The organism is Algoriphagus sp. Y33, from assembly GCF_014838715.1.
GTDB lineage: Bacteria > Bacteroidota > Bacteroidia > Cytophagales > Cyclobacteriaceae > Algoriphagus.
Genome location: NZ_CP061947.1, coordinates 5,944,797 through 6,002,467, shown reverse-complemented (window position 1 = coordinate 6,002,467; position 57,671 = coordinate 5,944,797). Strand labels below are relative to the sequence as shown.

57 protein-coding genes (2 of these 57 cut by a window edge) are annotated in these 57,671 nt (G+C 42.1%); 31 read left to right on the top strand and 26 right to left on the bottom strand.

What is annotated here, in order from left to right; all coding sequences use genetic code 11:
• Positions 1-193: the beginning of a M14 family metallopeptidase gene (locus ID165_RS24765; RefSeq protein ID WP_192348065.1), read on the bottom strand. 1,550 nt of this gene lie to the left of the window's left edge; the window shows 193 of its 1,743 coding nt (coding positions 1-193); its start codon is at positions 191-193; the stop codon falls past the left edge of the window.
• 3 nt (positions 194-196) lie between these two features.
• On the bottom strand, positions 197-1,804 hold the full coding sequence (locus ID165_RS24760) for a M14 family metallopeptidase (protein WP_192348064.1): 1,608 nt from the start codon (positions 1,802-1,804) through the stop codon (positions 197-199).
• A gap of 292 nt (positions 1,805-2,096) precedes the next feature.
• Between ID165_RS24760 and ID165_RS24755 the strand changes: the two genes are divergently transcribed.
• From ID165_RS24755 to ID165_RS24720, 8 genes are all read left to right on the top strand, one after another.
• Positions 2,097-2,924 carry a universal stress protein gene (locus ID165_RS24755; protein ID WP_192348063.1) on the top strand — a complete coding sequence of 276 codons (828 nt, stop codon included), beginning with the start codon at positions 2,097-2,099 and terminating at the stop codon, positions 2,922-2,924.
• Positions 2,925-2,927: 3 nt separating this feature from the next.
• Complete coding sequence (locus ID165_RS24750; protein WP_192348062.1) at positions 2,928-4,172, top strand: cation:proton antiporter; 1,245 nt, start codon at positions 2,928-2,930, stop codon at positions 4,170-4,172.
• A gap of 149 nt (positions 4,173-4,321) precedes the next feature.
• Complete coding sequence (locus ID165_RS24745) at positions 4,322-4,819, top strand: DUF4168 domain-containing protein (RefSeq protein WP_192348061.1); 498 nt, start codon at positions 4,322-4,324, stop codon at positions 4,817-4,819.
• A gap of 154 nt (positions 4,820-4,973) precedes the next feature.
• The gene (gene hemH, locus ID165_RS24740) at positions 4,974-6,002 is read left to right on the top strand and encodes a ferrochelatase (RefSeq protein ID WP_192348060.1); all 1,029 of its coding nucleotides are present in this window, start codon (positions 4,974-4,976) and stop codon (positions 6,000-6,002) included.
• A gap of 302 nt (positions 6,003-6,304) precedes the next feature.
• Positions 6,305-7,468, top strand: coding sequence for an AIR synthase related protein (locus tag ID165_RS24735; RefSeq protein WP_192348059.1), 1,164 nt, complete (start codon positions 6,305-6,307; stop codon positions 7,466-7,468).
• A 5-nt stretch (positions 7,469-7,473) separates the two neighbouring features.
• Complete coding sequence (locus tag ID165_RS24730; protein WP_192348058.1) at positions 7,474-8,823, top strand: neutral/alkaline non-lysosomal ceramidase N-terminal domain-containing protein; 1,350 nt, start codon at positions 7,474-7,476, stop codon at positions 8,821-8,823.
• Between the two features lie 191 nt (positions 8,824-9,014).
• The gene (locus ID165_RS24725) at positions 9,015-9,293 is read left to right on the top strand and encodes a DUF983 domain-containing protein (RefSeq protein WP_192348057.1); all 279 of its coding nucleotides are present in this window, start codon (positions 9,015-9,017) and stop codon (positions 9,291-9,293) included.
• Positions 9,294-9,354: 61 nt separating this feature from the next.
• Positions 9,355-10,245, top strand: a complete 891-nt coding sequence (locus ID165_RS24720; RefSeq protein WP_192348056.1) for an AraC family transcriptional regulator — start codon at positions 9,355-9,357, stop codon at positions 10,243-10,245.
• Here the strand turns inward: ID165_RS24720 and ID165_RS24715 are convergent.
• Positions 10,237-10,836, bottom strand: a complete 600-nt coding sequence (locus ID165_RS24715; protein WP_192348055.1) for a hypothetical protein — start codon at positions 10,834-10,836, stop codon at positions 10,237-10,239. The genes ID165_RS24720 and ID165_RS24715 overlap by 9 nt on opposite strands.
• A 39-nt stretch (positions 10,837-10,875) precedes the next feature.
• Here ID165_RS24715 and ID165_RS24710 point away from each other — a divergent pair, with 39 nt between their 5' ends.
• Positions 10,876-12,234: an acyl-CoA dehydrogenase family protein gene (locus ID165_RS24710; protein WP_192348054.1), complete on the top strand. Its 1,359-nt coding sequence runs from the start codon at positions 10,876-10,878 to the stop codon at positions 12,232-12,234.
• Here the strand turns inward: ID165_RS24710 and ID165_RS24705 are convergent.
• A complete protein-coding gene (locus ID165_RS24705; protein WP_192348053.1) occupies positions 12,231-13,070 on the bottom strand; it encodes a hypothetical protein in 840 nt (279 codons plus the stop codon). The two genes, ID165_RS24710 and ID165_RS24705, sit on opposite strands and share 4 nt — an antisense overlap.
• A gap of 305 nt (positions 13,071-13,375) precedes the next feature.
• Between ID165_RS24705 and ID165_RS24700 the strand changes: the two genes are divergently transcribed.
• A complete protein-coding gene (locus tag ID165_RS24700; protein ID WP_192348052.1) occupies positions 13,376-14,014 on the top strand; it encodes a GDSL-type esterase/lipase family protein in 639 nt (212 codons plus the stop codon).
• Positions 14,015-14,262: 248 nt separating this feature from the next.
• Here ID165_RS24700 and ID165_RS24695 read toward each other — a convergent pair whose 3' ends face one another.
• From ID165_RS24695 to ID165_RS24685, 3 genes are read right to left on the bottom strand one after another with little or no spacing between them, the layout of a single operon-like run.
• Positions 14,263-14,442 (bottom strand): hypothetical protein, encoded by a 180-nt coding sequence (locus ID165_RS24695; protein ID WP_192348051.1) that lies wholly within the window; start codon positions 14,440-14,442, stop codon positions 14,263-14,265.
• A 12-nt stretch (positions 14,443-14,454) separates the two neighbouring features.
• Complete coding sequence (locus tag ID165_RS24690; RefSeq protein WP_192348050.1) at positions 14,455-14,688, bottom strand: hypothetical protein; 234 nt, start codon at positions 14,686-14,688, stop codon at positions 14,455-14,457.
• Positions 14,685-14,888 carry a hypothetical protein gene (locus ID165_RS24685; RefSeq protein ID WP_192348049.1) on the bottom strand — a complete coding sequence of 68 codons (204 nt, stop codon included), beginning with the start codon at positions 14,886-14,888 and terminating at the stop codon, positions 14,685-14,687. Before ID165_RS24685 ends, ID165_RS24690 begins: the two co-directional genes overlap by 4 nt.
• A gap of 363 nt (positions 14,889-15,251) precedes the next feature.
• Between ID165_RS24685 and tnpA the strand changes: the two genes are divergently transcribed.
• Positions 15,252-15,698 (top strand): IS200/IS605 family transposase, encoded by a 447-nt coding sequence (gene tnpA / locus ID165_RS24680; protein WP_192348048.1) that lies wholly within the window; start codon positions 15,252-15,254, stop codon positions 15,696-15,698.
• 522 nt (positions 15,699-16,220) lie between these two features.
• Here tnpA and atpG read toward each other — a convergent pair.
• The 8 genes from atpG to ID165_RS24640 form a co-directional block, all read right to left on the bottom strand.
• A complete protein-coding gene (gene atpG / locus ID165_RS24675; protein ID WP_192348047.1) occupies positions 16,221-17,093 on the bottom strand; it encodes an ATP synthase F1 subunit gamma in 873 nt (290 codons plus the stop codon).
• Between the two features lie 64 nt (positions 17,094-17,157).
• On the bottom strand, positions 17,158-18,735 hold the full coding sequence (gene atpA, locus ID165_RS24670) for a F0F1 ATP synthase subunit alpha (protein ID WP_192348046.1): 1,578 nt from the start codon (positions 18,733-18,735) through the stop codon (positions 17,158-17,160).
• 24 nt (positions 18,736-18,759) lie between these two features.
• Entirely contained in the window at positions 18,760-19,320 is a 561-nt protein-coding gene (gene atpH / locus ID165_RS24665) for an ATP synthase F1 subunit delta (protein ID WP_192348045.1), read from the bottom strand.
• A 9-nt stretch (positions 19,321-19,329) separates the two neighbouring features.
• A complete protein-coding gene (locus tag ID165_RS24660) occupies positions 19,330-19,824 on the bottom strand; it encodes a F0F1 ATP synthase subunit B (RefSeq protein ID WP_192348044.1) in 495 nt (164 codons plus the stop codon).
• Positions 19,825-19,896: 72 nt separating this feature from the next.
• Positions 19,897-20,157, bottom strand: a complete 261-nt coding sequence (atpE, locus tag ID165_RS24655; protein ID WP_091695803.1) for an ATP synthase F0 subunit C — start codon at positions 20,155-20,157, stop codon at positions 19,897-19,899.
• Between the two features lie 37 nt (positions 20,158-20,194).
• Complete coding sequence (gene atpB, locus ID165_RS24650; RefSeq protein ID WP_192348043.1) at positions 20,195-21,238, bottom strand: F0F1 ATP synthase subunit A; 1,044 nt, start codon at positions 21,236-21,238, stop codon at positions 20,195-20,197.
• 18 nt (positions 21,239-21,256) lie between these two features.
• The gene (locus ID165_RS24645) at positions 21,257-21,640 is read right to left on the bottom strand and encodes a hypothetical protein (protein WP_192348042.1); all 384 of its coding nucleotides are present in this window, start codon (positions 21,638-21,640) and stop codon (positions 21,257-21,259) included.
• Positions 21,641-21,686: 46 nt separating this feature from the next.
• The gene (locus ID165_RS24640) at positions 21,687-21,914 is read right to left on the bottom strand and encodes an AtpZ/AtpI family protein (protein ID WP_192348041.1); all 228 of its coding nucleotides are present in this window, start codon (positions 21,912-21,914) and stop codon (positions 21,687-21,689) included.
• Positions 21,915-22,059: 145 nt separating this feature from the next.
• On the opposite strand from ID165_RS24640, the gene ID165_RS24635 reads away from it, so the two are divergent.
• The 3 genes from ID165_RS24635 to uvrC all read left to right on the top strand — a co-directional run bounded on the left by ID165_RS24635 (position 22,060) and on the right by uvrC (position 28,860).
• The gene (locus ID165_RS24635) at positions 22,060-24,681 is read left to right on the top strand and encodes a gliding motility protein (RefSeq protein WP_192348040.1); all 2,622 of its coding nucleotides are present in this window, start codon (positions 22,060-22,062) and stop codon (positions 24,679-24,681) included.
• A 3-nt stretch (positions 24,682-24,684) separates the two neighbouring features.
• The gene (locus ID165_RS24630) at positions 24,685-26,991 is read left to right on the top strand and encodes a penicillin-binding protein 1A (RefSeq protein WP_192348039.1); all 2,307 of its coding nucleotides are present in this window, start codon (positions 24,685-24,687) and stop codon (positions 26,989-26,991) included.
• Between the two features lie 63 nt (positions 26,992-27,054).
• Positions 27,055-28,860 carry an excinuclease ABC subunit UvrC gene (gene uvrC / locus ID165_RS24625; RefSeq protein ID WP_192348038.1) on the top strand — a complete coding sequence of 602 codons (1,806 nt, stop codon included), beginning with the start codon at positions 27,055-27,057 and terminating at the stop codon, positions 28,858-28,860.
• A 15-nt stretch (positions 28,861-28,875) separates the two neighbouring features.
• Here the strand turns inward: uvrC and gldN are convergent, their stop codons facing one another.
• From gldN to ID165_RS24585, 8 genes are all read right to left on the bottom strand, one after another.
• On the bottom strand, positions 28,876-29,694 hold the full coding sequence (gene gldN / locus ID165_RS24620; protein WP_192348037.1) for a gliding motility protein GldN: 819 nt from the start codon (positions 29,692-29,694) through the stop codon (positions 28,876-28,878).
• A 33-nt stretch (positions 29,695-29,727) separates the two neighbouring features.
• Complete coding sequence (gene gldM, locus ID165_RS24615) at positions 29,728-31,341, bottom strand: gliding motility protein GldM (RefSeq protein WP_192348036.1); 1,614 nt, start codon at positions 31,339-31,341, stop codon at positions 29,728-29,730.
• A gap of 39 nt (positions 31,342-31,380) precedes the next feature.
• Positions 31,381-32,139: a gliding motility protein GldL gene (gene gldL, locus ID165_RS24610; RefSeq protein WP_255505094.1), complete on the bottom strand. Its 759-nt coding sequence runs from the start codon at positions 32,137-32,139 to the stop codon at positions 31,381-31,383.
• A 100-nt stretch (positions 32,140-32,239) separates the two neighbouring features.
• The gene (gene gldK / locus ID165_RS24605; RefSeq protein ID WP_192348034.1) at positions 32,240-33,334 is read right to left on the bottom strand and encodes a gliding motility lipoprotein GldK; all 1,095 of its coding nucleotides are present in this window, start codon (positions 33,332-33,334) and stop codon (positions 32,240-32,242) included.
• A gap of 167 nt (positions 33,335-33,501) precedes the next feature.
• On the bottom strand, positions 33,502-34,482 hold the full coding sequence (locus tag ID165_RS24600) for a type IX secretion system membrane protein PorP/SprF (RefSeq protein ID WP_192348033.1): 981 nt from the start codon (positions 34,480-34,482) through the stop codon (positions 33,502-33,504).
• A 77-nt stretch (positions 34,483-34,559) separates the two neighbouring features.
• Positions 34,560-35,333 carry a uroporphyrinogen-III synthase gene (locus ID165_RS24595; protein WP_192348032.1) on the bottom strand — a complete coding sequence of 258 codons (774 nt, stop codon included), beginning with the start codon at positions 35,331-35,333 and terminating at the stop codon, positions 34,560-34,562.
• 32 nt (positions 35,334-35,365) lie between these two features.
• The gene (locus ID165_RS24590; RefSeq protein ID WP_192348031.1) at positions 35,366-36,487 is read right to left on the bottom strand and encodes a DUF4271 domain-containing protein; all 1,122 of its coding nucleotides are present in this window, start codon (positions 36,485-36,487) and stop codon (positions 35,366-35,368) included.
• A 2-nt stretch (positions 36,488-36,489) separates the two neighbouring features.
• Positions 36,490-38,169 carry a BamA/TamA family outer membrane protein gene (locus ID165_RS24585; RefSeq protein WP_192348030.1) on the bottom strand — a complete coding sequence of 560 codons (1,680 nt, stop codon included), beginning with the start codon at positions 38,167-38,169 and terminating at the stop codon, positions 36,490-36,492.
• Here ID165_RS24585 and hemW point away from each other — a divergent pair.
• From hemW to ID165_RS24550, 7 genes are all read left to right on the top strand, one after another.
• The gene (gene hemW, locus ID165_RS24580; RefSeq protein ID WP_370539718.1) at positions 38,168-39,361 is read left to right on the top strand and encodes a radical SAM family heme chaperone HemW; all 1,194 of its coding nucleotides are present in this window, start codon (positions 38,168-38,170) and stop codon (positions 39,359-39,361) included. The two genes, ID165_RS24585 and hemW, sit on opposite strands and share 2 nt — an antisense overlap.
• 18 nt (positions 39,362-39,379) lie before the next feature.
• Positions 39,380-39,691, top strand: coding sequence for a DUF721 domain-containing protein (locus tag ID165_RS24575; protein WP_192348029.1), 312 nt, complete (start codon positions 39,380-39,382; stop codon positions 39,689-39,691).
• Positions 39,692-39,808: 117 nt separating this feature from the next.
• Positions 39,809-41,887, top strand: coding sequence for a SpoIIE family protein phosphatase (locus ID165_RS24570; RefSeq protein WP_192348028.1), 2,079 nt, complete (start codon positions 39,809-39,811; stop codon positions 41,885-41,887).
• Positions 41,888-41,890: 3 nt separating this feature from the next.
• Positions 41,891-42,223 (top strand): STAS domain-containing protein, encoded by a 333-nt coding sequence (locus tag ID165_RS24565; RefSeq protein ID WP_192348027.1) that lies wholly within the window; start codon positions 41,891-41,893, stop codon positions 42,221-42,223.
• Positions 42,224-42,236: 13 nt separating this feature from the next.
• The gene (locus tag ID165_RS24560; RefSeq protein WP_225586890.1) at positions 42,237-42,638 is read left to right on the top strand and encodes an ATP-binding protein; all 402 of its coding nucleotides are present in this window, start codon (positions 42,237-42,239) and stop codon (positions 42,636-42,638) included.
• Positions 42,639-42,725: 87 nt separating this feature from the next.
• Positions 42,726-44,726, top strand: coding sequence for a peptidylprolyl isomerase (locus tag ID165_RS24555; RefSeq protein ID WP_192348025.1), 2,001 nt, complete (start codon positions 42,726-42,728; stop codon positions 44,724-44,726).
• Positions 44,727-44,778: 52 nt separating this feature from the next.
• Positions 44,779-46,146 (top strand): peptidylprolyl isomerase, encoded by a 1,368-nt coding sequence (locus ID165_RS24550; protein ID WP_192348024.1) that lies wholly within the window; start codon positions 44,779-44,781, stop codon positions 46,144-46,146.
• Positions 46,147-46,382: 236 nt separating this feature from the next.
• Here the strand turns inward: ID165_RS24550 and ID165_RS24545 are convergent, their stop codons facing one another.
• Positions 46,383-46,700, bottom strand: coding sequence for a hypothetical protein (locus tag ID165_RS24545; protein ID WP_192348023.1), 318 nt, complete (start codon positions 46,698-46,700; stop codon positions 46,383-46,385).
• Positions 46,701-46,791: 91 nt separating this feature from the next.
• A complete protein-coding gene (locus ID165_RS24540; protein WP_192348022.1) occupies positions 46,792-48,579 on the bottom strand; it encodes an ABC transporter ATP-binding protein in 1,788 nt (595 codons plus the stop codon).
• 145 nt (positions 48,580-48,724) lie between these two features.
• Between ID165_RS24540 and ID165_RS24535 the strand changes: the two genes are divergently transcribed.
• The 10 genes from ID165_RS24535 to ID165_RS24490 all read left to right on the top strand — a co-directional run bounded on the left by ID165_RS24535 (position 48,725) and on the right by ID165_RS24490 (position 56,193).
• Entirely contained in the window at positions 48,725-49,825 is a 1,101-nt protein-coding gene (locus ID165_RS24535; RefSeq protein WP_192348021.1) for a Glu/Leu/Phe/Val dehydrogenase, read from the top strand.
• Positions 49,826-49,939: 114 nt separating this feature from the next.
• Entirely contained in the window at positions 49,940-51,124 is a 1,185-nt protein-coding gene (gene nusB / locus ID165_RS24530) for a transcription antitermination factor NusB (RefSeq protein ID WP_192348020.1), read from the top strand.
• 7 nt (positions 51,125-51,131) lie between these two features.
• The gene (locus tag ID165_RS24525) at positions 51,132-51,434 is read left to right on the top strand and encodes a YtxH domain-containing protein (protein ID WP_192348019.1); all 303 of its coding nucleotides are present in this window, start codon (positions 51,132-51,134) and stop codon (positions 51,432-51,434) included.
• Between the two features lie 97 nt (positions 51,435-51,531).
• On the top strand, positions 51,532-52,074 hold the full coding sequence (locus ID165_RS24520) for a DUF1573 domain-containing protein (RefSeq protein ID WP_192348018.1): 543 nt from the start codon (positions 51,532-51,534) through the stop codon (positions 52,072-52,074).
• A 2-nt stretch (positions 52,075-52,076) separates the two neighbouring features.
• A complete protein-coding gene (gene yajC / locus ID165_RS24515) occupies positions 52,077-52,394 on the top strand; it encodes a preprotein translocase subunit YajC (RefSeq protein WP_192348017.1) in 318 nt (105 codons plus the stop codon).
• Positions 52,395-52,402: 8 nt separating this feature from the next.
• Complete coding sequence (locus tag ID165_RS24510; RefSeq protein WP_192348016.1) at positions 52,403-53,368, top strand: CdaR family protein; 966 nt, start codon at positions 52,403-52,405, stop codon at positions 53,366-53,368.
• A complete protein-coding gene (gene coaE, locus ID165_RS24505) occupies positions 53,361-53,966 on the top strand; it encodes a dephospho-CoA kinase (protein WP_192348015.1) in 606 nt (201 codons plus the stop codon). Before ID165_RS24510 ends, coaE begins: the two co-directional genes overlap by 8 nt.
• 75 nt (positions 53,967-54,041) lie before the next feature.
• Positions 54,042-54,923: a bestrophin family protein gene (locus ID165_RS24500; RefSeq protein ID WP_192348014.1), complete on the top strand. Its 882-nt coding sequence runs from the start codon at positions 54,042-54,044 to the stop codon at positions 54,921-54,923.
• Between the two features lie 114 nt (positions 54,924-55,037).
• Entirely contained in the window at positions 55,038-55,832 is a 795-nt protein-coding gene (locus tag ID165_RS24495) for a HipA family kinase (RefSeq protein WP_192348013.1), read from the top strand.
• A complete protein-coding gene (locus ID165_RS24490; protein WP_192348012.1) occupies positions 55,810-56,193 on the top strand; it encodes a DUF3037 domain-containing protein in 384 nt (127 codons plus the stop codon). Before ID165_RS24495 ends, ID165_RS24490 begins: the two co-directional genes overlap by 23 nt.
• A gap of 793 nt (positions 56,194-56,986) precedes the next feature.
• Here ID165_RS24490 and serS read toward each other — a convergent pair.
• Positions 56,987-57,671 carry the 3' portion of a serine--tRNA ligase gene (serS, locus tag ID165_RS24485; RefSeq protein ID WP_192348011.1) on the bottom strand. Its footprint extends 590 nt past the window's final position, so 685 of the gene's 1,275 nt are visible here — the last part of the coding sequence; its start codon lies off the right edge, out of view; its stop codon occupies positions 56,987-56,989.

The window sequence follows — 57,671 nt, the reverse complement described above, 5'->3', positions numbered from 1 at the left end:
CAGCTATTTTTTTCATGTTTTCCACCAACCCTTCATAGGTATAATACCTGTTGAAAGCGATTTCTACTGTGGGATTATGGGGAGTGCCTACTGCCCGAAAAAACTTCTCTTGGGCATCAGCCTTATAACTTCCAAGGCTTAAAGCACTCACAGCCAAGGCAATGGTTAATTTTGATAGTTTCGTCTTTTGCATGGCTTAGAGTTTTATAGTAGTAGATGTGAATCCGGCATGTGAAGCACCGGCTTTTACAGTCACATTTCCAGCACCGCGGATGATCCAGCTGAAGCTGGCTTTTTCATAAGCACCAAGGGAATCCATGAGTTCTATCTTGTTACCAGAGATGATTTTCTCAGTATCAGCGTCCATATCAATTCTGATTTTACGCAGCCATCTGGACTTCTCCCCCATTTCTGAGTGAGTTGGAATTGCAGAGTTGTTGAAAAGGTCCAGAGTTACCCGGCTCAGTCCATTGCCAAGAGCTTCGCTCTTTACATTGTGAATCTCAAGTTTCGGCTGCATGGCTGCCAGTCTCAAAATGAATTCAGTATGCTGATCAGCAATCTCACCGGCTTTTTCAAAAGGAGGGTTTGTCATCACAAAAGGCTTAATTCCGCCAACTTCCACTTTTCTTCCCGGGAAATCAGGATGTTTAACCTCTGTCCAAGGCACAAAAACATCATTCATAGCCAATGAGTCTGCCCAAGCCAAGAAATTGGCTTCAGCCGTTGACTTGCCTTTGCCGGTGGAATCTTTGTACTCGGGAATCCAATACCCCGGAGTACTGTAGCTCAATCTACCAAAATGGAAATATGCCCACTGAAAGAAATCACCATCTGTCCCTTGGTTATCTTGCAGATAAGCCTTCTGTTTCACTGTTTCTTTGTATAAATCCGAAACCATCGTATTGATCGCCTGATCTTTCTCCAAAATGGAAGTGACTAATCGCTTTTTAGCATTGCCTGCATTGTACTTCAGCGGTGAAGACAAATTGTTAGCTGGGGAAAAAGTGACAAAAGCGAAAATATTCCATTGCTCAAATAAATAATCCAGCAGCGCTCTTGACTCTTTTTGCGTCACAGGCATATCCCCTGCCAATGGCTGAAACACTGGAAACCTGTAAGTCAGAGACTTGTTGAATGCGATTCCTTCTTTCAGATCTTCGGCAAATTCCCCGTCTTTGTCATCGTCTTTGGATTCTTTGTAAAGCAAATACTTGCCTGCCTCGCCTTTTGACTTATCAGCTTTTACCAGAATCCTTTCATCCTCTTTTGAGATCAAATAGTCGCCCATGGGATCTTCCACACGCATCATGGTGATCATTCCGTCCCCATTCAGGTCTGTGTAGCCACTGCCGCCCGAAACTCCGTCTCGGTCGTGATCCACAACCACAGCATTTCCCCTTCTCTCATATTTCAAGGAAGCATGATACTGCTCGTATGCGTCAGGAGACATATTTGGAAAAATGTAAAAAGTGGTAGACTCCAATGCCTTTGGGTGATCTGCTACCAGTTTTTCGGCAAATTGAACTGCAAGTTCTACGCCCAAAACCCCGTAGCCTTCCACCCCACCGACTACGGCTAGTGCAGGCTTCTGATCTTTTTGTCCGGTGCCGATTTTCAGCACCCAGATATCTTTGCCGCCTTCGGTTTTGGTGATTGATGTGAGTTCAGCGGAAGCATCGGAGGCCACATGCTGCAAACGCTGATTAAGTTGAGCGAGGGTTGGGTAGTCTGTCTGCGCATACGCAATACCTGACACTCCCGTACCCCAGACCAGCAACCAACTGAGTAGTGTTTTTTTCATCTGATTACAATTTGATTTTTAAAGGACAGATGGAATCTCGCATGGTAGATAATCATCCCACTTTGTCATGCTCGATTTCATAAATCGTTTGGGTTTTAAATTTCTGATTAGCCGATTCTCTCTAAGAGAGTGGCCTATAAATTTTACTAAAATTTGGCTATAAAATACCCTATCCTTTTTATGAATGTAGAAATACCACTTGAATGGGAATTGCTTGTGATAAATGGAGTTATAAAAGAGATGTTGTACGGGTGGACAAAATTCGCTTATTTAAGGGCATTACCTTTTAGCAATGTATCAAAAAGTAGCCCTTGCCATAGCTTTTTCCCCACGGATGGAAGCTTTGATTTCCGAAACCAAACGACTCGTCCAGCTTTTTGGATCTGATCTGATCCTCATTCATATCGGCAAAAAAACCGATGAACTGGAAGCAAAACTCGACGAGATAATAATCAAAACAGGTTTGGACAAACTTAAAACAGAGTTAATCTGGAAGGAGGGAAAACCTGTGAAAATGATCCTGCAGGCATGTAAAGAGCAAAAAGCCGATTTGCTGGTAGCGGGAGCATTGAAGCGTGAGAAAATGCTCACCTACTATATGGGATCTGTAGGCAGAAAAGTGATCCGAAAATCCAGCTGTTCTGTCCTGACATTGATCAACCCGCAGGTAAATGCTAAGAGGTTCTCCAAAGTCGTAATTAACGGAACACAGCTTGAAGTCACACCGAAAGTAATCGAGCAAGGCTTGAAATTCTGCCAAAATGAGCAAGTATCCCAAGTCCATATTCTCAATGAAATAAAACTTTATGGGCTAAGGATGGCTACCGCTGCGGAAGGTTCCGAAGATGAAGTATCCAACACCAGAAGAAAACTGATTCAGGAGGAAATAAAATATGTGGAAGAAATTCTAACTGATCTGGACAAATCCGGGCTAAGAATAAACATCAAAGTTACAGCGGGTAAGTGGGCTGTTGAACTTGTTAGATATTGTGAGTCAATAAATGCGGATTTATTGATTATGGGAGATGAGCGTGGCTATACCTTTATTGACAGGTTGTTCCCACATGATCTCGAAGAGGTATTGACAGAACTTCCTTGTAATCTTCTAATTATAAAGTAACAGATGGAAAGTTTAGCGCACAAGGATGTCATCAACTTGCTCCTGCAGCTTGCGAGCATGCTGCTATTGGCAAGAGTGTTTGCAGAAATTGCCCAGAAGTTTAATCAACCTTCTGTGGTTGGGGAGATTCTGGCAGGGGTGGTTTTAGGGCCTACCATACTGGGGTATTTAGGGCCTGAGGTTTTCGAGTTCCTATTTCAAAGTAATCCTTCTTCAAATTTGGCATTGGACGGAATAGTCCAAATGGCCGTTATTCTACTTCTATTTGTGGCAGGGTTGGAAGTGGAGCTTCATCTGGTATGGTCTCAGGGGAAATCCGCTTTAGTTATCAGTTTGCTAGGATTGGTTATTCCATTTGTTTTGGGTTTTATATTTCCCTATTTCTTTTCGGAATTCTTCGGACTGGGAGAAGGGAACAGACTACTCTTTTCTTTATTCATGGGTACAGCCATGTCCATCACAGCATTGCCTGTAGTCGTCAGGATCCTTATGGACATGAACTTGTTTAAGACTAAAATGGGGATGGTGATTGTGGCCGGAGCCATGGTAAATGATATAATTGGATGGCTGATTTTCTCGGTTATCCTATCTTTTATGGGAGAAACCGCAAATCTTTCTCTTTTCAATACCATTGGCATCACATTGTTATTTACTGCCTTTATGCTGACATTGGGCAAGGCTCTAATCAACCGTGTTTTGCCATGGATCAATAAAAAATTGGCTTGGCCGGGGGGACTATTATCACTTTCTATGGCTTTTTGCTTTTTGGCAGCAGCGTTTACAGAGTGGTTAGGCATCCATGCAATATTTGGTGCTTTTATATTCGGAGTGGCATTGGGAGACTCTGACCACCTATCTGAAAAAGCAAAGGAAATCATCCATCAATTTATCAACAACATTTTTGCCCCTTTGTTCTTTGTATCTATTGGACTGAAAATAGACTTTGCAGCGAATTTCGATGTTCTCTTAATTCTGGCCATTTTGGCCATTTCATTTGCGGGTAAGATCGTAGGAAGTGGATTTGGGGCATACCGATCAGGCTATAAATTCAAAGATGCCTTAGCCGTAGGTTTTGGAATGAATGCACGGGGAGCAATGGAAATCATTTTGGGTATAATTGCCTTAGACAATGGCCTTATCGACGAAAAGCTTTTCGTTGCTTTAGTAGTAATGGCACTTGTGACATCCATGACAAGTGGCCCGCTGATGAAGTGGGCACTTCGCGAAAAAATTGTGCAAAGTCATTAATATAGATTTCGCAAAAAATCTAAATAAATCATTATACCACGCATCAAACTAGTTAAAACAGGTTAAAAACAAGAATTAATAGGATTTAAATTGGGCGGTCACCTTTTGGGTTGGTAGGTTAGCGGATACTAAACCAAAACAACAATCACATGAACAAGCTAAAATCATCGAAATTATTTCCATTTGCTTTAGTAGCGGCCTTCCTTATGGCCAACTTCGCAATAGGACAACAACAAACTCTTCCACCATCTGTACAGCAAGGCACGCAAGAAGATTTCTCTGAAAAAGAGATAGAGACTTTTGTGAAAATCAATAAGGAAATTATGCCTTTGCAGGAAAATATCCAAACAGACATGGTCAGTACAATCCAAGAAGAGGGAATGGAGGTACCCAGATTCCAAGAGCTTGCCCAGGCACAACAGGGAGGTAAATTGACAGAGGTTTCCAAGGATCCAAAAGAATTGGAGAAATTCAATGCAGCAGGTCAAAAGATAATGAAACTCCAAGAAAGCTTACAAGGAGAAATCGAGAAGGTAATTGACGAAAACAAGATGTCTACGGAAAAATTTGAGGCTATATATATGGCCTATAACACTAATCCGGAAGTCAAGCAAAAGGTAGACAAACTGATCTCTGAGGACACCTAATGGGAATAATCTGCAAATTCATCACTAACCCGGCATTGGCTGGGTTTTTTTATGGTTGAAACTTTCAATGAGGATTTGAATCTTTCAATGTAAAAAAAAGAACCAAAGCACTACTTTTGAGTTCTCATTTGGAAATCCTCTCAATAAAGCACTCATGACTAAAACCGGAAAAACCGGCATTTTGCTGGTGAACCTGGGAACTCCAGACAGCACCGCTACCGGCGATGTAAGAAAATACCTCCGAGAATTTCTGATGGATGGACGTGTAATAGACATTCCGTTTTTATCCAGATGGATGCTGATCAATTTTATAATCGCTCCATTCCGGGCACCAAAATCCGCCCACGAATACCGCAAGCTCTGGACAGAACGAGGTTCTCCCCTGCTTTTCCACACCGAAGATCTAAAAGACCGGCTGATAGAAAAACTCGACCCAAAGAAATATAAAGTAGCTATCGCAATGCGATACCAAAGCCCCTCAATAGAAGCAGGACTGGAGGAATTGAGGAAAGCCGATGTGACCAAAATTATCGTCCTGCCGCTCTTCCCGCAATATGCCTCCGCCTCTACTGGATCTGTACAGGATAAAGTGATGGAAATCGCAAGAGGTTGGCAGATCATTCCTGACATCTCCTTTATCAGTAATTTCATAGAGCATCCCTTATTTGTGGAAGCCTGGGCGGAACGGGGCAAAGCGATGCTGAAAGGAAAAGCGTACGACAAAATCCTGTTCTCATACCATGGACTTCCTGAGCGGCAGATTCTAAAGGGGTCTGTAGACGGCTACTGTCAGTTAGGAGCATGTTGCAATAAATATGGTGCAAAAAACCACTATTGCTACCGTGCGCAATGCTTCCAGACTACCCGACTGATAGCGGGTAAATTAGGAATTCCGGAAGAAATGACGGTAAACTGCTTTCAGTCCAGGCTGGGAAAAGACCCATGGGTGAAACCCTACACTGATGAAGTGATTTCTGAATTGGCTGCACAGGGGGTTAAGAAAGTACTTGCCTTTTCCCCTGCCTTTGTTGCTGATTGTCTGGAGACCACCGTGGAAGTAGCAGGAGAATATCGTGATAAGTTTTTGGAAGCCGGTGGAGAGGAATGGGATTTGGTTCCTAGCTTAAATTCTGAAGACACCTGGGTGGAATGTGTAAAGGAAATGGTGCTGGAGCATTCTTGAACTATCTGATTTTAACCGTGGGGAGCGCATAGTTTCTCGCAGAGAAAACGGTTGTCCTGCTTCTCCAGAAGCAGGACTTTTATATTCAAAACATAAAGCAGTCTGAAGACTGCGATAATTTAAGTCCAAGTCATGAGACTTGAACTAATCTCAACTTGAACCGAATTCTCGGATTATATTCAATTGCGCCCTCCGCGATAGCCTCCGTGTCCTTTGCGGTTAGATTCATTCTCTTCAGCTGCCGATTCAACTTTACACCTCTTATTTACCCATTTTGGATAGAACCTATTAACTTTGCTCCCATGAACGAGCGATATATGCAGCGCGGGGTTTCCGCCTCCAAAGAAGATGTCCACAAGGCTATTTCCAACCTTGACAAAGGACTTTTCCCTCAAGCCTTTTGCAAAATCGTAGAAGACATGCTCGGCAACGATCCTGAATACTGCAATATCATGCATGCGGACGGAGCAGGCACTAAATCTTCCCTTGCATATTCCTATTGGAAAGAAACAGGGGATGTAAGCGTGTGGAAAGGAATAGCCCAAGACGCCATCATCATGAATACCGATGACTTGCTCTGTGTGGGTGCAATCAATAATATCCTCGTTTCATCTACCATAGGAAGAAACAAAAACCTTATCCCGGGCGAAGTGATCTCTGCCATCATCGAAGGCACCGAAGAGGTGCTTCAGATGCTCCGGGACAACGGAGTAAATGCTGTACTGACCGGTGGTGAAACTGCCGATGTGGGAGACCTAGTCCGCACAATAATCGTGGACAGTACGGTGACCTGTAGAATGCGCCGAGATGAAGTGATCTCCAATGACCGGATTCAAGGTGGTGATGTGATCGTGGGATTGGCTTCTTTTGGTCAGGCAAAATATGAGACATTTTATAACGGCGGAATGGGAAGCAATGGACTGACTTCTGCCCGTCATGATGTGTTCAACAAAGTTTTGAAGACGAAATACCCTGAGAGCTTTGATCCTTCTGTACCGGAAGATCTCGTTTACTCAGGTAAATATAATCTGACAGATCCAGCTCCAGGTGCTCCTGTAAATATAGGGAAGCTCGTACTCTCCCCTACCAGAACTTATGCGCCGATTATGGTGGACGTGCTGAATTACATGAGGCCTAGAATTCATGGCTTGGTACATTGCAGCGGTGGAGCCCAGACGAAAGTGCTTCACTTTGTAGATGATGTGCATGTGATCAAGGACAATCTTTTCGAGACACCTCCACTTTTCCAAATCATCCAAGAAGAAAGCAGTACCGAATGGAAAGAAATGTACAAAGTCTTCAATATGGGTCACCGAATGGAAGTGTATCTCGACGAGCGAGATGCAGAGGAGATTATAGATATTGCCGAATCCTACGGAGTAGAAGCCCAGATCATCGGCCGGGTAGAACCTCACCAAGGCAAAAAAGTAACCATCCACAGCCCTCACGGCACTTTTGAATACTAAGCAGCATGAGCGCCAAGAGCATCTTATTAAAAACAACAAAAGTCCTATGCTGGACTTTTGTTGTTTTGATGGCAATTGCCTTGGTCGTGTTGACTAAAGTAGATCGCTCACCGATTCAGGATCAGGATTTTTACAAGGAAACTTTTGAACGGTTAGATCAGACTACTTTTTCAAATTCTCAGGGTGATACTTGGATAGCAGGTTGGTCTAGCGTCAATATGACTCCGGATGAACCGGCGGATCTGGTAGGCTATGCACCCAGAGGGAAATATGAGTTTGTGCAGGACAGCAGCTACGTCAAAGCACTGACACTTTCCAATGGCAAATCCCGGGTTGCTTGGCTTAATTATGAATTACTGATCGTTCACCCCCATCTTGCTGAACAAGTTCGGAAGGCTATAACAGCCGCCAAGCTACCGATAGACCAAGTGATCTTCACTGCTACGCATACACACTCCGGCATGGGCGGCTACATGCCGGGTCCCATGGGAGAAATAGCTTTTGGAGGATACGAACAAGGTATCGTGGATATGATGGTTTCCACAAGTATTTCTGCCTTGCGGGATGCAATTGCTATCCAAGATACTGTCACGATTACTTATCAAAAATCTGATGCAGGCGATTTGGTCGCTAACAGATTTGTAAACGGCGGACCTACAGATCCGTTTGTCCGTCAGCTTATTTTTACCAAAAAAACGGGCAAAAAAGCCACTTTCCTTACTTATTCGGCTCATGCTACCACGATGAGTACCAAGTTTATGGGCTTATCCGGAGACTACCCTTTTTACCTCACCAAGGATCTGGAAGCCGGCGAATTTGAATTTGCCCTGTATGCAGCAGGAGCTGTAGGAAGCCATAGACCAATGAGGCCCGGAAATACCCCCGAAATGGTCGAACGCTATGCCCATCAACTGGACTCCACCTTTAGGATGAATACCACTTATTTTGCCGACATCACTAACCCTGAAATAAAAACCGGGGTTCTTCCAATAGCGCTTCGAACTCCGCATCTTCGGGTGACGGACAACCTTCGCCTGCGTCCCTGGCTGTTCGATTACCTGCTGGGCAATACAAATGCGCATCTTGACATCACACAAATCGGCAATACGCTGATGATTGCTTCCAGTGGAGAACTTTCGGGAGTTTTTTATGGGAAATGGGAAAAGCTGGCGCAAAGCAAAGGCTTGAATCTGATCATCACCACATTCAATGGTGGCTATATCGGCTATATTACTCCTGATGAATTATATGATGAGAATTTCCATGAGGTACGGGAAATGAACTGGTATGGCCCGGGAAATGGGAAATATTTTGATGAGCTGATTTTAGCTGTTATTGAAAAATCAAGACCCTAAAAGGCCTAAAAGTCCTATTTTAAGGAGCTTTTATCCAGTTCAGAGGATGTTGCTTGTTGTACTTTTGTCAAAACTTAAAAGCAATGAGATTTTCCACCTTGAAGAGTATATATCAATGCAAATGTCCCCGCTGTCATCAGGGAGACATGTTCTTGCGGGGTAAGTTATTGAGTCCTACCAAGTTTTCTATCATGAATAAAAACTGTTCGCACTGTGGACAGTCTTTTGAGCCGGAACCGGGATACTACTTCGGTGCCATGTTCATTAGCTATGCCATCAATACTGCGCTTTTCATTGCTGCTTGGGTGGCTTTGTCTGTCATCTATCCGGATTATTCTCTCAAACTTCTTCTATCATTACTTGGCCTCACCGTTCTGATCTTCTTGCCGTTTATTTATCGGGTCAGCAGATCTATCTGGATCTCGATTTTTGTCCCTTACAGAGGCAAAGATCTACCTAGCCCACCTTGATTTCTACGCATTTCTGAAGTGGGTATATTTGAACTATCTTTACTATTGAAGATATCCCACTATGCCCAAAAGTCCTCTCCCTATATTGCATATTCCGGATTTCGAGTCTGACAGGCTGGATTCCTCCCATTTCTATTATTCCGGGCTGAGAAACCACCTGTCAAAACATCAGTTTATACAAAAGCCCCACAAGCATGATTTTTACATTATTGTGGTGTTCACGCAAGGAAAAGGAAGTCATACCATTGATTTCAAAACCTATCCCGTAGAACAAGGCTCAGCTTTTTTCTTAAGTCCGGGACAAGTTCACTCTTGGAAACTTTCATCAGATACGGACGGACATATTCTCTTTTTCAGTGCGGACTTTTATTCTTCTGTCTTTCCCAGAATAAGATTAAACAGATACGGTCTTTTCAACTCAACCTTAGCCTTCCTTAAACTGGAAATTCAATCATCCGACGAAAAAGAGATTTTGTGCATTTTTGACAAAACGTATCAGGAGACGCAAAACCCCACCTGGGCTACTATGGATTTATTGAGAAATTTCACAGATACACTTCTCATTTATTTTTACCGATATAAAGGCAAAAGGACTTCCTGCTCACAGGAAGAGAAATTAGTGAATGATCAATTCGAAAAGTTCGAAATGCTGGTTGACAACTATTTTAAGAAGCATAGGGAGGCCAGTTTCTATGCAGACAAAATGAAGCTGAGCATGAAGCAGCTCAATGGCTTTTGTAAAAAGTCGGTAGGAAAAACCAGCTCACAACTCATACTGGACAGAGTTCTGCTGGAGGCAAAAAGGTTGCTAACACATGCTGACCTTAACATTTCTCAAATTGCCTACGAGTTAGAATTTGACGATGCCTCTTACTTCAGCCGATTGTTCAAGAAAAAAGTCGGAGTCACACCGGAGCAATTCAGAAAGCAATTGGAAAGTCCTTCAGCCTGATTGCCATAGCTGTGCTTTCACCCAACCTCCCACAAATTCCTTTTCTGAGCTTTTCTGCCAATGTTCCGCAAATAATAGCTGCTCATAATCAGGAATACCGGTTCGCCGGTGGTTCGCGGCTATTCTAAAAAACGTAATCATCCCCTTGTTCAAAAATCTCTGGTAAGCGTTCTTAGGCTCGAAGAAATCGGCAATATGAATCCTTCCTTCTGCGGTAAGGCTTTTCTTTATTTCCTGTAAAAGAACAGTTATTTCATCATCCTGCATAGTATCCAGCACAAAATGAAGCCAGATCTCATCATACAACTTATGCGGTTTGGCTTGAAAATATCCCAAGCAAAAAGTCAACTTGCTTTCTGCCAGATTTACTTTCGCTCTATTGAGCATGGATCCGGAAATCTCCCAATAATCTCCCGCTAGTTGATCTTGAAAATCCCGGTAATCCAGACCGTCTCCGCCGCCGATAATTAAGATCTTTTTATTCGAAATATTTTCAGCAAAATGGCTTTTTGCATGCTTCAATTCGTTTCCAAAAACCAATTTGGTCAGAGAATTATAATAGGGCGCAAGTAAACTGTAATGATCTTTCACTAGTTTAAAGAAATGAACTAATCCCAAAAATACCTTTTTATGAAGAATCTATTTAAAACCATCGGTGGACTCCGTCAACTTTTATCCAGTGTCGATCTTGATCAGATTTCCAAGCTTTCCCAAAAAGTAGATCTCTCCAAGATGGTTGGCTTGGTCTCGAAGATGAGCGAAGAAGACCTTTCTAAAATGATGGGGATGCTCAAAGGAGGCAGCAAACCCAAGGTAATTCCACCGATCAATGGTGATTTCTATGAGTTGGGAAAAACCCTTCCCCATCATGAGCGGGAGATTCAGCTTAGAGTGAGGGAATTTATGGAGCGGGAGATCAAACCAATTGCAAATGATTACTGGAACAGAGGCGAATTCCCCATGCAGATCATCCCGAAAATGGCTGAACTGGATATAGCAGGGCTCACCTATCAAGGCTACGGCTGTCCCGGTCATTCTGCGTTATTGGAAGGATTTATAGCCATGGAAATGGCGAGAATTGATACCTCAATCTCTACTTTTTTTGGTGTACAAAGCGGCTTGGCCATGGGCTCTATTTACTTATGTGGCTCCGAAGAACAGAAACTGGAATGGCTCCCATCGATGCAAAAACTAGAGAAAATAGGTGCATTTGGTTTGACAGAACCTGAAGTGGGATCAGGTGTAGCCGGAGGATTGACCACTACCTGTAAAAGAGAAGGCGGTGCTTGGGTGCTCAATGGTCAGAAAAAATGGATAGGAAACGCTACCTTCTCAGATATGACAGTGATATGGGCTAGAGATCTGGACGACCAGCAGGTAAAAGGCTTTATCGTAAGAAAAGGCAATCCGGGATTTTTGGCAGAAAAACTTGAAGATAAAATGGCGTTGAGAACGGTTCAAAATGCCTCGATCACGCTGACCAATTGTGAAGTACCGGAGTCGGATAGACTTCAGGAAGCGAATTCATTCCGTGACACTTCAAAAGTTCTGCGAATGACAAGGGCGGGAGTAGCTTGGCAGGCGGTAGGATGTGCCCGGGGAGCTTACGAGTTGGCATTAGCTTACACCAACGAGCGAAAGCAATTTGGAAGGCCAATAGCTTCTTTCCAACTTGTTCAAGATCTTTTGGTCACTATGCTCGGAGATTTGACTGCCATGCAGACAATGGTTTTCAGACTTTCGGAGATGCAGGATGATGATATTCTAAAGGATGAGCACGCTTCACTTGCCAAGGTTTTCTGTACGCTTAGAATGCGCTCAATTGTCGATCATTCCCGGGAGCTATTTGGAGGGAATGGCATTTTGCTCCGTCATGACATTGCCAGATTTGTGGCAGATGCAGAAGCAGTTTACAGCTATGAAGGTACCAAGGAAATCAATTCACTGATCGTAGGTCGGGCAATAACCGGACATAGTGCATTTGTCTAGATCAATAGCAAAATAGCAGGAACTAGAAAAGCTACTTCCATCCGCATTCTTACTTGTTCGGCGCTTAAGTTGGTTTTAAAAAAGCACAGGAAGTGTACAAGCAGCATAATCACCAACAAACCCGGATAGATTCTATAGAAAGAGTTAACCAGAAGCAACCCCAAGAAAGAACACAAAATCAAACTAATCGACAAATTTCGAATGTTTGTGAGAAGTCTTTCTTGGGGTATTTTGGTGGCGATTGACACAAATCCAGCCTCTTTATCCGATTCAGTATCAAGGCAGGAAAGCATAATCAAGTTCAAATAGGCCAAACCCATATAGAGAATTGTCAGTCCTAAAGCTGTCCAAGTGTAGTCTATTTCAGGCATTTCATACCAGGGAAGCCAAGATATTCCAATCACGTAAAAAACTGCTGAGCTAAGTTCTTTCAATCGAACTTGCTCCGCTCCAAACTTCCTTACGGCAAGCATAATTACAAGAATAAGTACTCCCAATCCGGCACCGAAAAACAACTCCCGGGAAAACCCAAAGAATACTATCGCCCAAACCAATCCAAGGGATCCAACTATACCCAGTACAACCAGTAATGGTTTTCGGTAAATAAGATGAAAGTGATGTCGGCCTTTCCTATGATGAAAAGTCAGCTTTCTGGCATCCATCAAGTGGTCTGTGGTATAAATACACCAAACGGCCATCCCAAGCAGGGCATATTCCTGCCAATCCAGTTCAACTCTCAGTGCCCTTGAAAAAAAAAGCATTCCTGCCATAGCCCCGAGAACCACATCAATGGAAAGCCAGGTAATACGCTGATAGAATTTGAAGAGAAACTGCACGGATTAAAGATAGTTCGAATAGGTAAAAGTCCATAGTTGGCACCCAGATGTTAGCTATAATTGGTATTTTAACGGCCAATTGTCTTTAAAAGAATTTGTAAACTTGTTTGCACCTAAGTATTGTTCTAAAAACTGTTCCCCCTCGACTTTGCTCGGGGTCCGAAATCTAAAACAAAACGTTGGATGAATGGAAGGAGGCGGTTTCGCCTCCTTCCATTCATCCCATTCACAACTTAAAATACGGTAGCCGAGCGAAGGCGAGGCCTATTAGCACTTATATTTCTCAATTCAATAACCCTAATCAAATGAAAAAAATCAATTTACTTTTAGTGGCTCTATTCACTTTTGCAACAGTCTCTTTTGCACAAACTCCCATCAAGGTCGCCTGTGTAGGCAACAGCATCACCCAAGGCCCCGGCAGAGACAATCCGGATAGTTACCCCCTTCAGATGCAGGCAATTTTGGGTGACTCGTATGAAGTAGTCAATTTCGGCGTAAGCGGTCGGACTTTATTACGTAAGGGAGATTATCCCTATTGGAACGAGCCACAGTTCCAGCAGGTCAAAGACTTTGCTCCTGATATTTTAGTGATCATGCTGGGAACAAATGACTCCAAGCCACAAAACTGGCAGTATGCCTCGGAATTCAGACAGGATTATCTTGATATGATCGCAGAATTCAAAAAGACCATGCCGGCAGATGGCAAAGTATATGTGATCATGCCGGTGCCGGTAACCCGTGAGAACTTCGGAATCACTCCTGAAGTGATGAACAATGAGCAGCGTATGATGATCATGGCTATAGCCAGAGATTCAGGTTCCGAGCTGGTGGATCTATATACTCCGTTGATGGACAAGGCAGATTTACTCCCTGATGGTGTACATCCCAACCCCGAAGGCTTGGGAATTATGGCGAAGGTGATTGCCAGGGCGATTAGGTTGTAAGTAGATATCATCTTCCCATTTATCCCCCGGTTGCACCGGGGGCTATTGAAAAGTTAGATCCCTTCGGGATCCGTAAGTAATTGATCATTAAATTTCCTGATTGCAGCTTTAAAAAACCCGACCACGAAGTGGTCAAACCTCTCAATAACCATGGGTGCACCCCATGGTTAATATGTCCCGACCAACCCACGCCACCAACCTCCTCGTCACCTCCGTCCTAAAAGAAAGCGGCCTAGCGCCGCTTTTGTTTATTCTTTTGGATCATCTTCATCATCCACAATCCGGAGTGTCACAGTTATAGTCCTATCTCTTATTTCCAGATCCTCATGGGAATAATCTGACAGCCTGAATGATGCTCCTCCGGAAGAAACAGATCCTCCTCTCGGAATGTAAATCTTGCTGAAATCAGGAATGGAAATCTGGCTCATTCCCACAGTAATTTATTCACTCAGCGGAACTAATCCCTCTAAATAAGACTTCATTCCTTCTAAGCTCAGTGATATTGATGCCGAAATTGCTACAGACTGAAGTTCAGCATGAGCAGTCATCCTGTTCAAGTTGCTAACAGCAGGTTTGAGTTTCAGCTTCAGTTCAGTATCCAGTACCTGATGCAAAGAGGCAATACCTATTTGCATATTTTGAATTGTGCCTGATGGAATAATTGCCTTTTTCATTGTATTACTTTTTTTTCATTGACCAGCTCAGACTCTTCGAAGTCAGAAGCATTGGACTGGATCTCATTGAGACTTTTCCCTTTAGCCCAAAGAACCCTTTTGGCATATACCAAATCCTCCAAGTGTCGTGTAGCTTTCATGGCATTTCCACTGTTCATTGCAGTGACCTCCTCAAAGGTCCAGATTTTAATCGTTCCCATTATCTTAATTTTAGGGTATCAACTTATTACTACAGCCTTAGGACCAATTTCAGGAAAAGAATTGGAGAAAACAAAAACGGTGATTTAGCCTCTGTCCCCAGTTGCACCAGGGGTATTCATGGTTTGATCCTCGCTCCGGCAGCCATTTCAGGATCATTTGTCCAGAAATACGCAAAATATAAATGACCACGAAGTGGTCAAACCTCTCAATAACCATGGGTGCAACCCATGGATAAAATGATCACATGCATGCCTTCCTACGACCCCGAAGGGTGTCGAACTTTTCCCCATTCTCTCCATTACCTTAACCACACAAATTCCCCAAATTCCTTCAGGTTATTCTTCCACTAATTCCTGACTTATATGAGCACTTACACGCAATTGATTTACCACATCGTTTTTTCTACCAAACATCGAGAACCAACTCTCATCAAAGACCACAGACCCCGACTTTTTGCCTCTATCAACCAACTACTCACCAATAAAAATTGCCTCCTCTACCGAATCAATGGTGTGGAGAACCATCTTCATATTTTAACACATGTACATCCGACGGTTGCCATTTCTACTCTGGTGAAAGATATCAAGCTAGCCAGCCATGACTTGATCAAAGAGGAAGATATTTTCCCTAATTTCCACGGGTGGCAGGATGGGTACGGAGCTTTTTCTGAAACTATCAAGGCCAAAGAAAGACTAATGAATTACATTAAAAATCAGGAGGAACATCATCGTACCATTTCATTTGTCGATGAGTACAAAACCTTATTGAAAGAATATGAAATCGAATTTGATCCTAGATATCTCTTGTGAGTTTCACATTATAGGAGGTTAAACCCCTTCGGGGTTGTCATTTCCTCTAGTATCCCCTAGGCCCACGGGTTGCACCCGTGGTTATTGAAAAGTTTGACCACTTCGTGGTCAAAGTTAAATTTAAAAACTCACTGAACGCATATGATCCTGAAAGGATCAAACATCTCAATAGCCATGGGTAAAACCCACGGATTAGACGACATATTTTGGGAATCCCACGACCCCGAAGGCGGTCGAACTATTAAATTTCAGAGCGCCTGGCCGTTAAAAATCCCCCTTACCCCCTTTAATGAATTTTCGATTCCAAAAGAACTGATGAAATCAAGGGGGAATTGATCCTGCAATCATCAGAATGGTAATTTTTAATACTCAGCCAGACAAAGCGAGATTAATCCAGCTTCTAGAGTAACAGGAAAGCATTCATTTGTGCTCTCTGCGTTAACCTTTGTGCCCTCTGTGGTTGAAAAAATAAAAACCACAACCCTTGCGAGCTGTGGTTTTGGAAAGTAGGTCTATCGTTTATTATTTACCTCCAAGCGCATTGGCTCCGGAGACAATTTCAAGTATTTCGTTTGTGATGGCAGCCTGACGGGTTCTGTTATACGTCAATCTTAACTCTTTGAGCAACTCACCTGCATTATCGGTAGCTTTATCCATCGCTGTCATTCTAGCACCATGCTCGGACGCATTGCTTTCCAATACAGCCTTATAAAATTGGATCTTCAATGAAGTGGGAACCAATTCTTCAATAATATACGCTCTCGACGGCTCCAAAATATAATCTGTATCAGGAGTTTTCTCCTCAGCAGAATCTTCCTTCGCCATCGGTAGGAATTGCTCTACACGAACCTCTTGAGTAGCTACGTTTTTGAATTCATTGAATACCAGAACAACCTGATCGTAGTCTCCTGATACAAAAGAATTCATAGCATATTCTGCCGCATTTCTCACATTGTCGAAAGTAAGATCCTGAAAAATCTGATAATAATCAGATACCATTTTGAAATCTTGCTTTTTAAATGTCTCAAATGCCTTTTTCCCCACAGGAAGTATAGTGATATCCTTATCTACGAACTGTCTCGCCACAGCCAGATTCACTGCTTTGATAATATTCGAGTTAAAAGCACCACAAAGTCCTTTGTCAGAAGTAACAGGGATGATCAATACATTTTTCACCTCTCTCTTCTCGGAAAATACTATATCTGCAGCTCCATCAGAAGCAGCTGACACATTGTTCAGGATTTGGGTCAACTTCTGAGAGTAAGGACGCATCTGTACGATTTTGTCCTGAGCTCTTCTAAGTTTGGCAGCGGACACCATTTTCATGGCCTTAGTAATCTGCTGGGTAGAGACTACTGAGGTTATCCGTTCCTTTACTTCCTTAAGGTTAGCCATCTTGCTTGCGTTGTGCTAGGGTATAAATAATCGGAGGACTAGTATCCTCCGGAATTCAAATCATTTAGTTGGAGTACTTGGGAGCCAATTCAGCAGCTGCCTTGGAAAGAACTTTTCCTGCTCCATCCACGTCACCTTTCAGGATCAATTCAAGAGCTTCAGGATATGAAGTATCCAACAGTGTGTAGAATTCTTTCTCAAAAGCTCTTGCTTTTTCAACAGGAACAGTGTCCATCAATCCTTTGGTAGAAGCGTAGATAATCGCTACCTGATGAGCTACCGAAACTGGAGAATACTGTGGCTGCTTCAAAATCTCTTGGTTTCTTCTTCCTCTTTCAATGGTACGCTTAGTAGTTGCATCCAGATCAGAACCAAACTTAGAGAATGCTTCCAGTTCACGGAAAGCTGCCTGATCCAATTTCAAGGTACCGGCAATTTTCTTCATCGATTTGATCTGGGCGTTACCGCCTACTCTTGATACCGAGATACCTACGTTGATCGCAGGACGGATACCTGAGTTGAAAAGATTGGTTTCAAGGAAGATCTGACCATCAGTAATAGAAATCACGTTGGTCGGGATATAGGCAGAGACGTCACCGGCTTGGGTTTCGATAATCGGAAGTGCAGTCAAAGATCCGCCTCCTTTTACCAAATGCTTGATAGAATCCGGCAAATCGTTCATTTCCTGAGCGATTTTGTCAGACTTATTGATTTTCGCAGCTCTTTCAAGCAATCTTGAGTGAAGGTAAAATACGTCACCAGGATATGCTTCACGTCCCGGAGGTCTTCTCAATAGAAGAGAAACTTCACGGTAAGCAACTGCTTGCTTGGAAAGATCATCATATACTACCAAGGCAGGACGGCCTGTATCGCGGAAAAATTCACCGATCGATGCACCTGTAAATGGAGCAAAGAACTGCATCGGAGCAGGATCAGATGCAGGAGCTGCTACGACCACTGTATAAGGAAGCGCACCGCCTTTTTCCAGTGCTGCTACTACACCTGCAACGGTAGAAGCTTTCTGTCCGATTGCTACGTAGATACAGAATACCGGCTCACCTTTATCGTAAAATTCTTTTTGGTTCAAGATAGCATCGATCACTACCGCAGTCTTACCAGTCTGACGGTCACCGATCACCAATTCTCTTTGACCTCTACCGATTGGAATCATCGCATCAATAGATTTGATACCAGTCTGAAGAGGCTCGGTTACCGGCTGACGATAGATTACACCCGGAGCTTTACGTTCCAACGGCATTTCGTACAAGTCACCGGCTATAGGTCCCTTTCCGTCTATAGGATTACCCAAGGTATCCACTACACGGCCAAGCATTCCTTCACCTACTTGTATAGAGGCAATTCTTTTGGTTCTTTTTACGGTATCACCCTCTTTTACAGATTTGGAATCACCGAAAAGTACAGCTCCGACATTATCCTCTTCAAGATTCAGTACCATTGCTTTCAGACCGTTGTCGAATTCGAGCAATTCTCCGGACTGAGCCTTAGAAAGTCCATAGATACGAGCTACACCATCCCCCACTTGAAGGACTGTACCCACTTCTTCGAGTTCAGCTTCGGTTCTTGCACCAGAGAGTTGTTCTCTTAAAATTGCCGAAACTTCATCAGGTCTTACTTCTGCCATGATATATAGATTAAATGCTTTTTGTTAGATTTTACTTTCGTAATGATTTTGGGTAAACTGAGTCTTCAACTGTCTCAGTTTGCTACTCAATGATTCATCAATCTGACGATCATTTACTGTCAAAATATATCCACCTATCAACTTTGGATTTATTTTTTCCACCAATTGTACCGACTTCTTACCGGAAATCTCTTTCACCACTTCCGCAAACTCGCTGCGAAGGGTGTCATCGATAGGGAATGTGGTGGTCACTTCGGCTACCTGAATAGACTTATGAAGATTATACTGGTTTTCAAACTCCTTGGCAACGTCGAGAAGAATCTCTTCTCTATTCTTAAGGGACACAATTTCAAAGAAAGTCATCGTAAGCGAATCCGAACTTTTGACAAAAAGTGCTTTAAGGATATTGAGCTTTTTGTCAGAATTGATTACAGGATTCCTTAGAACCAAGGCCAATTCATTGTTACTTGCCGCCAACTCCGTAAGTCGTTGGAAATCTGTATGCACCTCTTCTAGTCTTCCTTTTTCCAAAGAAAGTTCCATGATCGACTTCGCATAGCGGGAGGCTACTCTCTGGTTTGACATGGAAGGGTATTAGTTAAGCTTAAGTTCTTTGATAAATCCGTCTACCAAATCTTTTTGGGATTTGTCATCAGACAGATTTTTTCTCAATAATTTCTCTGTAATATCCAAAGAAAGGGCAGCGACTTGAGTTTTCACATCTGCCAAAGCAGCTTTCTTCTCTGTTTCTATCACTGCTTTCGCATTTTCTATCATCAAAGCCCCCGCCTTTACAGCTTCAGCTTTGGCATCATCGACCATTTTCACAGAAACATCTTGCGCTTTCTTAAGAATAGTATCTCTTTCCAATCTGGCTTCCGCAAGTAGTTTTTCATTTTCAGCTTTCAGATTAGCCATTTCATTTCTGGCTGTCTCTGCTGCTTTCAGAGCATTGTTGATACTGGTTTCCCTTTCTTCAATGGCTGCAAGCATAGGCTTCCATGCAAACTTGATAAGGATAAACAAGAGTGCCAAAAAGCCAAACAACTGCCAGAAGATCAGTCCGGAACTAGGTAGAATCAGATCCATGAGATATAGTTAATTTCGTTATTGTTCAAAAAGAAGGATTGGCCATGAAGGCCAATCCCGGTTCATTTGTTCTTAGAAAGCGATACCGCCTGCATTCAATGCAATAAGTAGACATACTACCACTGCAAACAGGGAAACCACCTCGATCAACGCTGCAATGATCAACATAGCAGTCTGGATCTTGCCTGCAGCCTCTGGCTGACGGGCAATAGATTCCATAGCCTGACCACCGATACGACCGATACCAAGTCCTGCGCCAATCGCAACAATACCTGCACCGATACCGGCACCCATAAGCGCCATTCCAGCTGTCAATAAGATTGAAGTTAACATAAGTTTATATTTATAAATTGAACAAAGAAATTCCTAATTAATGTGCTTCCTCATGCCCGTGCTCAGCCACTGCCGAACCAATATACATCGCAGTGAACAGCGTAAATACATAGGCTTGGATCGTAGCCACCAACAATTCAATCATATTGATGAAAGTAACCATCAGGGTACTTACCACCCCTATAGTATAAGACTCAAAAATAAACACCAGTGCAATGAATGCCAAGATCACAATATGACCTGCTGTGATCGCCACAAAAAGACGGACCATCAAAGCGAAAGGCTTGGTAAATAACCCGATAATCTCTACCGGAACGATTACCAACAACAAAGGGACAGGAACTCCAGGAGTCATAAACACGTGCTTCCAATAGTCCTTATTTCCATTCACATTCACCAATATAAATGTCAAAATGGCCAACGTAGCTGTCACAGCGATATTCCCAGTGAGGTTAGCAGCCCCCGGCAGCAATCCAATCAAATTACCGATCCAGATAAAAAAGAAAAGGGTAAGGAGATAAGGAACGAACTTCTTGTACTTAGGGCCGATTGCCTTGTGTGCAATCTCATCCCTTACGAAAATCACAATTGGCTCCACTATGGCAGCTGCTCCTTTGGGGGCAATTGCTCCGTTTTTCTTATAATGCCCAGCGGCGGAAAGTGACAAAATCATCACTACTGCTATCACTAAAAACATCATCGCGACGTTCTTGGTAATAGACAAATCTGTAAAAGCCGCCCCATCTACCCGTCCCAGATGGTCATGAGAATCGATGAAATAACCTTTATAAGCATACTCCTCACCGAATGCATGAGTCTCATGATCCTGAAAGTCAGAAGAACTGAAAAACTCCAAACCTCTATCCGAAGAATATACGATTACAGGCAAGGAAAGCGTCACGTGGGTATGTCCGACATTGAAAAAATGCCACTCGTGCGAGTCCTTGATGTGATGCATGATGAAGCCTGTAGGATCTTCACCTCCATCTTCAGAATCCGCTCCAGATGCAAAAGACATACTGGAGAAACTCAGCAAAAACGCTGACAATAAAATACTTAGGTAAAGAAATTTGCGCGTCATCTACTCTTTATTTGAGGGCTACTTCGAAATCGGGCGCAAGTTAGCCAGAAAGGTGTAGATATCAAAAACCAGATAGAACAAAAAAAGAATAAAGAAATTCACTACAAACAAAAGAATATTCTCTGCGCCTATAAAAACCATGATTCCTATGAAGGATAGGGAGGCAATTATCCTTATTACCATACCCAGCATCTTTATCTGAAGTAGGTTTTCCGTAGAACCTTTTAGCAGCCAAATACTCGTAACGCCTACTAAATAGGAGGTTACAGCCAAAAATGTCAGAATTTTCCAGATATCTTCATGGATAGTAGAAGGCAACAACCAATCAAGTAGAGCTATCAGTAAACAAACCATTCCTGTCAGCAGGAAAAATTTTAAATGATAATTGGTTTTCAATGTCATGGAAATTAATTTTTCAACAAATCTATTCCAAATTTTCTTTTGTAGGCTACCTATCCGATCGAATCGAAAGCCATAACTGATAAAATGCTATCCCAATGGAGAGAAAACAAAAAAGAAGCAACCACACGGGGAATTTCATGTCACTTTTCTGCTGTAGCCACCAGCCAAGCCAAGTCCCTGCACCGATTACCCCAAATAACTGAAAAGAAAGCCCAATATATTTGACATATACTGGGGTACTTTTTGACTTGTTCTCTTTGGGTTCTTGGTTCATGGGGAATGATGTGGACGATTCAAGTTACTGATAATCCATGATCTCAAAACAATCACTTCTCACTTCACAAATAATAGAACGTCAAATTCGTTCACTAAGTAAACCAAAAATCCTATTTTGCTCCCTGAATTGGGCCAAACAACTCATGAGGAAAATTTCCGGACTAGTATTAGTCATTTTATTTTTTACGGGGGCGTGCTCTTCTGAGCGCAACACCTTTGTTAACAGGACATTCCACAATGTAACTGCACATTATAATGCTTATTATCTCGCTGACGTAAAACTGAAAGAGGTTGAAAGTGAAGTTTTTCAGAATTACAAAGAAGACTATACCCAGATACTACCTGTCTTTATTCCATTCGATTCTGCCACCATCCAGGCGAATTCCGAAAAACTTCAATCTTCACGAGAACTGGCTTCCAAAGCGATCGAGTGGCACAGAATCAGTAGCTGGGTAGATGACAGTTACTACATTCTTGGCAAGTTGGATTATTACCAGTCGCAATTTGACGATGCACAGAACACCTTCAAGTATGTCAATGTAAATTCCAAAGATTCCGATCTAAGACATCAAACATTGATCACCTTGCTTCGCCTCTATGTAGATCAGGGAGAATTCGAAAATGCGAACTTCACCATTGATTACCTCTCAAAAGAAAAAGGGATTTCGGAAAAAAACCGATACGATCTCTACAGGGCCCTAGCCTACTATTACGAAAAAAGAGGGGACAAAAGTGGGGTTATCGGCGCATTGGACAAGGCAATAGAATATTCCCAAAACAAAAAAGAAGAGTCTAGAATCAACTTCATCTTAGCCCAACGCTATCAGCGGGAAGGCTTCGATGCGCTGGCTTATGGGTATTATGAAAAATCCCTAGCAGGAAATCCTCCCTATGAACGAAGCTTCTATGCCCAACTATATGCCCAGCAAGTAGCAGAGTTAAATGCTTCTAAGGATCTTAGAAAGGTTAGAAAGTATTATGACGATCTCTATGAAGATCCCAAAAACAGAGATTTAAAGGATGTAGTAATCTACGAGCGGGCTCTTTTTGAGGAAAAACAAGGAGACACCAAACTCACACTTGACTTGCTTCACCAAGCAGCAAAGGAGCCGGGAAGCAACCCCAGAGTGAAAGGTTATATCTATCAGAAGCTCGCAGAAATAAATCTGGCCGAATTCAAAGATTATCGGGCCACCAAATACTACCTGGATTCTGCACTCACCCACATTAAGGAAAACGATCCCGTAGCTCTCGAAATCACCAATCAGAAAGAATCTCTAGATCAATATGTATTCCATTTCGAACGGATACAAGGCAATGACAGCTTGTTGAAGTTGGCCAAACTGACTCCTCACGAGCAAAAATTGGTCGCAGAAAACTATATCAAATCCGAAGAAGAACGCCTTATAAGTGAGGCTAAAGCACTTCAGAAACCACAAAGCACAAGTATTTTTGACAATCTATTAGCTTTCAGCGACAGGGGAACCGGTTCGTCATTTTACTTCGACAATAACTTGGCTATGCAGCAGGGAGCGATAGATTTCAGAAGAACTTGGGGAAATAGACCTTTGCAGGACAATTGGAGGAGAAGCGCCGTAAGCTTGCAAAGTACCCCTCCTACCCTTACAGAATCTTCTGAAAATGATTCGACGGCTATAGAAGGTGAAAGTCTTGTAAGCCAATTGCCCTCATTAGATGATCTATTAGCTGGGATACCTAACTCCCCAGAACAAATAGAAAGTCTAAATCTTGAACTGGAGGAATCATATTTTGAATTAGGCAAACTCTTATACTTTGAGCTAAAAGAAACTAAACAAAGTATTGAAAACCTGGAAACCTTGGTTCGGGACTATCCCAATTCTTCCAGAAAGCCCGAAGCATATTATTTATTGTATTTAGGACAAAAAGATCTTGGAGGCAATTCCCGGCAATATATTAGCCGTCTCAACAGCGAATTCCCTGAATCCCAGTATACATTTTCTGTAAACAACCCCGATGCTGCATCAGGTAATCTTGCCTATGTAGAATCTTCCAAAAAGTATGAACAGGCCTATAACGCCTTTTATGACGGACAATATCAGGCCAGTAAAAGCATTATAAAATCTGCTTTGGAAGAGTACCCCCTTACACGAAATACTGAACGGTTATTACTACTTGATATTATGGTCACCGGCAAAACTGATAGCCGCGTCAGGTATAGAGAACGACTGGAAAATTATATTCAGAATACTCAAGATGCCAATCTCAAAGAATTGGCAAGGAATATGCTAAAACCAATGCTATCTCTGTCAGAACTGTCAGAACTGAATCCCAAAGAAATCGAAGAATCAGATTCCGTGAAGGTTGAAAGCTCAGATTTGGAAGAAAATGGGGATAAGGAGATGTTGACAGAGTCCCCGTATAAGTACAGTGAAACTTCAACACATATCTTTGTGATTGCAATGGATCAGGGACAGGTTGAATCTGCTAAAAGTCTTTTGGCGGATTTAGAGAGTTTTCATTCCCGGAATTTCCCCAAAGCAAGGCTGAGAACAGGAAATATGAACATGAACAAGGACAATGCAATATTCATCATTAGTCCTTTTTCGGATGCAGAGAAGGCAAAAGAATATTACAGTAAGTTTCAAAAAGAATTTATATCCCAAGACCTATCTGATAAGATAAAATCCAACTCCTTTGTGATTTCAATCGAGAACTTTCAGACCCTGAATAAAAGTAAAAATTTAGAAGAATACAGGACTTTCTTTAAGTCCACTTATAAGTAAACTATGAGTAACAAAACAGAACCCCAAACTTCCACCTGGGTAGCCAAGACAATCAAATTTCTTTGGATTGCCTTTATAGCAGGGTTTTTAGGTTTCATTCTTTTCGTTTGGATGATTAGCATCAATTTCCTGGGGCTGTTTGGAACTCTTCCTGACTTCAAAGCCTTGGAAAATCCCGATTCGGAAATCGCATCCGAACTGTATTCTACTGACGGAGTACTTTTGGGGCAATACTTCCGGGAAAACAGAAGTCCTGTGAAGTATGAAGAGCTATCGCCTAACTTGGTCAAAGCACTTATTGCCACTGAGGATGTACGTTTTGAAGAGCATTCGGGTATAGACATGAAAGCCATGATGCGGGTATTGTTCAAGTCTCTCCTTTTGGGACAAAATGCGGGCGGCGGATCTACTCTAAGCCAACAAACAGCCAAAAATCTCTTTAAAACAAGGACTGATGCCAGCAATGGGCTGCTCAGTAAGGTGCCGGGTCTTCGCATGCTTATTATAAAAACTAAAGAGTGGATTGTAGCCACTCAATTGGAAAAAGCGTACACCAAAAATGAGATTCTTACACTTTACCTTAATACCTCTGATTTTGGATCCAATGCATTTGGAATTAAAACCGCAGCCAAAACCTTTTTCAATAAAAAACCTTCCGAACTAACCATTCAGGAATCAGCGGTATTAGTAGGCCTTTTTAAAGCACCATCTTACTATAGTCCGGTATACAATCCGGATAATTCATTGAGAAGAAGAAATACCGTCCTCGCTCAGATGATGAGAAATGACTACCTAAGTAGAGATGAGTTTGACTCTTTATCTGTGTTGCCCATCGAACTGAACTACAGTGTGGCCAATCAAAATAAAGGACTAGCCACCTATTTCCGTGAAATAGTAAAGGCGGACCTGATCAAATGGACCAAAGAAAACCTGAAATCCGACGGTAGCGCATATGATCTCTACGGGGATGGCTTAAGGGTATATGCTACCATTGACAGTAGAATGCAACGCTATGCTGAAGAGGCAGTATCAGATCACATGAAAACCCTGCAAGCGGCTTTTTACAAAGAGATGGGTACTAGAGATCCTTGGATAGATGGGAGCTTCCGCGTAATCCCCAATTTCATTGAGGACGCCGTGAAACGGACAGAAGCTTATCGGCTGCTTAAAGTACGTTATGGCAACGATACAGACTCTATCAATCTTAAGCTGAATGAGAAGAAAAGAATGAAGGTATTCTCATGGGAAAATGGCGAATTGGATACACTTATGAGCTCTATGGACTCGCTCAGATATTACAAAAAAATGCTTCAGGCAGGATTCATGAGTATGGATCCCCACACAGGTCAGATCAAAGCCTGGGTTGGTGGACTGGATCACAAGTACTTTAAATTTGACCACGTATTGAGAGGCAAAAGGCAACCCGGCTCCACATTTAAGCCTTTCGTGTATGCAGCTGCTATTGAAAATGGCTACAGCCCCTGCTATAGTGTAATTGATCAACCTGTTGAAGTATACATTCCCGGACAACCTACCTGGAGTCCTTCCAACGCTGATGGAAAGTTTACCTATCAGAAAATGACTATCCGGAAAGCTATGGCACAGTCGGTCAATTCCATCACTGCCTATATGATGAAAAAACTTAGTCCAAAAATTGTGGCCGAAACTGCAAGAAGATTAGGTATCACCAGTGATCTGGAGGAAGTGCCGTCATTGGCTCTGGGGGTAAACGATGTATCTATTTTCGAGATGGTAGGAGCTTTTGGGACATTCGTCAACAAAGGTGAGCATACCACACCGTTCTATATAGATAGGATTGAAGACAAAAATGGAAATGTAATCCAGCAATTCACTCCCAAAAAGAGACCCGCTATGAGTGAAGAGCATGCGTACTTAATGACCTACATGCTAAGGGGTGGTTTTGAAGAAGGAGGCGGAACAAGCCAAGGAGTGCCCTATTCACTACGGGAAGGCAATGAACTGGGAGGAAAGACAGGAACTACCCAAAATGCATCCGACGGCTGGTATATGGGTATCAGCAAAGACCTTGTGAGTGGGACTTGGGTAGGCGGCGACGACCGTGCCATTCACTTTAGAAGTTGGATAGCGGGACAAGGCGGGAGAACGGCCAGACCTATATGGGTGAATTATATGACAAAAGTATATGAAGATAAAAGCTTAGGCTATACCAAAGGACCTTTCCCTAGGCCTGAACGACCACTAAGCATAGAGATAGACTGTGATGTATACGAAAAAGAAAGCCAGCGATTTGCGGATTTTGATTACGATACGCAGAAAAACGATTTCTAGAAAAAACACAAATCCTCTTAAAAAAACAGTCTTAATCCAAGGCTGTTTTTTTAATTTTAGGCCATGCACTCATCCTCCTTTTTACCTGCTGAGCATTTGACACTCCCCGATCAGCCCGGAGTATATAAGTATTTCAATGAGGAAAATGAACTAATCTATGTGGGCAAAGCCAAAAGCCTCAAGAAGAGAGTTAGCAGCTATTTTAACAAAAACACAGGAGTGAACCTCAAGACCAGAAAAATGGTCAAAGAGATAAGAAGAATAGAAATCACCCTGGTTAACAGTGAATTTGATGCGCTGTTGCTTGAAAATAATCTTATAAAAAAAACTCACCCGAAATATAACATTCTTCTGCGTGATGATAAGACCTACCCTTATCTGCTGCTGACTAAAGAGAATTTCCCCAGACTTTTCCCCACCAGGAAAATGATTCCAAGAAAAGGCACTTACTATGGTCCTTTTGCAAGCGTGAAGGCCATGAATACGGTGCTTGATCTGATACGCAATTTATTTACTATCCGTACCTGCAAGCTGGATCTGTCACCCTACAAGGTAGCGGAAGGGAAATATAAAGTATGCTTGGAATATCACATTGGCAACTGTCAAGGTCCATGCGTGGGGCTTCAAAAAGAGGTAGATTACCAAAGAGAGCTAGAGCAGGTGAAGCATGTCTTAAAGGGAAATCTGGGAATCGCAAAGACATACTTCAAACAGGAAATGCAGCACCATGCGGAGAACTTGCAATTCGAAAAGGCACAGCTCATGAAAGAAAAGTTGGAGTCACTGGAGAACTACCAAGCAAAATCCCTTGTAGCCAGTCCTTCCATTAATAACCTTGACGTCTGCACGATTGTCTCCGACGAGAAAAGTGCATATGTGAATTTCATGCGGGTAAAAAATGGTGCTTTAATTACATCCAAGAATGTAGAACTTAAGAAAAAACTAGATGAATCAGATGAACAGTTGCTTTTAACAGCTTTAATCCGGCTTCAAGATCAATTTCAGAGTGACGCCGATGAGGTCTTGCTAAACATAGAATTGACAGAACCTATTGAAGGCCTGAATGTATTTATGCCTAAAATCGGAGACAAGAAAAAGCTAATTGAACTCTCGCTAAAGAATGCTCTGTACTATAAAAAAGAAAAAGCACTGTTGCTTGGTCTTAATCAGGATAAAAAAGACCGTGTCATCAGGCAGCTCCAACAAGATCTGAGTCTACCGGAAATCCCCGACCACATTGAATGCTTCGATAACTCAAATATTCAGGGTACAAACCCGGTAGCCAGCATGGTCTGTTTTCTCAATGGCAAACCAGCTGTAAAAGAATATCGAAAATACCATATCAAAACAGTGGTGGGACCCGATGACTTTGCCAGCATGAAAGAGGTGGTAAGCAGACGATACAAGCGCTTGCAGGAAGAAAGTAAGCCAATGCCAAAGTTGATCGTAATTGACGGTGGTAAAGGGCAACTATCCTCAGCCGTGGAAGCACTAAAGGAACTGGGGGTATATGGTCAGATGCCAATTATCGGAATTGCCAAACGGCTTGAAGAAATCTATTTTCCGGGAGATTCCTACCCTATTCATATCGACAAAAAATCCGAAAGCCTAAGACTATTGCAACGAATCCGTGATGAAGCGCACAGATTTGCCATCACATTCCACAGAAGCACAAGGAGTAAAAATGCTTTCGGCACTCAACTGACCGCTATTCCGGGAATTGGTAAAAGCACTGCGGACAACTTATTGAGCCACTTCAAATCAGTTAAGAAAATAAGTGAGGCCAGTGAAGAGGAAATTGCAAGGGTAATCGGTGCCAGTCGGGCAAGGGCGTTGACAGCTTGGAAAGAAAAAAATAAAGGGGCTTAAAAAAGCCCCTTTATCTTACCACTCCCAAAGGGAATTTTCGTATTCCAACAACTTATACTCAAATGCCAACGCATCTATGTAAGCTTGCATCTCAGGATTGGGATGGTCAAGAGCTACAAGATCAGCAATCAGCGCCTCTTCCGAATTGGTGAATTTTCTCACTACAGATCTAAACAACCTAGTTTCGAAAGCCTCATCATAAGTCAAACTTTTTGATTCGTTTTGGAAGTTAAGCCATCTTGCTTCAGGATGATCTTTGAAATACTCATAGAAATCTTTGTACCGGATAAAGCCAATGGTTTTCTGTCCTGCATTGGAATTGGTTTCAGAAGGCATAACTAACTCAAGATATTTAATATCAAATACCATATCTGAATGATGCTTGTCGAAAACAAAATCCTCTTTGAAGTCGAGGTAATACAACTGCTTGGAGAAGATGCTGTCTCCGGTAGCATTCAACCAGAAATTATCCTGAAACTCTGCAATAGAAAGTGGCTGCGTGAATTCCTCATCACCAAACACTTCCAGTGCATTCTCCTCAACGATTGCCTTATAAATTTGATTTACAATTCCATTTGATTTGGTATCCCCGGATCCATACAGTGACCTATTGTACTTTTCACGAAGGTCAATTCTTCGCCATACACCGACTTGATACATTTTATCATCTTCCCTGATTCTTTTGGCAGAGTAGATAGTATCCATCTTGAACTGACGATCTCCATATCCCGAAGGACTTACGCTTGTAGGGGCAATTTGCGCCTCACTCGTAAGCGGCGCAATGCCTGCTGCTACAAGCAGGGACAAGATTAATTTTGGAAGAAACTTTTTCATAATCATTCGTTTATCTTGATCCCTAATTACGTTTTACTTAACGCGAATAGGAACAACTTGTCTTAATTCTGAAGGAATTTTATTTCCTCTGAAGTTTGTTCTGGTTACTTGCCTGATTTCGAAAACGACAACATCACCTGCTCTGGCACTTTCTAATAACGACCTCATTGCTAAACTATTACCACTTGAGATCTGAACTGTCTGCCTTGGCACTTCATTTCTCAGCAATCTCATTTCACCTCCCGTTACTTCAAAATTAGCATCTTTAGCCATAGTCCTTGCAAAGGTTGGCTCTGCCTTAGCCAGTAACTTAAGACTCATCAATGAACTGATGGCTTGAGCTTGACTGAGATCAAGCTCTGATCCATTGGCTGTAACAGGAACTAGGGAAGGAGTCGGTACCGGTTTGATATCATAATCAACTGCACCGATTTTATTTCCTCCACTGCTCACACCAATATTTACTTTTCCTGATGCCCCTGGAATCACCGTCAACTGCCCTGGCTTACTTCCTTTGATGGACTGTCCATTGCTCACGGCGAACTCAGGAGAATAGGTATTGCCCAAAGCAGGTACTTCAATCAAAAGCTCATTGGCACAATCAGCATAAAGCTGCTGAACCACTTCGGAAGAAACCTTTATAACAGGTTGGGCAACAAAATATTCATATTCTACCGGAAGTACTTTATCCTCACCTCCAACATTGGTAACTATCTCTCCTTTGATTACTCTTCTGGCCAAGCCCCGGTCATCGTACTCACTTGCAGGAGTCACCGGGAACTCAATCTTACCAAAACCGCTGGCATCAACCGGCACCGAACGGCCGTCGACAGTCATAGTAGGAATTGACGAAGTAGAGCTGGAAGCAATAAACATATCCGCTTCGAACTTCGTACCCGCAGCTACTACATTGGATAACGCCGCTATTCTAGCCTCGGTTACATCCGCCTTGAAGAAGAACGAACCTATGGTATTCTGTACAGCAGTCAGAGATTCGCTTTCTATGTTCAAGACCTCATTTTGGTACTGAGATATCAAGGCTATCACTGCACCCACCGGAGACTTGACAAAGTTTAGCGCAACGAAATCTTTGTTTCTAGCTTCTCTATCGTTGGCAAAAAGCTCTATATCTGCTGCGTCTTTGGCTATATCATCAAACTTCAAATCAGAAAGTCCTACCGAAGTCAATATTTCAGATACTCTAGCGGGATAAGCATTGAGCCTCGTCTTCATTTCCTCCCCTTTACCATTATTGGCAAAAAGGTTACCTGTAATTTCCGTGTTTTTAAGCTGCGCATTCACGAAGTTACCTTCGTCATTTTTTGCATTGGATTGCGTAATCAAATCCTGCTTAAGTTGCTCCAAATAATCGAACGTCTCTTTAGTAGCCTCTCTAATTTGATTAGCAGCGTTCACTTTTGGCACATCCACTTCCTTGTTTCCTTGTTGATCTACCGTATAGGCGATAGATTCAACAGTCTTTTGGTTCTTATTGATGAAATTTCTGGAAGTTCTCTCCATCCCATCATTAATCAACACAAATTTCTGGAGGATTTGGTTGCTTACCTGGAGGGCCAATAAGGCCGTCAAAACCAGGTACATCATACCAATCATCCGCTGTCTAGGTGTCTCTTTAGCTCCTGCCATTGTTAAGTTTTAATGGATTGTAAATGAATTGAAGAGAAATTAACCTTTCATAGCGGATAGCATTCCACCATAGATTTTATTCAATGAACTAACGTTCTGATTCAATTTTGATAATTCAGTTTTAAATGCTTGTGTCTCTTTACCGGCTTCGGTAAGGCCTTCCATTGCTGCAGTCATGTTCGCATAGAATTTGTTCAATGTTTTCACATGACTATTCGCATCTTGAAGTTCCATTTCATAGACAGAATTCAAAGCGGAAAGATTTTTAGTGACGGTCACCACCTGTGTATGATATGCTTTGGCATCCTGGGATGCAGAAGACATTTCTGTAAGAGCAGCTGCGGTTTTGCTGTATGAAGCGTTCATGTCTACCAACGTTTTGGCGGCAGATTTCACATTGGTAGCGTATTCATTGGTTGCCACAGCAGCATCGGACAGATTGCCCATTTTCTCAGCAGAAACAGCAAGATTCTGCATTCCTTTACCCAAGCTTTCTATCAATTCAGGCCCTACCTTCGCATTTGCAAGCATCTCGTCCAATTTCTGGGTGATTTGATCTCCACCACTTGTCACTACTCTTTGCGCCTTTGGAGCAGCAGGTGCATCACCTGCCAGTTCTGGATAAACCTTCGACCAATCTACATCTTGATGTTGTGGCTCAAATGCTGAAAGGAAAAATATAAATGCCTCAGTACTAAGTCCAATACCAATCATCCAGTTGGCGAATGGTAAATCCAAAATTTTAAACATAGCACCAAGAATAACCACTGCTGCACCAATACCATAAATTTTTGGCATTATGCTGGAATAAAATTTTGCTGAAAATGAGTTGCTGTTACTAGCCATGTGAAATGAAGTAATAAGTTGTTAGGTAGTTGTTTTTGTTATAGGATAAAGGTTATCTTCTTCTTCGTGTAGAGCTTTTTATATCCATTGCGCCAGAACGGCCAATAAATGTCATTTTTGTTCTGAATCCAATGTGTGCCTGAGCTACATCCTCGTATTCATAGGTTCTTGTACTCGTTTCCAGATAATGGGCGATATCTTTCCAACTTCCGCCTCTTACAACTTTTCTAGGCTCATTAGGATCATCATACACCGGGTTCAAATCCCACATGATCGTACTTGACGTAGTAGCATAAGCATCCAGAACCCATTCGGCTACATTCCCGGACATGTTGTATAGTCCATAACCATTTGGAGCAAATACATCCACAGGAGCAGTGTAAGCAAAGCCATCATCTATATAATTACCGCGTCCCGGTTTGAAGTTAGCCATCAAGCAACCTCTCTTGTTCTTTAAGTAAGGGCCACCCCAAGGATACTTGGCTACGTCTTTCCCTCCTTTGGCCGCATACTCCCATTCTGCTTCAGAGGGAAGCTGAAATGCCGGACCGTCAAAATCACTTTCGTCATTTGCTCTCATGTGATAGGTTTTCCATTCACAGTATTTCTTTGCCTGATCCCAAGAAACCCCAACTACAGGGTAATTATCAAAAGCGGGATGATCAAAGTAAAACTCCATCAATGGATCTCCGTAGTGATAGGCAAAACTCGTCGACCAAACAGTAGTGTCAGGTTTAAGTTCTTCGTAATTCAACTGGGGAGGATCTTTCAATGTGGTAGGTGTACCCGTCTCATAAGTCCCACTTTTCACAGCTTCCAAAAATTGGCGGTACTTATTATTGGACACTTCGTACTTGTCCATAAAAAATTCTGAAATGGTAATCTGTTTGTTGAGTGCGGATTGCGTGTAAGCAATATCTTCATCAGCTTGTCCCATCCAAAAAGTTCCAGCCTTAACGGGAACCATATCGTAAGGTAGGTTCTGCTGCCAGTTAGTTCGCTTAGGAACTCCCGTCACCTCTCCTCTTCTGTTCAACTTTTCGCTTGCTGCTCCTTTCTTTCCAAAAAGGCCGCAACCCGGCAAAAGTGTCACCAGTGCCAAACCTAAGGTTATGGGCATTAAGCGAACATTAATTTTTCTATACATAAATGACGTTTTTTCGTGCATCAAATAATTACGCTGTGTAAAGTATCTTCAAGATTCGAAATTTAGCTGAATTTGGCACAATAATGCAAATAACCTGCCAAAATATGGGACAATGATAATCTGTAGTTAAAACTCATCCAATACAAAATCCACTATTTCAGACAATTTCAAAATCTGAACCTAGGAGTTCTTTGGATTACACGCTGCACTTCTCTGCCTACATCGGACAAAGCATAGCGAAGCATCAGCTCATGACTTGTGGGCGATTTGGCTTCCAAGCCACCAACGACTAAGTCAAATGCATAGCCCAATTTGAGCGAGTTGTCTCTTAAAAGACTGTAGCCAAGAATAAAAGAAACCGATTCCTCACCTCTAAATCCAATCCCCCCACTAATCTTATTTTGGTGCGTAGCAATAACGCTCACTTCATAAGAAAAATTATTGAAAGAGACTGTTTTTAAAAGTAGACTAGGCTCAATAGCAAGCGGGCCTACCGGTCTAAATCTATATCCCAACAACAAGTACGAATGGTTTTTCAACTGATTTGCATAAGAACCATCCCCAAAATCGAAGTTCGGCTCATTGATATGCCTACTGCTCAAACCAATATAGTAATCGCGTGTATCCAATAGAAGTCCTGCTCCTACGTTGAAATTAATCTGGCTTTCGTTCCCCGAATTCGGAAGATTTGGTTCAGGATTCACCACTATAAGCTCTCCATAATCTATTGAACTTGAATACATCCCTATATACGCACCAAAGCTCAATGTAGATCTGTTGAGTTTTTTGTGATAGGCTCCCTGCAGATTGATTTCCAAATTCCCCGTTGCGCCTATTTGATCATTGACAAGCGTAAGCCCGTATCCGATATTCTTTCCCTCCACTCTTCCTTGGGCTGTAATCAATTGTGTAGTAGGCGCTCCTCCCTGTCCGGAATTTGTAGTATAATTCAACCACTGTGACCGGTGAAGGGCCGAGAACCTAAACCCACCTTCTTTACCCGCAAAAGCGGGATTATAATACATGCCATTATACATGTATTGGGTAAATTGAGGATCCTGCTGGGCCATCACCGAAGAAATCTCAAAAAAGAGTAACAAGAGAGTGAAATATCTCAAAAAGTATTTCGAATGGCCTTCTTGAATCATCGTATAGTGGTTTAGTCCAATGTAACAACTATTGTAGGAATTTAAACTGAAAAACCACAGATTTAGATTCTATAGTTTTACAAATTATTCACCTTTTTAATGTAAAGTTCCAATGCGCCCGTCATACTTGGGGCATTTGGCATAGGAGCTTCAATATCCAAAATCAAATCCACATCTCTAACCGCTTGTGCTGTGGTCGGTCCAAAAGCAGCAATCCTCGTATTGCCCTGTTCAAAATCAGGAAAATTGATCTTAAGGGATTTTATTCCGGATGGACTGAAAAAAGCTAAAATATCATATTTCACATCAGCCAAATCAGATAAATCTGCTTCCAATGTATGGTAAATAATAGCTTCTGTAAATGCAATCCCATTCTTCTCCATGTATTCCGGGATATCATCTTTCCGAATGTCCGAACAAGGAAATAAATACTTCTCCGATTTATGCTTTTTGAAATAATCGAATAAGTCCTGCGCCGTCTTCTGACCTACGAATAATTTCCGCTTACGGATTACTATATATTTTTGGAGATAATGTGCCGTTTGGTCAGAAATACAGAAATATTTCATGTCCGCAGGCATCTCGATTTTGAAGTCCTTACAGATAGCAAAGAAATGATCTATCGCATTTCGGCTTGTGAATATCACCGCTGTATGCTTCAGAATATCAATCTTCTGCTTACGGAATTCCTTGGGAACCACAGGCTCAACCTTAATAAACTGACGAAAGTCAATCTTCAGGTTATATTTCTCTGCCAGCTGTACATAGGGAGAATTTGCACCCGCCGGGGCTGGTTGAGATACTAGAATACTTTTTACTGGTCTAAACCTGTCTTTGGTAACTGCGCTCATGCTTCTATTATTCCTTTTGATGATTTCCGGAATTAATGGCCCAAATCAATCACCAATTTGGCCAAGATTAAAAAGGGCACTAATTCTGCGATGCAAAGGTAAGTAAATAAATGATATTTCTTAAAGCCAAGTTTATTCACCATAATTAGGAACAACCCAAGGATACCTGAAATATACATCCAGAAAAAGCCCGTGAACGAAAGCTCTAGAGCTGTCTTGATAGCTGAAAATTGATTTAATAAAAAAAAAGCACTGACCACTATCAATCCAATAGTTGTAATAGCCACCAAACGAAGCAAATAAAAGAAATGAGGAAATTCCAATTTCCCCAAATCAAACAAAAATGACAATGCTTTTATAGCTGTAAATTTGAGAATAGTAAGTAATAAAAGAAGAAAAGCTCCCCCTATCCATAGCGAAATCAGTACAGCAAAGCTCAGTTCTAGTCTTGCCTCGAACCATTCTTGACGGAACACAACAAGCCCGGTCACCATCGCCAAAGACAACAGCATATTCACTAAAAACACGTAAAACAAAATATCTATGGAAAAGAACTTCTGCAAGCTCCCACTCTCAGAAAAATCTTCCGCATTCAACAATGAAATGGGTTTGATCATTATCTCAAAAATAAAAGGATAAGCCAATTTGTAAAGTGTTATCAACAATAACGAAATCAGCAGTCCAACACCAAAAAAATCACGGATGTTCTGCCTGTCAAAATTCCTGCTTTTAGAGAAAAACACCCTATCTCCTGCGCCGGAATTAGTATCCTGGAATTTTAAGATTTTCTTTACACTTGCCTGCTCTGAAGAAATTCCGTTTTTGAAAACTGTAAGATTTACCTTATCCGCCGAAAATTCTTCTCTGAACTCTCTCACCTGGGCTGTGAATGCAGTATCCTGATCCGTGAAAAACCAAAGTTTCTCTCCCACAAAAACCACGGAATGATCCGGAAACTCAAAAGAAAAATGGGCCAATGGAAAAGTCTCCAAATCCAGATCCACCATCAATCTATCGTTAGAACTAAACCAAGTCTCACGCTCTCCTTCTTCCCATTTTGTATTGTAATCTTCCAAAACCTGTGAAAACGCATAGTGCCCGGTCAGTACAAATAATGACAGGATAATTATTGACTTGTTGATCAATTTTTTCATACTCAAAATCTGGCTAAATAGCCAAAATGTATCCTAGAATAGGAGAATTGTAAAGGTTGCAAATTAGATTTTCCGACTCCGTAAATAAATCGAAAGACACCGGTGCCGGTATCAAGATTGATACCGGCACCAAAAGAGATAGGTTTGTCCGGCGCAGGCGCAAAGTACGGGTTTTCCAGAATCCCAAAGTCAGCAAAAACCATAAGAAATGAGTTTTCCCCAAAAAAAAGCCGCTGCTCCATATTCATGTAGCCATAAGATCGTGCAAAAAAGAAGTTTTCATTGAAGCCTCTAATACTCTTCAATCCTCCCAATCTAAATAAATCATTCAAGAGCAAATTTTGATTTTGGGTGAATCCCCCGCTTGCCTTCATCCATACTCCCCAGTTTTTTTTGATGAAAACATGCTTCTCTACTTCACCCTTTCCCAGATACTGTGGACTGTTCAATTCCAACTCCGCATACACCTTCCTTGGAAATCCAGTGTTTTCCAGAATCTTCTTATTTCCCAAAGCAAATTCACCGCTGAGCAAAAAACCCCGTCTTGGAAAATAGGGAGAATCCAGTTTATCCCAAATCCAACCTACCCCATACTGATTCCATCGAAAATCTGCTATATCAGGAAGCTCGTCCACATCACGAAAAACCTCCGTATTGAGGACAGCACTGGATTGTCTTCCGGTGAAAAAACGCAGGTAGCTTTTTGTGCTCAGATGATAGCCAAAATCCAAACTTAAGTACCTGTTCAAAAAAGCAGAATCTTGCTTCAGCAAATTAAACCCCAACCGGACATCCAGTGGAGAATTGAACAAAAACGATTCCTTAGCCGATATGTCCAGCGACTGTGTCTTTACGTTCAGACGCTGCCAATGCAACGTCACATCTCTCCCCTTACCTCCCAAATGGTACAGTTCCAAATCCAACAGTCCTGTAATAAGCATTTTACCCGGTTTATTTGCATTGGGCAGCAATCCAATTATCCCATCCAGCACATTGGTATTTCTATCACGCAAAGTAAATATGGGCCGGGCTTTTTTGATCTGGAAATTAACTTCGGCCGGACGGGTAAGTACAAAATAAGGAGAACGGCTAAGCACTTGATTTGCCTCATCCAATTGCTTTTGGGAAAAAGGCTGACCGGGTCTAATTCCGGTTATATTCTGTATATATCCTCCCCTTGTTTTGGCGCTTCCTACTACTTCCAAGCTATCCCAAAGTATGAGCGGTCCGGCATCGTATGCAAAAACAGCAGAAAGCGCATTCCCATTTCTCTGCATGCTATCAAGTTTTATCCGGGCAAAAGGATAGCCGATATTCTCTGCTTCTCTGACTACATCCTGCATCCACCTGAAGGCAGAAGCATACTCACGGGTTAGCGTATCAATATCCCCATATAATTCCTCAGGAACATTTCCCTGAGCAACTGATTCCCAGAAATATTTCTCTCCGAGAATGATTTGCACCTGTAAAGAATCAGAGACTGAAACTTTCTCCTTTAAATAAAGACTAAGATAACCTTTATTTTGAAAGACATTTTGAATAGAATCGAGGTAGGTATCTCCAGCTGCCCTAGAAGTAAAAGCCTCCCAATCCGCATAATGTTGCGGATCCTCGCTTGACCATCGTACCCAATACGCATTTTGAGCTTTACACATTTCTCCTCCGGCAAATAATAAAAGCATGCATGCCAGAAAGAAGGTTTTCAAAGGACTGGATCGGATTGGTTATATTTGCAAAATAATACAATTCACTTTGTCGGGCATATACATACACGTTCCTTTTTGTAGGCAGGCTTGCCACTATTGCGACTTTCACTTCAGCACCAATCTGGAACGCATGGATCAGATGGCCGAAATGATTTGCCGTGAATTGAAATTAAGAGCAGATTACCTTCAAAAGACCTCTGTAGAAACCATCTACTTCGGCGGGGGGACCCCCTCTCTTCTACAACCGCAACTGATTGAAAAAATCCTAAACCAAATTTCAATCACCTACAACTCAGATTGGCGGGAGGTGACTCTTGAAGCAAACCCGGACGATTTGGATGTGGATAAGTTGCTTTCTTGGAAAAGTCTGGGCATAGACCGGCTAAGCCTGGGCATTCAAAGTTTCGACGAGGATGTTTTAAAATTCTACAATCGAGCCCATAGCTCAAAAGAGTCTAAATCTGCGATAGAAAAGGCAAGAAAAGTTGGATTTGAAAAATTCAGTCTGGATCTGATTTATGGTTATCCACAGCCAACCCACGAACTGTGGAAGCGTGATTTATCCGAAGCAATTGCTCAGAATCCGGGACATATTTCCAGCTATGCTCTCACTGTAGAACCCAAAACTGCACTTGGCAGCTGGACTGAAAAAGGAAAATTCCAGCCAGCTGAAGAGGATTTTGTGGCAGAGCAATTTGAAATACTCCAAGAACTAAGTGACAAAGCCGGCTACATACAATACGAAGTATCCAACTTTGGCAAGCACGGTCAATTTGCCCTGCACAACACAAACTACTGGAAAGGCGTACCTTATTTAGGCGTGGGGCCCAGTGCTCATTCTTTTGACGGGAAAAACAGAGGGGCAAATCCTTCAAACAATTCACTATACCTGAAAAACCTGGAAGACGGGACAATTCCATTCGCTGTGGATAACCTTTCTGATGAGGAGCGATTAAACGAATATATACTTACTGGCTTGCGGACTCTGTGGGGAATAGATCTTGGAGTTATCCACAAAGATTTCAGTAAAGACCTCTTAGCTTCCAAAAAATCCATCTTGGATCAGATGGATCGTGAGGGTTGGCTGATTTGGAAGGATAAAAACCTATCTTTGAGCAAAAGTGGAAAACTCCTTGCGGATAGCATTGCAGCGGCACTTTTCTTTTAAGACAAGACCAGTAGACCTATGAGTAAGGATGGATATTTCAGTAGAAAGAAGGAAGTGGCACCGTTGGAGTCAGCTTTCAATGATCTGCTAAAAGCCTATCGTTTGGAAGGTAAATTCAGAGAAAAGTCTTTGGTTCACGATTGGCCAGATCTAGTGGGAAAAACCATTGCAGACCGAACCACCTCTGTATTTATCCGGGACAAAAAACTCTTCGTGAAATTAAGCTCAGGACCGGTTAAAAAGGAATTATTAATGAATAAAAGCAAAGTACTTGTACTGATCGACGAGAGGTACGGAGCTGGAGTGATCGAGGATTTGGTCTGTATGTAGTTTAGGGATTCTTTGCTGTCTTATGAATTTAGACTTTTTAACACCTCCCCATACTGAGTAAGTCACCCTCTTTCAAAATTTTCCAATCTGAATGAGTATTATTGTGGAAGCACATTCATGATCAAACTACCACCAATCCATATCGGAAAGCTAAGCTTGTTGCTCGCCATCCTGGTATGGCTTGCTTTGCTGTTTGTGAATTTGGTCAGACTTTTTGGAGTTCTCAATCAATTGGATTCGGGAATTGCTGTAGAGTTCACCTGGATTCTGCAAACACTTTTCTACATAACCGTCTATGGTTTTTATAAATACTCAATCGTAAAAAGCTCTCAAAGTGATTTCCTGAATCTCATATGGAGAGGGGCATCCACCGGGATTTTTGCAGTGGCTGTTTATATTATCATTGAATTGTTTTATAGTTCGCTGGGAGAAAGCAAGCTTTCCACAGAGCCCTTTCTTCAAACCTTCTTTTATCACGTTCGTTTCGGGTTGTTGACGATATTTTTGATCTCCACGTCTCTTCTTTGGCAGCACCTTATCCTTTATCAAAAAACCAAGCGTGTAGTCAAACAATGGCAGGCTTACGAAATAGCCATGTTGATTGCGATGTTTCTCGTGTTTTTTGATAGGGGGGCAAACGAATACCCTTTCTTCTTTGGGCTGGTTCTTCTGGGAATATTGGCAGTAATACTCTCCACCAATTTGAAATGGATTCCTTATTTGACCTTCAAGGAGAAGTGGAAATCCCTGCTTTTTCTAGCCGTAATTATAGCATCTATCGGTTATTTGTTATGGTACACTTTCTCCCATGAAAGCGAAAGGGTCTATCCCGTGAATTTGACGTGGAATTTATTCCTGATCTCATTGTTTTGGTTTGTGTTGATTTATGCTGTCCTCAGTTTCCTTGTAACCCTCTTTAATCTTCCCACTTCTTCGGTCTTTGAACAAAAGCTGACAGAGGCGATCAACTTCCAGCGCCTGAGTCAATCCATTCAGCCGGAAGAAAACGAGGAACAAGTACTGGACATTCTGATGGATTCCTGCATGAGTGCAGCGTATGCGGATGCCGCCTGGCTGGCGATGACCAGCGAAGAGTTTCCCGGCGGTATTTTCCAAGAACGCTTTATCGACAGAAAAACCAGAGAAGAAATTTCGGATCTAATCCAACAACAGAAGACTGTCCAAGAATGGGCTGCCGAAAAGCGCCCTGACAACCTAAGTCCAATCAGTCTCAGGCTAACCCATCCGAAGTTTGAATCGGTACTGTTGGTTCCTTTGGTAATCAACAAATCTGTGATTGGAAAAATAGTACTGTGCAAAGAGGTCCGTGATGGTTTCAATAAAGAAATGTTGAACATCATCAGCACATTTGGCAGACAAGCCTGTATTGCGGTAGAAAATCATCGATTGCTCAATCAGGCTATACTCAACGAGCGCTATCAAGAGGAATTAAAAATAGCTCAACGAGTACAAAAAGCGCTGCTTCCCACCAAATTGGATCATAATCAGTTCTTTGACATTTGTGCCTACTCCCATGCTGCTGATGAAGTGGGAGGTGATTATTACGACACGTTTAAGCTGGACGAGGATCGCTATGTATTGATTATTGGAGATGTGTCAGGAAAAGGAACTTCTGCGGCTTTTCATATGTCTCAGATGAAAGGAATTTTCCAAAGCCTCATTCAACTGAATCTCAGCCCTTCAGATTTTATGATCAAGGCCAATGCAGCATTGAGTAGATGCCTGGAAAGAAACCATTTCATCACCGCTTCGATTTTCATCATCAACACTGCAAAACAAACCATCTGCCATTCACGTGCCGGACATGTTCCGACTCTTTTTCATCAGAAAAAACAGAACAAATCTGCCTATTTGGAGATAGATGGGCTGGGTTTGGGTATTTTAAGAAACATGCAGTATGAAAAACACGTTGTGGAAAAGACATTTACCTATCAGTCAGGTGATGTGCTGGTGCTATTTACCGATGGTATAGTAGAAGCAAAAAACGAAAAATCCCATCAATTCGGTTATGACCGCATCAGAACTTTATTAGAAGTTTATCACGAACTAAATCCGCTGGAAATTCAGACACAAATGATAGATTCCTTGCATGCCTTTGTTGGTGGCGATGGGTTGATTGACGACGATTATTCCATTATGGTGGTGAAATTTACCGAACAAAATAATGATTGCTGAAAAATGCTAACGATAGAAACCCAACAAGAAAACGGACATGACATTTTGCTGCTCAAAGGCGAAGTGGATGCCAGCAACTCTGTAATACTGGACGAGGCGATCACAAAAATGGTCTCCGGTGGCAGTAGGTCTATCTTGGTAGATGGGGCGGGACTGGAATATATTTCTTCCGCGGGATTGGGCGTATTCATGTCCTATCTGGAAGATTTTCAGGAAAAAGAAATCGACCTGAAAATATATTCACTTTCCGACCGCGTGTTTGAAGTATTCAAAATTTTGGGCTTAGACCAGTTAATCCGCATTTATCCTGACAAAAAATCAGCACTGCTTACCTGAAATGAAACATCAGATGAAAATATCCTGTCAAACAGCAGCACTCTCAGAGTTGCGGGTCTTTTTGAAGAAGACCTTGGGAGAACTGCATATGTCTGACATCGACCGCCACCAGGTCACACTGGCGGTAGAAGAGGTATGTGCCAATCTGATCATCCACTCCCACAAGTGCAATGCACTGGATTACATCCAGCTCAAAATCAAACGAAATCCCGGCAAATTGATTTTTGAAATAACAGATCAAGGACAGGCATTTAACATGCTTGATTATGAGGTTCCAGACCTAAATAAAGTAAAAGGGGAAAAGAGAAAAGGGGGATTAGGCATAATTTTGGTCAAGAAGATAATGGACGAAATCGAGTTCGAATCCAGCAAAGGCACAAATACCTGCCGGCTGATCAAATGGTTTCAGTCCTAATTCTTGTTAAATGCTTAGTATTCGGGACATTTGACTTGAAATCGTAATAAATTTGTAAAATTGCATTCAAATTCTGCCATTTAACACATGACAAACCGAACCATTTCGGCATTTATATTCACCCTCCTACTAGCATTTGAGTCTTCCGTAGCTGCGATGGCTTTCGTTCAAGCATCGGTGCAGGATGACCCACTATTGACTATAGGAGGCCAGACCGTGGACAAGGATGAATTGATCTATTTGCTTTCTAAAGGGAATAAATCTGAGCCTGGCACTCCCGGTATGTCCAGAGAGGAATTTGATGAGAATCTTGATCTTTTTATTAATTACAAGCTAAAAGTAAGAGAGGCAGAAGCCCTAGGGCTTGATCAGTCGGAGGAATTTCTCCGAGAGTTCGAATCTTTCCGGGAAAATCTCAAAGCCCCATTCCTAATCCGGAACTCTCTGGAAGAAGGGGAATTAAGAAAAGCTTACGCTAGAATGCAGGATATTATCCGTGCCAGTCACGTTCTTCTCAAATTCCCACCTAATGCCGGTAAGGAAGATAGTCTGATCGTCCTTCGCATGGCTTTGAAAATAAAAGAGGAAGTACAAAAAGGCGGTAGCATCAATGAGCTTGCCTTAGAATATTCGGACGATCCCTCTGCCCAAGTCAACAAGGGTGATCTAGGCTATTTCACAGCTCTTCAGATGGTGCAGCCATTCGAAGATGCTGCCTTCTCCCTTCAGCCAGGACAGGTTTCTGACCCTGTGATGACAAGCTTTGGTTACCACATTATTTATGTAAAAGATCGCCAACCCAATCCCGGGCAAGTACATGTTTCGCATATCTTGGTAAGAATCGACGAGAATACGCCAAATACCGAGGATCTCGCAAAGCGAAAAGTCGCTGACATCTATAACGAGATACAAAAAGAAAGTACCGTCTGGGAGGATATTGTAAAAAAATATTCTGAAGACCCTGCCAGTAGCCAAAAAGGTGGGATGCTGCCGTGGTTTAGTGTAGGATCGATGATTCCGGAATTTGAAATGGCAGCATTTTCATTAACTGAAGTAGGTGAAGTATCTCCTCCGGTGCGAACCAGATATGGATATCATATCCTAAGACTGGAAGGCAGAAAGGCATTAGAAAGCTTTGAAGCAATGGAAGAGAATATACGCTCTAGAATTTTAAGGGATTCACGCTCCACTATGATTCAATCCCAGGTAATGGCAATTCAAAAGTCCCGATACAATTTTGACGAAAATGAAGGGAATGTAGCCAAGCTTAGGGCAGAATTGAACAACACGACCAAAAATGATTTTATCTTGGCAATCTCCGAAAAGAATCTGGCAGAAGACCAACTCTTTACTCTTCAGGGGAAAAGCTATATCACTAAGGATCTGGCTGATTATATGGCCGAAGAAGAAATTAGCCTTAAAAGTAAATCAGGAACCTTTGATGCGTGGTATGAACGATTTGCAGCATCAGAATTAAACCACGCTGAAGAGGCAGATTTGGCAGCCAACAACAAAGAATACCGTATGCTTTTGAAAGAATACAGAGATGGTATTTTGCTGTTTTCACTCATGAATGAACAGGTCTGGCAGAAAGGTCTTTTGGATACTGTGGCGCAAAAAGCGTTTTACGAAAAAAACATCACAGATTATCAGTGGAAAGGACGGGTAAATGCCTACATCATCAAAATTCTGGATATGTCCCAGCTGGATGCTGCCCGTAAGCTGCTTCAAGGTAAATCTCTTTCGGATGAACTTATCGCCTCTTTCGAAAGTAGCTATGATAGCTCCAATTCGTTGGCCTACCAAACAGAAACCGGGATCATAGAATACAGTGAGCACCCCGTTTTGTCAAAAGCCAACTTGAACGAAGATTATCAAGAAATTGAGGCTAATGGACATTTGCATATCGTCGTCATTGGAGAAAAGATTAAACCGGGACCAAAGAATTTCGAAGAAACACGCGGATTGATCATACGGGATTATCAGGAATATTTGGATAAAAATCTCGTTGAATCATTGCGGAAAAAATACCCGATTAAAATCAACCCCAAAGCTAAAGAAGAAACTTTCATAGCATTGAATCAATAATAATTCACAAAAGAAAACCGTCTCCATAGGATCAAGAGATGGAAAAACATCCATGAAATTGCTAAACCGACTCACATTCACTCTAATAGCCAGTTTGCTGATCACCGCATCATTTGCACAGGAAACCCCACCAACAGGCCAGGTTCTTGACAAAATAGTGGCTAAAGTGGACAATTACATTCTCCTTGAATCAGATGTGCAAAAAGCTTATATAGAAGCTATTTCCCAAAATCAGCAGGGACAGATCGCTCCTACCAGATGTCAAGTATTTGAATCATTGATGATCAATAAACTGATGGTGGCCAAAGCAGAGGTCGATTCAGTCATTGTCACCGATGCAGAAGTGATGCTTCAGACCGAGCAGCGATTCAGCATGGTGATGCAGCAGTTTGGAGGAGACGAGGAGACCCTTGTGCAAGCATATGGTAAAACTTCAGATCAACTTAAGTCAGAAATCGAGGATGTGATCAAAGAACAGTTGATCGTACAACGAATGAGAAGCCAAGTCACCGAAGGATTGACGGTATCTCCAAATGACGTGCGGCAATTCTACAACAGCATCCCCAAAGACTCTTTGCCCCTGTTCACTTCTGAAGCCACAGTAGGCCAGATTGTGATAAAACCTGAAGTAAATCCCCAGACTAAAGATGACATCTTCAATCAGCTAAATCAATTCAAGAAAGATATTGGAGAAGGCAATGCTGACTTTGCGGAGCTGGCAAAAAAATATTCCGAAGATCCCGGATCTGGAGCTCAGGGTGGAGATTTAGGTTTTTTCCGAAGAGGTGAATTAGCCCCTGAGTACGAAGCGACAGCATTGGCATTGAAACCCGGAGAATTGAGCGACCCGGTAGAAACTGACTTTGGTGTACATCTGATTCAGTTACTTGAAAGACGTAATGACGGTTCCTTCAACACCAGGCACATTTTGAGAATTCCTAAAGCTGCCCAGGCGGATATAGAAAAAGCAGAAAGATACCTTGACAGCCTTAAAACTGAAATAGAAGCTGGAAGACTGGATTTTGCCAAAGCTGCAAAAGACTTCTCCGACGACAGAAGTACTTCTGACAATGGTGGTTTTTTTACAGACCCTGCTACTAATTCAAACCGCCTATCCTTAAGAACACTGGAAGATCCGTTACTTTTCTTTACCATAGATACCATGCAGGTCGGTGATATGACTAAGCCTATGCGATTCGAGGATCCAAGGGAAGGGACCAAAGTCCGAATACTGTACTACAAAGCAAAGTACCCGGCACACCGTGCAAATATGGAGGATGATTACGAAAAGCTAAAAGCTGCTGCCCTTCGCAAAAAAGAAGATGACCTTCTTAGCAAGTGGTTTATCACAGCCAAAGAAGATATTTTCATTGACTTGGATCCCGCCTACGATAAGTGCAATGCGCTGGGAGAGAAATAGAAAAATATGATTACCCGCAATGATTGTCAGTAGCCAAAATTTCTTTGCTCATCCTGTCTGATGAGCAAAGTGGCCTCGATGCTATCCTTGACCAAATCCTATAATGCTTTATTCACTTTACTGGCAGAAAAGCGGATATACATTTAAAAAAATGTAATAGAAAATTACCAAACCGTGTCCACGGAGGTCATCATACTAGATATCCAGATAATGCCCGAGAAATACTCGGGCATTTTTTATTTCTTTTCAAAAAGCGTCTTGACGGCCAAAATGATCTGTTTAAGTCCATCTTTAAACAAGCCCTTAGATTCTTCAAATTTGGGTTTAAAATCACTAGATCGTTCCTTAAACTCACGTTCTAAAATCTCCTTACCTTTTTTAAATTCAGCTTCCAGCGAGGTCTTATTCTCTTTCAGTTCCTTGATCTTCTTTTCGATTTCGTCCTTGGCTTCCGATCCCGCATCGGCACCTTTTTGGACTAGCTCTTCTATTTTCTCTCCAATTTCCTTGAGTACCTTTTCTATGTCTTGACTGGTGGATTTCTTTTCTTCCATGACTAATGCAGGTTTGATGAACTGATGTACATCAAGTTAAATACTTTTTCTTGAATGCTTATTACTTACGGATAACTATGAATCAAAAACCTTAATTATCAACAGATTCACCCCTTGTCTGCTTTTCATATAGCTCAGCATATACACCTTTCTGCTCCATCAGTGAGGTGTGGTTTCCCCGCTCGATAACCTTACCATCATCCAATACAATAATCTGGTCTGCCAACTTGGCTGAAGATACCCGATGCGAAATAATGATAGAAGTTCTGTTTTGCATAATCTTCTTAAGTGCCGTCAATATCACGTTCTCCGTCTTGGTATCCACTGCGGAAAGGCAGTCATCCAAAATGAGGATTTTTGGTTCTTTGGCAATCGCTCTTGCAATGGAAACCCGCTGCTTCTGCCCTCCGGACAGCGTTATTCCCCGCTCTCCCAGCATAGTTTCAAACCCTTTAGGAAATTCTACGATGTTTTGATAGACATCAGCATCCTTCGCCGCCTGCTCAATGATCTTTGGATCCGATTCTTCTATTCCAAAAGCTATATTATTCCCTATACTGTCAGAAAATAAGAATACATCCTGAGGCACATATCCGATCTGTCTTCGCAGATCGGATATGGAAAATGCATCTATCGAATGACCGTCAATTTTGATTACTCCGCTTGTAGGATCGTACATACGCATTAACAGGTTAGCGATAGTCGATTTCCCCGATCCTGTAGTTCCTATAATACCCAGCGTCTGCCCTTCTTTGATCTGAAAGCTGACATCCTTCAGCGCCAGAATACCCGAATCAGGATATACAAAAGACACATGCTCTACATCCACTGTTCCACGAATATCAGTCTGAACCTTATTTGTACTGATAATATCATTCTTTTCATCCAAAAATTCATTGATCCTAGTCTGAGAAGCTGCTGCCCGCTGCACAATACTTGTCACCCATCCCAAAGACGTCACGGGCCAGGTCAGTATATTCACATAAAGTATAAATTCCGCAATTACTCCATAGCCTATTTCTCCGCTGATCACCTGAAGACCGCCTGCATAAACTGTGATTATGGTAGATATTCCTACCAAAGCCATTATTATTGGAAAGAACAAAGCATTCACCCGGGTCAAGTTTATAGACTTAATCTTATAGTCTTCACTTGCCGTGGCAAAATCGTTGACACTGTCACTTTCTCTCACGAAAGCTTTTAGCACTCGGATTCCTGAAAAAGCCTCCTGAACGAATGTACTAAGCCCACTTAGACTACGCTGAATCTTCTCAGAACGCTCATTGATCATATTATTGACGTAATATATACTCAGAGAAAGTATTGGAAGAGGCAGTAGTACATAGAGCGTGAGCAGTGGGTTGACGGTGATCATATAAGAAATCACCATCGGAAAGAGAATCAAGAGATTCAACCCATACATGATTGCAGGTCCCAAGTACATGCGTACCCGGCTTACGTCTTCGGTGATTCTGGCCATCAAATCGCCCGTGCTATTCTTCCTGTAGAAACTCAGCGGAAGTTTTTGGTAGTGATCATAGATCTCATTTTTCATGTCGTACTCCACCTTTCTGGACATGATGATGAGGGTCTGTCTGATGAAAAACAAGAAAATTCCTCTTAGCAACGCCATTACTAAGATCAAAACACCGAAGACAACGACAAATTTCAGAAAAACATCCTGTGCCTGACTCCCCATTCCGCCCTGAACCAGAGGCCGATAAATAGAAAAACTTTCAACCACATAATCTATTGAAAGTCTGACCAGTTGTGCAGGAATAATTACGAAAATGTTTGAAATAAGCGTAAAAACTATCCCCAAAAGGATCAAGCCCTTGTATTTGTACAAATACTTATTGAGTCGCCAAAGTGGTTTCACCAAATAAAAATTTTAAAATGAAGGAAATAGATTAGGAAAACTGGGTATATTAATCCTTTGAAGGCCAATAAAAGCATTTAATTTTGTATCGGCTATTTTCAAAAGAAGTACCCAAATATAACACATTCTAAAAAGCTAAGTTCACATGTTAGAGATTAAAGCTACCGAAACAGTACGTGAAAGTTCGATCTTTGGCCAAATCACCACTATGGATCACGAGCAACTAGTGATCTGCAATGATGAAGCAACCGGCCTAAAGGCATTGATCGGAATTCACAACACCACCTTGGGGCCTGCATTGGGAGGAACCCGTATGTGGCCTTATGCTTCTGAAGAGGAAGCAATTACAGACGTTCTTCGTCTTTCCAGAGGGATGACATTCAAAAACGCACTGGCGGGATTGAATCTGGGCGGCGGTAAGGCAGTAATTTTGGGAGATCCAAAACTGAAAAATGAAGCCTTTCTCAGACGTTTTGGCAGATTTGTCCAAAGTCTTGGCGGAAGGTATGTGACAGCTGAGGATGTAAACATGAACACTTCTGACATGGAATACATCGGGATGGAAACCCGCCATGTTACGGGTCTTCCTGAGATCAAAGGCGGAGGGGGCGATCCTTCCCCTGTCACTGCTTATGGCGTGTATATGGGAATCAAAGCAGCAACAAAAAAAGCATTTGGCTCAGATTCCCTAGAAGGAAAGCGAATCGGTGTACAAGGTGTGGGTCAGGTGGGTAAATACTTGATAGAGCACTTGGTGAAAGAAGGTGCCACCGTATTGGTAACGGATATCTTCGAAGACAAGCTCCTGGCTGTGGCAAAAGTAACTGGGGCACATCCCGTTGATCCAAATGTGATATACGACTTAGAGATGGACATCTATTCCCCATGTGCATTGGGAGCCACCATCAATGATGAGACCATAGACCGTCTGAAATGCGCCGTGATCGCCGGGGGTGCCAATAACCAACTGAAGGATGAAGCTAAGCACGGCCGTATTTTGATAGAAAAAGGGATCGTGTATGCACCCGACTTTCTTATCAATGCAGGAGGTGTCATCAACGTTGGAGCAGAGTACTTTGGCGGCTATAACAGGGAGACTGTCTACAAGCAAACGGAGAAAATATACGATACTTGCTTGGATATTCTGAATAAATCCGAAAAGGAAAATATCCCTGCGCAGCAAGCTGCTATCGAGACAGCGAAAGCAAGAATAGACGCCATCGGAAGAGTGAAGCTTTCTTTCTAATTAGGCGGCACCCCTATCGAAACCACCGGAAATGACTTTCGGTGGTTTTTTTGTCCCATCCAACTAGATGATAGCCACATCAAATTACCTATATTTGTAACTCATTTCGAAGACATGCTAAACAGAAGAATACTAAGAGTAAAAGCTTTCCAAAACCTATATGCATACGAACAGTGCAAGGGTTCCAATTTCAACCTTGCAAAAGATTTTATCCGAACCTCATTTTTACCAGATTTAAATAGCATGGAAGTGCAGGATAAATCCGCACTTAACAAAGAAGCAGAGGAAGCAATAAAACTGTTTGAACAAAACCTTACCTCAAAGGACTTACTCAAGTCTAGCGAGGCAAGCCGCAAAGTAAAACAGGTGGTATTGGATGCATTGAAAAGGTATCACGAGGCAAACGAAAAGGATCATCAGTTTCTGCTAAAGAATATGGTGGTATCTGCTGAGCGAATCCCCCAGTTGTATTTATTGGCAATTGAGCTACTGCAGGCATTTGCAAAGCATGTGGAGAAAGAGATTGAAAAGAAAAAGAAATTTGCGGGCAACAATCCGGTGGGCTTTGGGAACGAACTGAACTTCCCAAACAACCAGGTATTGGCTTCTCTACGCGAATCAGATTATTACCGAACTGCCATCGCCAGAAACAATGTCAATTTAAATGACGTGGAACTGGAAATCAGAGAATGGTTTAGAGACTATATAAAACCTTCAGAGCACTATCAAGCATATCTTGAACTGGAAAACCCCACCGCTGAGCAGGATTTTGATTTAGTGGATAATTTGCTGAAAAAAGTGCTTTTCAAAAATGATGTGATCTTAAATTTCTTTTCTGAAAAAGACCTCAACTGGACAGAAGACAAATCAGTAGTAAGAAGCTTGGCGTCCAAAGTATTGAAAAATGCGGCCAACCTCAATGAAGAAAACGAAAACGAAATGCCCGAGATTGCGATGAACTGGGACGAGGATAAGGAGTTCTTTCAAAATATCTTTAACTTCACCATTGAAAATGATGCCAAGAGCAAGGCTCTTATTACTCAAAAGACCAAAAACTGGGACATTGACAGGCTCGCATTTACAGATAAAGTGATCATCTCGATGGCGATAGCGGAAATGAAGAATTTCCCAAGCATCCCTGTCAAAGTAAGTATTAACGAGTATATAGACATCTCTAAAACCTACAGCACACCCAAAAGCAAGCAATTTGTCAATGGTTTGTTGGATGTGATGGCAAAAGAGTTAACCGATATCGGAGAAATCCGTAAGAGCGGTAGAGGACTATTGGACAATAAATAATATAACTATGAGCAAGAGCAGTAATTCACTCATCGCATTCCTAATCGGCGCAGGCGCAGGCGCAGCAATTGGAGTACTTTTTGCACCTGACACAGGAACAAACACCCGTGATCGCCTTACTTTCAAACTTTCAAAGTACAAGAAAGAGTTGGAAGAATTGATTGACGATTTGGTAGACGGTAAGGAAATGCACTTAAATGAAGCAAAGACTGAAGGTAAACGTGTTATATCCGAAGCAAAAAACAAGGCTGAAAACTTGCTTAGTGACGTCAACAAGTTAATAGATCAAATCAATCAAGGAAATAACTAATCAATATGAGATCGAACGTGGCGTGTTCACTCCACTGAGGAATGATAATCGATCTAGCGAGACAGGTAATGACCACTGAAAACCAAAAAATAAACAAATGAAAATCAACGTAATGAATATGGCGGTGTTTTCCGTCATGCTTGCCTTGGGAACTTCATGTAACCAAAAAAGCGATCAGGATGACAAGATCAAGGCTCTTGAAGATAAAATAGCCCAAATGGAAACCGGCAATACCGCAGTGACTCCAGTAAATGCACAGGCAACTCAGGCAGCCGATCCTGCTACCTTAGGTGCATTTGGATTTCCGGAAATGGAGTACGACTTCGGAACCGTCAAAGAAGGCCAAGTAGTAGAGCATCTATTCAAATTTACAAATAATGGACAAGCTCCATTGGTGATCTCCAACATTACCGCTTCGTGTGGGTGTACCAGTCCTGACTGGACCAAGACTCCGGTGAAGCCCGGTGAAGAAGGTTTTGTTAAAGTAGTTTTCAACTCCGCTAATAAGTCAGGTGCTCAGGCTCCTACGGTAAGCATCCAAGCTAATACCAACCCGAATGTTACTAGGCTCAGACTAAAAGGCACAGTAACCCCAAAAATTGCAGGCGCGGCCGCACCAGTAGGCCCGGTTAAACGATAATTATGATTTCTACAGTATTAGCTCAAGCTGCCGCAGGTGGTGGCGGAATTTTAGGACAGGTTTTCCTTTTTGGTTCTATCATTTTGATCATGTATTTCTTCATGATCAGACCTCAGCAGAAGAAACAAAAGGAAAGCAAGAAATTTATTGAAGAAATAAAAAAAGGGGATGAGGTAGTCACTATAGGCGGACTCCATGGTAAAGTAAGTTCCGTAGAAGGCGATGTCGTACTAATGGAACTTGATCGGGGTCTTAAAGTAAAAGTAGAAAAGTCTGCTATCTCCTTAGACTTCTCCAGAAAGCCAGAACCTAAAAAATAAATTGAATTTTGCCGGAAACTAATAAATCCTCACAGAGGATTTCTCCAAAAAAACTCTCTAATCTGAAAGTGGTAGTTCTCTGCGTCGCAGCAGCTACCACCTTTTGGATTTTAAACGCCCTGAATAAGGACGACTACAATACCATTGTCGATTTCCCCGTCGAAATCATCTACGACCAAAATCAGTTTGTATCCATATCCGGACTTCCCAAAACGCTAGAAATAGAAATCTCGGGAAATGGGTGGGATTTACTTAGAAAATATTTCAGCTTCAATAGCGATGCTTACCCGATAGAGCTTAACAATCCCGCCTCTACCAACTACCTCCTTACTGCTGACCTAAAAAGGTCTCTGGGTGAGTTTCTGTCCCCTACCCAGTTAATCTCAGTGCTTGACGATTCACTGAAATTCAACATCGACAAAATAAAGTCCATCAAAGTCAAACCTGTCCTTGATTCCACAAGCTTTTCAATGGCTAAAAACTACCGTGTAATTGATCAAATCACGTATAATCCTGAGACAATTACCCTTTATGGCCCAAGTTCCATAATGGACACCTTGAGCGGAAACTTCAAAATTCCACTTGATGAAAATCGCATAAACAAATCCATTGAGAAGAAAATAAGCCTTGAAGTCCCTGAGGAAATGGGAAACCTGGTACACATCGAAGAGGAATCGATTTTGGTGAAACTAGAGGTTATTGAATTTCTTGAAGGAAATAAGCGACTTAAAATCAAGAAATTAAACTTCCCAAATTCCGTCAAATTGACAAATGAAGATGTCGTAATTATGATTTCTTATCTTGTGGATGAGCGGAAGGTAAGCGAATTAAAGGATCTTGAATTCGAAGCTGTGCTGGATTATTATAAGAGAAATAAAGAAGACAGTACCATTGCAGTTCAAGTAAAACCTATGCCGGGTTATTTGGATCAGGTGGTGGTATCACCCGATATTTTAAAGCTGAACTATGAGTAATCCCACTCCTGTCTTAGTAGGCATTACCGGAGGAATAGGATCTGGAAAATCCACTGTGGCAAAGATTTTTTCTATACTTGGAATTCCAATTTATTACGCAGATGATCGCGCTAAGTGGTTGATGGGAAACAACAAACAGTTAAAAGATCAAATTATAGCAGCTTTCGGCGTAGAATCCTATGATTCGGACGGCAACCCAAACCGGGGTTTTCTGGCAAAAACAGTCTTCTCCGACCCTGAGAAAGTCAAGACAATTAATTCTCTTGTTCACCCTGCTGTAGGAAAGGATTTTTCGGATTGGGCTTCCGTGCAAAGTTCCCCCTATGTGCTAAAAGAAGCAGCATTGATCTTCGAGACAGGAAATAATAAGGTCTTGGATTATGTAATCAATGTAAGCTCACCCCTAAAAATCCGAGTCTCCAGAACGCTTATGAGAGATCCATTTAGATCGGAGGAGCAGGTAAATCAGATCATTAATCAGCAGCTGCCGGACGAGCAGAAAAACGAGCTGGCGGATTTTGTGATTAAGAATACGGATAATAAGCTTTTGATTCCGCAGGTTCTAAAAATCCATCAGCATCTTATATCTGAGAAATAGGCACTTCCCGCTTGCACTAACAGCAGCTTTATTCTTATTTTTCTTCTTTCAGCACAAAAATACTGTCCACAGCTTATGAAAGGATACAATCCCAAGGAATGGTTTAATGTAATATTTTTGATTCAAAAATCGGATACGCTAATCAAGCTTGGTCCGTTTATGGTCGTTATTTTTATCTACTCCCTGGGTATAGCGTGGCTCGAAATGGATTATCTAAAGATTGGGAAAAACAGTTGGGTCCAGAATATTCCGATAATGCACAGTTTGTTGAGTTTTGTGATTTCCCTCTTACTGGTTTTTCGTACCAATACTGCCTACGACAGGTGGTGGGAAGGGCGAAAACTGTGGGGTCAATTGGTAAACACAAGCAGAAATCTGGCACTTAAACTCGCCGGAATCCTTGATACTTCTGATGAAGAGTCCCGTAAATTTTTCAGAAGGACCATTCCTATTTATTCATTTGCCCTAAAAGAGCACTTACGATCCAAAGTGACTTTGTACATGCTGGACGATAAGGAAGACATTGCGATCAAACCAGAAATCGATCCGGATAAACATGTGCCAAACCAAGTGGCCAAACTGATGTTTGCCAAGGTAAACGACCTATACAAAGGGGGAAAAATCACAGGAGATCAATTGATCATACTCAATCAAGAACTGGTTTCCTTCACCGATATCTGTGGTGCTTGCGAACGAATCAAGAATACTCCCATTCCATATTCCTACAGCTCCTTTATCAAAAAATTTATTCTGGCTTACGTCCTTACCCTGCCGCTTGGCTATGTGTTTTCGCTGGGATACTATGCGGCTCCCATCGTAACATTTATTTTCTATGTGCTCGCCAGTTTGGAATTAATTGCCGAAGAAATCGAAGAGCCTTTTGGCACAGATGCTAATGACTTGCCAATGGGCAAATTGTCCGAAAATATCCAAAAGCATGTGCAAGAATTGATTTGACCCCCTCTAACTTCACTACAATTTTGTTAAGCCGGATTTTGTTCGGTATTTCATTTGGGTATCTTGTTTAGGTACCCTTCTTTGAAGGCCAGGAAAGTTTCAGCTAGAATAATCATGAATCAAAAATTAAAACTAAGGACGGTAAATGTGACCCGCTATATTTTGCCGCTGAGAGAGGGAGGATCATTGCCTGCTCTTGCCGATGCGGACGACGGGTTCAAATATGTGTTGAAATTCCGTGGGGCAGGTCAGCGCGAAAAAGCCCTTATCGCAGAACTACTCGGAGGGGAGATCGCAAGAGCCTTGGGATTGAAAGTACCGGAACTTGTTTTTGCCAATTTGGATCCGGCTTTTGGCAGATCAGAAGGAGATGAAGAAATCCAAGATCTTCTCAAAGGAAGCCAAGGATTAAATTTGGCGTTGCATTTCCTGTCCGGAGCCATCAATTACGACCCTGTCGCCATGAGTACAGATCCGTATTTAGCTTCGCAGATCGTGTGGCTGGATATGTTTATTACCAATGTGGACCGCACGTTTAGAAACACCAATATGCTTATCTGGAACAGAGAGCTTTGGCTGATAGACCATGGGGCTTCCTTCTTGTTTCAGCACGCCTGGGTCAATTGGGAGAAAAATGCCCAAGGCCATTTTCCAATCATCAAAAACCATGTGCTACTTCCCCAAGCTTTGGAGCTTGAAGCAGTAAATGAAGTATTCAAAAAGATTTTGACTCCTGAAAAGATCAAAGCCATCGTACATACAATTCCGGAGGAATGGCTACTTGCCGGTGGCGACTCTGTGGATACAATTGAAATCCGGACTGTTTACCAAAACTTTCTGAAACTCCGCCTTTCTTATTCAGATCAATTCATAAAAGAAGCCCAAGATGCAAGAACAGCACTTATATGAATATGCAATAATCCGCGTGGTTCCGAGGGTGGAGCGGGAGGAATTCATCAACGCCGGGGTAGTGTTATGCCATTGGAAAAGAGATTTTCTGGGATGCAAGATCCACTTGGACCACAAGAAATTATTAGCTATTGATCCTCTGGCTGACGTAGAAATGATACAGCTAAATCTGGCTTCCTTTGAAAAAATATGTGCGGGCAAGGCCAATGGAGGAACTATTGCTTCAATGGATTTAGCATCCAGATTCAGGTGGCTTACAGCAGTGAGAAGCTCCATCATCCAAACTTCAAGGCCACATTCAGGCTATGCATCCAATTTGGAGCAAACATTGGAAAGGCTTTTTGAAGAGAATGTAGGGTAGTCAAAAGCCGTTCGTGCGACACGAACGGCGGCGATATAAAATGCGGGGTAAATTAGTCAAGACATTAGATAGGGCATGCTGAAAAACGTCGGCAATAGATCAAAAGCTATCATTTTGAATGATTAACCCATTTTTGACGCGAACGGTTTTTCAGCAAGTGCAAGCTTATGAACGACAATAGAGTTTTATCCATGCATCAGAAAATCCAAAAATCGGGATTTTCAAGCCAGTTTCAGTCATACCATCTTCTACGTTGGTCTCATTCGAGGTATACCTATACATCTCCTCTCGGCCGCCTTGAAGCTGGCATACCTGAGACTTTTTCAGCAAGCCCTAGATAAAAAACACTAAATGATCGAATTTCAACTATCCCTCCCAACTACATAAGCAAGCTTTATAGACCATTATCTAAAAGCAAAGAAGCGTGAAGATTGATCTTCACGCTTCTCCTTTATATGTGACTGCTATAAACTTAAGTTTTCTAAGATCTCTATTTCCGCAGTTCGTGTCATCACAAACAGTTATTTAACCCAAATTTCGCATTAGGTTTCGTTAAAAGACCATTAATTGCACTAAAATCAGGCTGTTTGGAGACTGAGTCCGCCGCGGCGGATATGGTGAAGTCAAAAATTGCAACGCAGTGACTGATTTTGAAGCAATTATTGGTCGCAACAAGTTGTACGCCGTGGCATATTCTCCGTAGGAGACACTCACGGAGGCTTTAATAATTAAATCCGACTTCCAGAAAAAAACTAATTAAGGATTTTCCTCGCCTTTTTCACATTCTTAATTTTCAGGAAATCTTGTCAAATCCCAAATAAGTATGAAGTACTTTCGGCATGTTGATCCCTTCCGGCGTCTGATTATTCTCCAGAATAGAGGCAACAATTCTAGGCAAAGCCAGCGCGCTTCCATTCAGTGAATGCGCTAAATGGGTTTTCTTATCCACACCCTTGAAGCGCAACTTCAACCGGTTTGACTGATACGTTTCAAAGTTGGAAACAGAGCTCACCTCCAGCCACCTCTCCTGGGCGGCAGAGAATACTTCCATATCGTAAGTCAAAGCTGATGTAAATCCCATATCTCCTCCACACAGTCTCAATACCCGATAGGGTAGTTCAAGTTTTTGCAGGAGCCCCTGTACATAGCCGCTCATGCTTTCCAGCGTCTCGTAGGACTTATCGGGATGGGTGATTTGCACGATCTCTACTTTGTCAAACTGATGTAGTCTGTTTAGTCCTCTTACATGGGCACCCCAACTTCCCGCCTCTCTTCGGAAGCAGGGAGAATGACCTACATTTTTTATGGGCAGATCACTTTCAGCAAGAATCACATCACGATAAATATTAGTAATCGGAACTTCTCCCGTGGGGATCAGGTACAGGTCATCCGCATCCGCATAATACATTTGTCCCTCCTTATCCGGAAGCTGCCCTGTTCCATAACCAGAATCTTCGTTGACCAAGATCGGAGGCTGA

Bases quoted from the DNA above. Each gene is read 5' to 3' on its own strand.
- gldM (WP_192348036.1), bottom strand. From the start codon at position 31,341: ATGGCAGGAGCTAAAGAGACACCTAGACAGCGGATGATTGGTATGATG.
- ID165_RS24495 (WP_192348013.1), top strand. From the start codon at position 55,038: ATGAATCAAAAATTAAAACTAAGGACGGTAAATGTGACCCGCTATATT.
- ID165_RS24710 (WP_192348054.1), top strand. From the start codon at position 10,876: ATGAAGAATCTATTTAAAACCATCGGTGGACTCCGTCAACTTTTATCC.
- coaE (WP_192348015.1), top strand. From the start codon at position 53,361: ATGAGTAATCCCACTCCTGTCTTAGTAGGCATTACCGGAGGAATAGGA.
- ID165_RS24645 (WP_192348042.1), bottom strand. From the start codon at position 21,640: ATGACATTGAAAACCAATTATCATTTAAAATTTTTCCTGCTGACAGGA.
- ID165_RS24600 (WP_192348033.1), bottom strand. From the start codon at position 34,482: ATGATTCAAGAAGGCCATTCGAAATACTTTTTGAGATATTTCACTCTC.
- hemW (WP_370539718.1), top strand. From the start codon at position 38,168: ATGCATGCCAGAAAGAAGGTTTTCAAAGGACTGGATCGGATTGGTTAT.
- ID165_RS24735 (WP_192348059.1), top strand. From the start codon at position 6,305: ATGAACGAGCGATATATGCAGCGCGGGGTTTCCGCCTCCAAAGAAGAT.
- ID165_RS24570 (WP_192348028.1), top strand. From the start codon at position 39,809: ATGATCAAACTACCACCAATCCATATCGGAAAGCTAAGCTTGTTGCTC.
- ID165_RS24535 (WP_192348021.1), top strand. From the start codon at position 48,725: ATGTTAGAGATTAAAGCTACCGAAACAGTACGTGAAAGTTCGATCTTT.
- hemH (WP_192348060.1), top strand. From the start codon at position 4,974: ATGACTAAAACCGGAAAAACCGGCATTTTGCTGGTGAACCTGGGAACT.
- atpA (WP_192348046.1), bottom strand. From the start codon at position 18,735: ATGGCAGAAGTAAGACCTGATGAAGTTTCGGCAATTTTAAGAGAACAA.
- ID165_RS24595 (WP_192348032.1), bottom strand. From the start codon at position 35,333: ATGAGCGCAGTTACCAAAGACAGGTTTAGACCAGTAAAAAGTATTCTA.
- gldL (WP_255505094.1), bottom strand. From the start codon at position 32,139: ATGCCAAAAATTTATGGTATTGGTGCAGCAGTGGTTATTCTTGGTGCT.
- ID165_RS24575 (WP_192348029.1), top strand. From the start codon at position 39,380: ATGAGTAAGGATGGATATTTCAGTAGAAAGAAGGAAGTGGCACCGTTG.
- uvrC (WP_192348038.1), top strand. From the start codon at position 27,055: ATGCACTCATCCTCCTTTTTACCTGCTGAGCATTTGACACTCCCCGAT.
- nusB (WP_192348020.1), top strand. From the start codon at position 49,940: ATGCTAAACAGAAGAATACTAAGAGTAAAAGCTTTCCAAAACCTATAT.
- gldN (WP_192348037.1), bottom strand. From the start codon at position 29,694: ATGAAAAAGTTTCTTCCAAAATTAATCTTGTCCCTGCTTGTAGCAGCA.
- atpE (WP_091695803.1), bottom strand. From the start codon at position 20,157: ATGTTAACTTCAATCTTATTGACAGCTGGAATGGCGCTTATGGGTGCC.
- ID165_RS24685 (WP_192348049.1), bottom strand. From the start codon at position 14,888: ATGGGAACGATTAAAATCTGGACCTTTGAGGAGGTCACTGCAATGAAC.
- ID165_RS24745 (WP_192348061.1), top strand. From the start codon at position 4,322: ATGAACAAGCTAAAATCATCGAAATTATTTCCATTTGCTTTAGTAGCG.
- gldK (WP_192348034.1), bottom strand. From the start codon at position 33,334: ATGTATAGAAAAATTAATGTTCGCTTAATGCCCATAACCTTAGGTTTG.
- ID165_RS24500 (WP_192348014.1), top strand. From the start codon at position 54,042: ATGAAAGGATACAATCCCAAGGAATGGTTTAATGTAATATTTTTGATT.
- ID165_RS24545 (WP_192348023.1), bottom strand. From the start codon at position 46,700: ATGGAAGAAAAGAAATCCACCAGTCAAGACATAGAAAAGGTACTCAAG.
- ID165_RS24630 (WP_192348039.1), top strand. From the start codon at position 24,685: ATGAGTAACAAAACAGAACCCCAAACTTCCACCTGGGTAGCCAAGACA.
- ID165_RS24695 (WP_192348051.1), bottom strand. From the start codon at position 14,442: ATGAGCCAGATTTCCATTCCTGATTTCAGCAAGATTTACATTCCGAGA.
- ID165_RS24525 (WP_192348019.1), top strand. From the start codon at position 51,132: ATGAGCAAGAGCAGTAATTCACTCATCGCATTCCTAATCGGCGCAGGC.
- ID165_RS24555 (WP_192348025.1), top strand. From the start codon at position 42,726: ATGACAAACCGAACCATTTCGGCATTTATATTCACCCTCCTACTAGCA.
- yajC (WP_192348017.1), top strand. From the start codon at position 52,077: ATGATTTCTACAGTATTAGCTCAAGCTGCCGCAGGTGGTGGCGGAATT.
- ID165_RS24690 (WP_192348050.1), bottom strand. From the start codon at position 14,688: ATGAAAAAGGCAATTATTCCATCAGGCACAATTCAAAATATGCAAATA.
- ID165_RS24590 (WP_192348031.1), bottom strand. From the start codon at position 36,487: ATGAAAAAATTGATCAACAAGTCAATAATTATCCTGTCATTATTTGTA.
- ID165_RS24550 (WP_192348024.1), top strand. From the start codon at position 44,779: ATGAAATTGCTAAACCGACTCACATTCACTCTAATAGCCAGTTTGCTG.
- ID165_RS24585 (WP_192348030.1), bottom strand. From the start codon at position 38,169: ATGCTTTTATTATTTGCCGGAGGAGAAATGTGTAAAGCTCAAAATGCG.
- atpB (WP_192348043.1), bottom strand. From the start codon at position 21,238: ATGACGCGCAAATTTCTTTACCTAAGTATTTTATTGTCAGCGTTTTTG.
- ID165_RS24635 (WP_192348040.1), top strand. From the start codon at position 22,060: ATGAGGAAAATTTCCGGACTAGTATTAGTCATTTTATTTTTTACGGGG.
- ID165_RS24700 (WP_192348052.1), top strand. From the start codon at position 13,376: ATGAAAAAAATCAATTTACTTTTAGTGGCTCTATTCACTTTTGCAACA.
- ID165_RS24725 (WP_192348057.1), top strand. From the start codon at position 9,015: ATGAATAAAAACTGTTCGCACTGTGGACAGTCTTTTGAGCCGGAACCG.
- atpH (WP_192348045.1), bottom strand. From the start codon at position 19,320: ATGTCAAACCAGAGAGTAGCCTCCCGCTATGCGAAGTCGATCATGGAA.
- ID165_RS24760 (WP_192348064.1), bottom strand. From the start codon at position 1,804: ATGAAAAAAACACTACTCAGTTGGTTGCTGGTCTGGGGTACGGGAGTG.
- ID165_RS24490 (WP_192348012.1), top strand. From the start codon at position 55,810: ATGCAAGAACAGCACTTATATGAATATGCAATAATCCGCGTGGTTCCG.
- tnpA (WP_192348048.1), top strand. From the start codon at position 15,252: ATGAGCACTTACACGCAATTGATTTACCACATCGTTTTTTCTACCAAA.
- ID165_RS24560 (WP_225586890.1), top strand. From the start codon at position 42,237: ATGAAAATATCCTGTCAAACAGCAGCACTCTCAGAGTTGCGGGTCTTT.
- ID165_RS24755 (WP_192348063.1), top strand. From the start codon at position 2,097: ATGTATCAAAAAGTAGCCCTTGCCATAGCTTTTTCCCCACGGATGGAA.
- ID165_RS24720 (WP_192348056.1), top strand. From the start codon at position 9,355: ATGCCCAAAAGTCCTCTCCCTATATTGCATATTCCGGATTTCGAGTCT.
- ID165_RS24565 (WP_192348027.1), top strand. From the start codon at position 41,891: ATGCTAACGATAGAAACCCAACAAGAAAACGGACATGACATTTTGCTG.
- ID165_RS24730 (WP_192348058.1), top strand. From the start codon at position 7,474: ATGAGCGCCAAGAGCATCTTATTAAAAACAACAAAAGTCCTATGCTGG.
- ID165_RS24750 (WP_192348062.1), top strand. From the start codon at position 2,928: ATGGAAAGTTTAGCGCACAAGGATGTCATCAACTTGCTCCTGCAGCTT.
- atpG (WP_192348047.1), bottom strand. From the start codon at position 17,093: ATGGCTAACCTTAAGGAAGTAAAGGAACGGATAACCTCAGTAGTCTCT.
- ID165_RS24640 (WP_192348041.1), bottom strand. From the start codon at position 21,914: ATGAACCAAGAACCCAAAGAGAACAAGTCAAAAAGTACCCCAGTATAT.
- ID165_RS24520 (WP_192348018.1), top strand. From the start codon at position 51,532: ATGAAAATCAACGTAATGAATATGGCGGTGTTTTCCGTCATGCTTGCC.
- ID165_RS24660 (WP_192348044.1), bottom strand. From the start codon at position 19,824: ATGGATCTGATTCTACCTAGTTCCGGACTGATCTTCTGGCAGTTGTTT.